The organism is Amycolatopsis sp. NPDC003676, assembly GCF_053587275.1.
The window spans coordinates 230-55381 of the sequence record NZ_JBSFNS010000053.1 but is presented as its reverse complement, the minus strand read 5'-3'; the positions used below and the strand labels follow the sequence as shown (position 1 = coordinate 55381).

48 protein-coding genes are annotated in these 55152 nt (G+C 68.9%); 33 read left to right on the top strand and 15 right to left on the bottom strand.

Annotation, left to right across the window (positions count from 1 at the left end; genetic code table 11):
* Positions 1-354: 354 nt before the first annotated feature.
* Both ACWDNU_RS27205 and ACWDNU_RS27200 read right to left on the bottom strand, forming a co-directional pair.
* Complete coding sequence (locus ACWDNU_RS27205) at positions 355-732, bottom strand: helix-turn-helix domain-containing protein (protein WP_355282629.1); 378 nt, start codon at positions 730-732, stop codon at positions 355-357.
* A gap of 489 nt (positions 733-1221) precedes the next feature.
* Positions 1222-1689, bottom strand: a complete 468-nt coding sequence (locus tag ACWDNU_RS27200) for a winged helix-turn-helix transcriptional regulator (RefSeq protein ID WP_449670975.1) — start codon at positions 1687-1689, stop codon at positions 1222-1224.
* Between the two features lie 116 nt (positions 1690-1805).
* On the opposite strand from ACWDNU_RS27200, the gene ACWDNU_RS27195 reads away from it, so the two are divergent.
* Positions 1806-3245: an MFS transporter gene (locus ACWDNU_RS27195; protein ID WP_449670974.1), complete on the top strand. Its 1440-nt coding sequence runs from the start codon at positions 1806-1808 to the stop codon at positions 3243-3245.
* Positions 3246-3297: 52 nt separating this feature from the next.
* Here the strand turns inward: ACWDNU_RS27195 and ACWDNU_RS27190 are convergent, their stop codons facing one another.
* The gene (locus tag ACWDNU_RS27190) at positions 3298-3771 is read right to left on the bottom strand and encodes an SRPBCC family protein (protein WP_449670973.1); all 474 of its coding nucleotides are present in this window, start codon (positions 3769-3771) and stop codon (positions 3298-3300) included.
* A 113-nt stretch (positions 3772-3884) separates the two neighbouring features.
* On the opposite strand from ACWDNU_RS27190, the gene ACWDNU_RS27185 reads away from it, so the two are divergent.
* Positions 3885-4517, top strand: coding sequence for a fibronectin type III domain-containing protein (locus ACWDNU_RS27185; RefSeq protein WP_449670972.1), 633 nt, complete (start codon positions 3885-3887; stop codon positions 4515-4517).
* Between the two features lie 90 nt (positions 4518-4607).
* Here ACWDNU_RS27185 and uvrA read toward each other — a convergent pair whose 3' ends face one another.
* Positions 4608-7469, bottom strand: coding sequence for an excinuclease ABC subunit UvrA (gene uvrA, locus ACWDNU_RS27180; RefSeq protein WP_370936292.1), 2862 nt, complete (start codon positions 7467-7469; stop codon positions 4608-4610).
* A gap of 351 nt (positions 7470-7820) precedes the next feature.
* Between uvrA and ACWDNU_RS27175 the strand changes: the two genes are divergently transcribed.
* Positions 7821-8537: an RNase H family protein gene (locus ACWDNU_RS27175; RefSeq protein WP_449670971.1), complete on the top strand. Its 717-nt coding sequence runs from the start codon at positions 7821-7823 to the stop codon at positions 8535-8537.
* Here ACWDNU_RS27175 and ACWDNU_RS27170 read toward each other — a convergent pair.
* Positions 8521-9351 (bottom strand): YwqG family protein, encoded by an 831-nt coding sequence (locus ACWDNU_RS27170; RefSeq protein WP_449670970.1) that lies wholly within the window; start codon positions 9349-9351, stop codon positions 8521-8523. The genes ACWDNU_RS27175 and ACWDNU_RS27170 overlap by 17 nt on opposite strands.
* Positions 9352-9429: 78 nt before the next feature.
* On the opposite strand from ACWDNU_RS27170, the gene ACWDNU_RS27165 reads away from it, so the two are divergent.
* Positions 9430-10107 (top strand): MBL fold metallo-hydrolase, encoded by a 678-nt coding sequence (locus tag ACWDNU_RS27165; RefSeq protein ID WP_449670969.1) that lies wholly within the window; start codon positions 9430-9432, stop codon positions 10105-10107.
* Positions 10108-10199: 92 nt separating this feature from the next.
* Here the strand turns inward: ACWDNU_RS27165 and ACWDNU_RS27160 are convergent, their stop codons facing one another.
* A complete protein-coding gene (locus ACWDNU_RS27160; protein WP_449670968.1) occupies positions 10200-11321 on the bottom strand; it encodes a hypothetical protein in 1122 nt (373 codons plus the stop codon).
* Positions 11322-11481: 160 nt separating this feature from the next.
* Here ACWDNU_RS27160 and ACWDNU_RS27155 point away from each other — a divergent pair, with 160 nt between their 5' ends.
* Positions 11482-12135: a hypothetical protein gene (locus ACWDNU_RS27155; protein WP_449670967.1), complete on the top strand. Its 654-nt coding sequence runs from the start codon at positions 11482-11484 to the stop codon at positions 12133-12135.
* A 54-nt stretch (positions 12136-12189) separates the two neighbouring features.
* Here the strand turns inward: ACWDNU_RS27155 and ACWDNU_RS27150 are convergent, their stop codons facing one another.
* A complete protein-coding gene (locus ACWDNU_RS27150; protein ID WP_370936286.1) occupies positions 12190-12975 on the bottom strand; it encodes a DUF1684 domain-containing protein in 786 nt (261 codons plus the stop codon).
* Positions 12976-13066: 91 nt separating this feature from the next.
* On the opposite strand from ACWDNU_RS27150, the gene rnhA reads away from it, so the two are divergent.
* From rnhA to ACWDNU_RS27125, 5 genes are all read left to right on the top strand, one after another.
* Positions 13067-13546: a ribonuclease HI gene (rnhA, locus tag ACWDNU_RS27145; protein WP_370936285.1), complete on the top strand. Its 480-nt coding sequence runs from the start codon at positions 13067-13069 to the stop codon at positions 13544-13546.
* Between the two features lie 3 nt (positions 13547-13549).
* Positions 13550-13711 (top strand): hypothetical protein, encoded by a 162-nt coding sequence (locus tag ACWDNU_RS27140; protein ID WP_449670966.1) that lies wholly within the window; start codon positions 13550-13552, stop codon positions 13709-13711.
* A 185-nt stretch (positions 13712-13896) separates the two neighbouring features.
* Positions 13897-14247, top strand: coding sequence for a DUF1801 domain-containing protein (locus ACWDNU_RS27135; RefSeq protein ID WP_370936283.1), 351 nt, complete (start codon positions 13897-13899; stop codon positions 14245-14247).
* Complete coding sequence (locus tag ACWDNU_RS27130; RefSeq protein WP_449670965.1) at positions 14244-14618, top strand: YchJ family protein; 375 nt, start codon at positions 14244-14246, stop codon at positions 14616-14618. The genes ACWDNU_RS27135 and ACWDNU_RS27130 overlap by 4 nt, the downstream gene beginning before the upstream one ends.
* Before the next feature lie 160 nt (positions 14619-14778).
* Positions 14779-17418, top strand: a complete 2640-nt coding sequence (locus tag ACWDNU_RS27125) for a glycosyl hydrolase 2 galactose-binding domain-containing protein (protein WP_449670976.1) — start codon at positions 14779-14781, stop codon at positions 17416-17418.
* 27 nt (positions 17419-17445) lie between these two features.
* On the opposite strand, the gene ACWDNU_RS27120 is transcribed toward ACWDNU_RS27125, so the two are convergent.
* On the bottom strand, positions 17446-18855 hold the full coding sequence (locus tag ACWDNU_RS27120) for a carboxylesterase/lipase family protein (RefSeq protein WP_449670964.1): 1410 nt from the start codon (positions 18853-18855) through the stop codon (positions 17446-17448).
* Positions 18856-18915: 60 nt separating this feature from the next.
* Between ACWDNU_RS27120 and ACWDNU_RS27115 the strand changes: the two genes are divergently transcribed.
* A complete protein-coding gene (locus ACWDNU_RS27115) occupies positions 18916-20793 on the top strand; it encodes a Na+/H+ antiporter (protein WP_449670963.1) in 1878 nt (625 codons plus the stop codon).
* A 32-nt stretch (positions 20794-20825) separates the two neighbouring features.
* Positions 20826-21512 (top strand): histidine phosphatase family protein, encoded by a 687-nt coding sequence (locus tag ACWDNU_RS27110; RefSeq protein WP_370936279.1) that lies wholly within the window; start codon positions 20826-20828, stop codon positions 21510-21512.
* On the opposite strand, the gene ACWDNU_RS27105 is transcribed toward ACWDNU_RS27110, so the two are convergent.
* The gene (locus ACWDNU_RS27105; RefSeq protein ID WP_449670962.1) at positions 21488-22258 is read right to left on the bottom strand and encodes an ABC transporter permease; all 771 of its coding nucleotides are present in this window, start codon (positions 22256-22258) and stop codon (positions 21488-21490) included. The genes ACWDNU_RS27110 and ACWDNU_RS27105 overlap by 25 nt on opposite strands.
* Positions 22259-22635: 377 nt before the next feature.
* Positions 22636-23916 carry an aspartate aminotransferase family protein gene (locus ACWDNU_RS27100; RefSeq protein ID WP_449670961.1) on the bottom strand — a complete coding sequence of 427 codons (1281 nt, stop codon included), beginning with the start codon at positions 23914-23916 and terminating at the stop codon, positions 22636-22638.
* Between the two features lie 152 nt (positions 23917-24068).
* Here ACWDNU_RS27100 and serS point away from each other — a divergent pair, with 152 nt between their 5' ends.
* Together serS and ACWDNU_RS27090 are read left to right on the top strand one after the other, a co-directional pair.
* The gene (gene serS, locus ACWDNU_RS27095; RefSeq protein WP_449670960.1) at positions 24069-25337 is read left to right on the top strand and encodes a serine--tRNA ligase; all 1269 of its coding nucleotides are present in this window, start codon (positions 24069-24071) and stop codon (positions 25335-25337) included.
* Positions 25338-25531: 194 nt separating this feature from the next.
* Complete coding sequence (locus ACWDNU_RS27090; RefSeq protein ID WP_449670959.1) at positions 25532-26533, top strand: DUF3558 family protein; 1002 nt, start codon at positions 25532-25534, stop codon at positions 26531-26533.
* A 19-nt stretch (positions 26534-26552) separates the two neighbouring features.
* Here the strand turns inward: ACWDNU_RS27090 and lhgO are convergent, their stop codons facing one another.
* Positions 26553-27737, bottom strand: coding sequence for an L-2-hydroxyglutarate oxidase (gene lhgO, locus ACWDNU_RS27085; RefSeq protein ID WP_449670958.1), 1185 nt, complete (start codon positions 27735-27737; stop codon positions 26553-26555).
* A 61-nt stretch (positions 27738-27798) separates the two neighbouring features.
* Positions 27799-30876, bottom strand: coding sequence for a BTAD domain-containing putative transcriptional regulator (locus tag ACWDNU_RS27080; RefSeq protein WP_449670957.1), 3078 nt, complete (start codon positions 30874-30876; stop codon positions 27799-27801).
* A 114-nt stretch (positions 30877-30990) separates the two neighbouring features.
* Here ACWDNU_RS27080 and ACWDNU_RS27075 point away from each other — a divergent pair, with 114 nt between their 5' ends.
* From ACWDNU_RS27075 to ACWDNU_RS27040, 8 genes are all read left to right on the top strand, one after another.
* Positions 30991-32139: a DegT/DnrJ/EryC1/StrS family aminotransferase gene (locus ACWDNU_RS27075; RefSeq protein WP_449670956.1), complete on the top strand. Its 1149-nt coding sequence runs from the start codon at positions 30991-30993 to the stop codon at positions 32137-32139.
* 27 nt (positions 32140-32166) lie between these two features.
* Positions 32167-33096 (top strand): NAD-dependent epimerase/dehydratase family protein, encoded by a 930-nt coding sequence (locus tag ACWDNU_RS27070; RefSeq protein ID WP_344281820.1) that lies wholly within the window; start codon positions 32167-32169, stop codon positions 33094-33096.
* A 70-nt stretch (positions 33097-33166) separates the two neighbouring features.
* Positions 33167-34351 (top strand): glycosyltransferase family 4 protein, encoded by a 1185-nt coding sequence (locus ACWDNU_RS27065; protein WP_370932596.1) that lies wholly within the window; start codon positions 33167-33169, stop codon positions 34349-34351.
* Positions 34351-34968 (top strand): acyltransferase, encoded by a 618-nt coding sequence (locus ACWDNU_RS27060; RefSeq protein WP_449670955.1) that lies wholly within the window; start codon positions 34351-34353, stop codon positions 34966-34968. Before ACWDNU_RS27065 ends, ACWDNU_RS27060 begins: the two co-directional genes overlap by 1 nt.
* Positions 34969-35052: 84 nt before the next feature.
* Positions 35053-35625 carry a Uma2 family endonuclease gene (locus ACWDNU_RS27055; protein ID WP_449670954.1) on the top strand — a complete coding sequence of 191 codons (573 nt, stop codon included), beginning with the start codon at positions 35053-35055 and terminating at the stop codon, positions 35623-35625.
* The gene (locus tag ACWDNU_RS27050; protein WP_449670953.1) at positions 35603-36181 is read left to right on the top strand and encodes a Uma2 family endonuclease; all 579 of its coding nucleotides are present in this window, start codon (positions 35603-35605) and stop codon (positions 36179-36181) included. The genes ACWDNU_RS27055 and ACWDNU_RS27050 overlap by 23 nt, the downstream gene beginning before the upstream one ends.
* 128 nt (positions 36182-36309) lie before the next feature.
* Positions 36310-36807 carry a SigE family RNA polymerase sigma factor gene (locus ACWDNU_RS27045; protein ID WP_370932592.1) on the top strand — a complete coding sequence of 166 codons (498 nt, stop codon included), beginning with the start codon at positions 36310-36312 and terminating at the stop codon, positions 36805-36807.
* On the top strand, positions 36804-37544 hold the full coding sequence (locus tag ACWDNU_RS27040; protein WP_449670952.1) for a hypothetical protein: 741 nt from the start codon (positions 36804-36806) through the stop codon (positions 37542-37544). Before ACWDNU_RS27045 ends, ACWDNU_RS27040 begins: the two co-directional genes overlap by 4 nt.
* Here ACWDNU_RS27040 and ACWDNU_RS27035 read toward each other — a convergent pair whose 3' ends face one another.
* Together ACWDNU_RS27035 and ACWDNU_RS27030 are read right to left on the bottom strand one after the other, a co-directional pair.
* Positions 37545-38498 carry a Gfo/Idh/MocA family protein gene (locus ACWDNU_RS27035; RefSeq protein ID WP_370932590.1) on the bottom strand — a complete coding sequence of 318 codons (954 nt, stop codon included), beginning with the start codon at positions 38496-38498 and terminating at the stop codon, positions 37545-37547.
* Positions 38495-39601, bottom strand: a complete 1107-nt coding sequence (locus tag ACWDNU_RS27030; protein WP_344281799.1) for a DegT/DnrJ/EryC1/StrS family aminotransferase — start codon at positions 39599-39601, stop codon at positions 38495-38497. Before ACWDNU_RS27030 ends, ACWDNU_RS27035 begins: the two co-directional genes overlap by 4 nt.
* A gap of 190 nt (positions 39602-39791) precedes the next feature.
* Here ACWDNU_RS27030 and ACWDNU_RS27025 point away from each other — a divergent pair, with 190 nt between their 5' ends.
* From ACWDNU_RS27025 to ACWDNU_RS26985, 9 genes are all read left to right on the top strand, one after another.
* On the top strand, positions 39792-40862 hold the full coding sequence (locus ACWDNU_RS27025) for an ATP-grasp domain-containing protein (RefSeq protein ID WP_370932589.1): 1071 nt from the start codon (positions 39792-39794) through the stop codon (positions 40860-40862).
* Entirely contained in the window at positions 40841-41434 is a 594-nt protein-coding gene (locus tag ACWDNU_RS27020) for an HAD family hydrolase (protein WP_449670951.1), read from the top strand. Before ACWDNU_RS27025 ends, ACWDNU_RS27020 begins: the two co-directional genes overlap by 22 nt.
* Before the next feature lie 66 nt (positions 41435-41500).
* Positions 41501-41740 carry an acyl carrier protein gene (locus tag ACWDNU_RS27015; protein WP_344281790.1) on the top strand — a complete coding sequence of 80 codons (240 nt, stop codon included), beginning with the start codon at positions 41501-41503 and terminating at the stop codon, positions 41738-41740.
* Entirely contained in the window at positions 41737-42471 is a 735-nt protein-coding gene (locus tag ACWDNU_RS27010) for an SDR family NAD(P)-dependent oxidoreductase (RefSeq protein ID WP_449670950.1), read from the top strand. Before ACWDNU_RS27015 ends, ACWDNU_RS27010 begins: the two co-directional genes overlap by 4 nt.
* Positions 42468-43874, top strand: a complete 1407-nt coding sequence (locus tag ACWDNU_RS27005) for an AMP-binding protein (RefSeq protein ID WP_449670949.1) — start codon at positions 42468-42470, stop codon at positions 43872-43874. The genes ACWDNU_RS27010 and ACWDNU_RS27005 overlap by 4 nt, the downstream gene beginning before the upstream one ends.
* On the top strand, positions 43871-44923 hold the full coding sequence (locus ACWDNU_RS27000; RefSeq protein WP_370932585.1) for a LuxE/PaaK family acyltransferase: 1053 nt from the start codon (positions 43871-43873) through the stop codon (positions 44921-44923). The genes ACWDNU_RS27005 and ACWDNU_RS27000 overlap by 4 nt, the downstream gene beginning before the upstream one ends.
* The gene (locus ACWDNU_RS26995; RefSeq protein ID WP_449670948.1) at positions 44920-46164 is read left to right on the top strand and encodes an acyl-CoA reductase; all 1245 of its coding nucleotides are present in this window, start codon (positions 44920-44922) and stop codon (positions 46162-46164) included. The genes ACWDNU_RS27000 and ACWDNU_RS26995 overlap by 4 nt, the downstream gene beginning before the upstream one ends.
* Before the next feature lie 14 nt (positions 46165-46178).
* Positions 46179-47195 (top strand): lysylphosphatidylglycerol synthase transmembrane domain-containing protein, encoded by a 1017-nt coding sequence (locus tag ACWDNU_RS26990; protein WP_370932583.1) that lies wholly within the window; start codon positions 46179-46181, stop codon positions 47193-47195.
* A gap of 348 nt (positions 47196-47543) precedes the next feature.
* Positions 47544-50096: an arabinosyltransferase domain-containing protein gene (locus ACWDNU_RS26985; protein WP_449670947.1), complete on the top strand. Its 2553-nt coding sequence runs from the start codon at positions 47544-47546 to the stop codon at positions 50094-50096.
* A gap of 464 nt (positions 50097-50560) precedes the next feature.
* Here ACWDNU_RS26985 and ACWDNU_RS26980 read toward each other — a convergent pair whose 3' ends face one another.
* Positions 50561-52450 carry a DUF6541 family protein gene (locus ACWDNU_RS26980; RefSeq protein ID WP_449670946.1) on the bottom strand — a complete coding sequence of 630 codons (1890 nt, stop codon included), beginning with the start codon at positions 52448-52450 and terminating at the stop codon, positions 50561-50563.
* A 223-nt stretch (positions 52451-52673) separates the two neighbouring features.
* Here ACWDNU_RS26980 and ACWDNU_RS26975 point away from each other — a divergent pair, with 223 nt between their 5' ends.
* Both ACWDNU_RS26975 and ACWDNU_RS26970 read left to right on the top strand, forming a co-directional pair.
* Complete coding sequence (locus tag ACWDNU_RS26975; RefSeq protein WP_449670945.1) at positions 52674-54191, top strand: hypothetical protein; 1518 nt, start codon at positions 52674-52676, stop codon at positions 54189-54191.
* Between the two features lie 64 nt (positions 54192-54255).
* Complete coding sequence (locus ACWDNU_RS26970; RefSeq protein WP_370932579.1) at positions 54256-54987, top strand: lysophospholipid acyltransferase family protein; 732 nt, start codon at positions 54256-54258, stop codon at positions 54985-54987.
* The last annotated feature ends 165 nt before the right edge of the window (positions 54988-55152 follow it).

Genomic DNA, 55152 nt, shown 5'->3' with positions numbered 1-55152 from the left:
CCGTTAACTTGAAGGAAGCCTGGTGCCAAGTGCTCGAAGTCCTCAAGTGTCCAAGGCACGGTCACTACATAGTCAGGATCGTACGTTTGACATGCCCGTAGTAGCGCCGGATCAACCTGACCGTCACGATGCGGAATTAGTGCGAATCCTGCACCACCCCAGGCTTGGTTCGCTAAGTGAAGCGCCCGACGTGCCCAGTATTGCCAATGCTCACCACCATCAATAACGATTGCCACGCGGGCAGGGCGGAGGCCCCTGCTGATCGTCGAATAGGTGGTAGTCGCTCCAATCGTCATCGCGATACCCAATCACACTACGCACTGGTGGCGGAAGGTATTCGAGCTGGCTATTTCGTCAGCGCGTTGCAGGTCTCAGCTGTACCCCTCGCTCGCGCAACGCCTTCCATACGCTGCCCTTCGACTTCCCAGTGGCACGAGCGATGGCGTTGAGCGACTTCCCCTCACCGTAAAGCCGCACAGCCCAGTTGATCTCGTCCTTGGTCATCGGCTGGCACCGCATCTCGACGCCATGTTCGGCCAGGATCTTCAGCAGGCCGCCCTTGGATAGGTGGTGGATCTTGCACAGCTTGCCGGTCGATGTGCCGCTGCGGTAGGCACGAACCAACTCGGCGACGGTGTTGGCGGACAGCCGCCGATCCAGCCGACGTGGTTGAACCACGCTGCTGGCTTTGGCCGGCTGCCGCGGCGGCGTGGCAGCCAGCAGCCTGAGCACTCGCCGAAGCTGCTCTGCCTGTCGGTATTTTGAGTAGCGTCCCAGTAGGTCGACAGCGAAAACCCTTCTGACCTCGGTCGGAGGGGTTTTCTTGTGTCTCGGCACTTGACGTGGTTTGGCCAGATCGCACAGAAACCCCACACTTTTGAATCTGATCGGTTGTCCAGCATGCGCATGATGCCCGCGCGAACCCACCGGCTTCGACAGACTGTGTCGGTGGATCGGAGAGGCGTCGACGGCTCGTCGCGATCAAAACGGCTGACGCGCGATCGTGTTACGTAACTCCTTGTAACCGAGTAAATCCCGGGGACAGTGAAGGAATGAAAAAGACAGTCGATAGCGCCGTGCTCGACCGGGCGCTGGCGGATCTGGGCAGCGGCGAGAAGGTCTGGTCGAAGACGACGCTGGCCGAGCGTCGAGTACTGCTGAGTCGTGTCCATGCCTTGACCGGTCGGTACGCGGCGGACTGGGTGCGCGCGGCTACCGAGATCAAGAGCCTGGACGAGGATTCGCCCCTGTTGGGCGAGGAGTGGATGTCGGGGCCGCTCGCTCTCCTGAGCAGGCAGTGCGGCCGTCGTAGCCCTGCCGCGAAACCGCGATCGCCTCGCGATGCCGTTCCGCCCAGTCGACCAGGCCGGACAGCGAGTCGTACAGTTCGCGCGCCATCTCGGTCGCCTCGTACTCGACCCGCGGCGGGACCGTCGGGTAGACCGTGCGGGTCAGCAGGCCATCGCGTTCCAGGTTCCGCAGGGTGAGCGTGAGCATGCGGCGGCTGATCCCCTGCACCGAGCGTTCGAGTTCGGTGAACCGCACCGGACCGCGCGTCGCCTCCAGCAGGATGCCGATCACCCACTTCCCGCTGATCCGGTTCACGACCTCCATCACCGTGCACACCGCGAATTTCGCCGGGTCGAAGTCCGTGGCCTCGTCGGTCACAGCGATGTTCCCCTGGGACATGAAAGTGCCTCCTTCCGCACTTGCCCATGGTCACACATGATGGGCACTGTAACAAGAGATGCCCTGGCCACGACCAGCGGAAACTCTCCCCTGTGCCGGTTATGGAGGACTTTGTCATGCCCGAAACCGCTCGGCATCGCGGCGCGGCGCTCGCCGTGCTGTCGGCCGCCTCGCTGATGGTGGTGCTCGACAGCTCGATCGTCGCGGTCGCCCTGCCGGTGATCCAGACCGACCTCGGGTTCAGCGCGCCCGGGCTCGCCTGGGTGGTCAACGCCTACCTCGTCGCGTTCGGCGGCCTGCTCCTGCTGTCCGGACGCCTGGGCGATCTGGTCGGACGGCGGCGGGTGTTCCTCGTCGGCCTCGTCGTTTTCACCGCCGCTTCGCTGGCCGCTGGCCTTTCGCCCAACGCCACGACGCTGGTGGTCGCGCGGTTTATTCAAGGCGTCGGCGGTGCTCTGACGTCCGCGGTCGTCTTGGGCATGATCGTGACGCTCTATCCCGAGCCACGCGCCCGCGTCCGCGCGATCGGCGTCTACAGCTTCACCCAAGCCGCGGGCGCGTCGATCGGCATGGTCGCCGGCGGCGCGCTTACCCAAGGCCTCGATTGGCACTGGACCTTCTACATCAACCTGCCCATCGGCATCGCCGCGCTCGTGCTGACTCCGATGGTCGTCGCGTCCGACCGGGGTCTCGGACTGCGCACCGGCATCGACGTCCTGGGCGCGCTGCTGGTCACCGCTGGCGTGATGTTGCTGGTGCTGGGCATCGTGCAGGCTGGCGACGCTGGCTGGACTTTCCTGACGATCGCGACGCTTGCTTCCGCCGTCGTCCTGCTCCTGCTGTTCCTGCTGCGCCAGGCCCGGACGCGAACTCCGTTGCTGCCGCTGCGATTGCTTCGGGTGCGCGCGATCAGCGGCGCCAACCTGACGATGGTCGTGATGGTCGCCGGATTCCTGGGATTCCAGTTCGTCACCGCGCTGTACCTGCAGCAGGTCCTCGGTTTCGACGCGCTGACAACGGGTTTCGCCTTCGTCCCGACGCCGGTCATGATCGCCGCGTTCTCGCTCGGTCTCGCCGACTGGCTGAACACCCGCTTCTCCCCGCGCGCGGTCCTGGTCGCCGGGCTGCTGACGACGTCGGTCGCCTTCCTGTACCTGACCCAAGTCCAGACTTCTGGCGGCTACGCGTCGCACGTGCTGCCGTCGCTGGTCCTGATGGGAGCCGGGGCGGGGATGGCGATCCCGGCGCTGATGGGCTTGGCGATGTCCGCCGCGACGCCGGAGGACTCCGGGGTGACGTCCGGACTGATCACCACGACCCAGCAGGTCGGCGGCGCTCTCGGAACCGCCGTGCTGGCCACCGCCGCCGCGACCCGGACGGCCGAACTGCTCGGCGGGGGTGCTTCGGAGAAGGAGGCGCTGGCGTCGGGATTCCGAGTGGCTTACGGCTTCAGCGCCGGGTTGACCGCGCTCGCCGCGATCCTTGCCGCGGTGATCCTGGGCCGCCGAGCCGCTGCGGCTCCAGCCGACACCGCCGCCGAACCGGTCGCGTCCTGACGTCGTGCCTCGTGAGTGGCGATTCCGCATCGCCACTCACGAGACCGCGGCACTAGGTCGCTCGCCCTGTTGCCGCGAGGTAGCCGACCAGCCCGTGGTGCCCGCGCCGCATCATCCACGCGTGGTTGGCGCGGAAGAACGGCCGGGCGACGACGTCCAGCCTGCGCAGCAACGGTTTCCGCACCTGAACGTGCTGCGTGATCTCCAGCCGGGAACCCCCGCGCTCGGCATGGATCGTCCCGGCGAGCACCCCGTCGAGGTCGCCGCTCAGCCGGACGCGCACCCGCAGCCCCGCCGCGTCCTGCTGCTCCCGGTGCATCGCGATGACGATCCGGTACGGCAGCCTCGACCGGCAGACGATCCGGGCGGTGTCGTCGTCGACCTGGCGCACCGACTGGACGTCCGGCCACCACCGCGGATAGGACTCGAGGTCGACGATCGCGTCGAACACCCGTCCCGGGAGAGTCGGCAGCCACCAGTCGCTCCGGAACGAATACTCGGCGTCCCTCTTCTTCTCGAGGACCACAGACCGCCCCTCTCTCCCGGTCACCGGAACGCGTGCTTGTCGATCTTGACCGCCGTTTCCTAGGCTGGCCATCCCTTGGTACGCCGCCGCCTGAACCATCGAGGAGGCCTGCCGTGCCGTCAGCCGCCCGAACCGCCCTGGCCGCGGTGCTGACCGCGACGCTAGTCGGCTGCGGCTCCCCCGCACCGCCGCCGGCAGCGCCCGCTTTCACCGCGACCCTCACCTCGCCGACGAACGTCGTCCTGCACTGGCCGCCCGACCCGGCCGCGGCGGGCTACCTCCTCGAATACGCCAACGCCGCCGACGGCCCGTGGACCGCGCTGCAGTACCTCCCGCCCGGCCAGACCACTTATACCCACCCGAACCTGATCCCGGAAACGCCGTTCTACTACCGAGTCCGTTCGTTCGCCGGTCCGGTATCGGCGACAGTTACGGCTGGTGGCGCTTCCGGTACCGCCGCTCCCGCTGCCTCGAAGTCCGCCCCGGCCGACCTCACCGCGACCCACGCAGCTGACCAGAGCCTGCACTTCGCCTGGACCGACCACTCGACCGACGAAGCCGGTTTCCTGCTGGAGATCCGCCGCCCGGGCGCGCCGGATTTCGCCCCGGTCGAGGTGACCGATCCCAACGCGACGCAGTGCGCGCTGTCGCTCTTGCCCGGCGAACAAGGCTCGGCTTTCCGCATCCGAGCGCTGTCCTACGGCCCGCTTTCCCCTGTCGTCGAGCGCACGACCGGAAAGGACTGACCCCTTACCCCGCGCAGCGAAGAGCCGCCCGGCACGGAGACCGGGCGGCTCTTTGTGTCTCGCAGCATCGCGATGTGCGGCTGACGCGCGTCAGGCCGGGTTCAGCACCTCCGCGAGGAACTCGCCGGTGTAGCTCCCCTCGGTGGCCGCCACCTGCTCGGGCGTTCCCTCGGCGATGACCGTTCCGCCGCCGGAGCCGCCTTCCGGGCCCATGTCCACGATCCAGTCGGACGTCTTGATCACGTCGAGGTTGTGCTCGATCACGATCACCGTGTTTCCCTTGTCCACCAGACCGTTGATCACGCCGATCAGCTTGCTGATGTCCTCGAAGTGCAGGCCGGTGGTCGGCTCGTCGAGGATGTAGACGGTCTTGCCGGTGGAGCGCTTCTGCAGTTCGCTCGCCAGCTTCACGCGCTGGGCCTCGCCGCCGGACAGGGTCGGGGCGGGCTGGCCGAGCCGGACGTAGCCGAGACCGACGTCGACGAGGGTCTGCAGGTGCCGGTGGATCGCCTTGATCGGCTCGAAGAACTCGGCCGCCTCCTCGATCGGCATGTCCAGCACGTCGGACACCGTCTTGCCCTTGTAGTGCACCTCGAGCGTTTCCCGGTTGTACCGGGCGCCCTTGCACACCTCGCACGGGACGTAGACGTCCGGCAGGAAGTTCATCTCGATCTTGATCGTGCCGTCGCCCGCGCACGCCTCGCAGCGCCCGCCCTTGACGTTGAACGAGAAGCGGCCCTGCTGGTACCCGCGGACCTTCGCCTCGGTGGTCGCGGCGAACAGCTTGCGCACGTGGTCCCACACGCCGGTGTAGGTGGCCGCGTTGGACCGCGGCGTGCGGCCGATCGGCGACTGGTCGACACGCACCAGCTTGTCCACGTTGGCGAGGCCGTTGACCCGGGTGTGCCGGCCCGGGACCTGGCGCGCGCCGTTGAGCTTGTTCGCCAGCACCTGCGCGAGGATGTCGTTGACCAGGGTCGACTTGCCCGACCCGGACACGCCGGTGATCGACACGAGGCAGCCGAGCGGGAACGACACGTCGATGCCGCGCAGGTTGTGCTCGCGCGCGCCCACCACGGTGAGCTGCCGCTTCTTGTCGACCGGCCGCCGGATCGCCGGGATCTCGATCTGGCGCCGCCCGGACAGGTACGCGCCGGTGATCGATTCCTTGTTCTTCAGGATCTTCTTGTACGGGCCGCTGTGCACGATGTGCCCGCCGTGCTCGCCCGCGCCCGGGCCGATGTCGACCACCCAGTCGCTGGCCCGGATGGTGTCCTCGTCGTGCTCGACCACGATCAGCGTGTTGCCGAGGTTGCGCAGCCGCGTGAGCGTCTCGATGAGCCGGTGGTTGTCGCGCTGGTGCAGGCCGATCGACGGCTCGTCCAGCACGTACAGCACGCCCACCAGGCCGGAGCCGATCTGCGTCGCCAGCCGGATGCGCTGCGCCTCGCCGCCGGACAGCGTGCCGGACGCGCGGTCGAGCGACAGGTAGGTGAGCCCGACGTCGAGCAGGAAGCGCAGCCGCGCCTGGATCTCCTTCAGCACCGCGCCCGCGATCATCGCCTCGCGCGGGCCGAGGACCAGGTGGTCGAGGAACTCCGACGCCTCCGCGATGGACAGCGCGCAGACCTCGGCGATCGACCGGTCGCCCTGCGTCGCGTGCTCCAGCGTGACCGCGAGGATCTCCGGCTTGAGCCGGGTGCCCTGGCACGCCGGGCACGGCACCTCGCGCATGTAGCCCTCGTACCGCTCGCGCATGTACTCCGAGTCGGTCTGCTCGAGGCGGCGCTCCAGGAACGGGATGACGCCCTCGAAGGCCGCGTAGTACGAGCGCTGCCTGCCGTAGCGGTTGCGGTAGCGGACGTGCACCTGCTCGTCGACGCCGTGCAGCACCGCCTTCTGCACCTTCGCCGGGAGCCGCCGCCACGGCGTGTCCATGCGGAACCCGACCGCCTCCGACAGCGATTCCAGCAGCCGCAGGAAGTAGTCGGCGCTCTGCCCGCCGGCCCACGGCGCGATGGCTCCCTCGGACAGCGACAGCTCGTCGTCCGGCACCACGAGTTCCGGGTCGACCTCCTTGCGGATGCCGATGCCGGTGCACTCGGGGCACGCGCCGTAGGGCGAGTTGAACGAGAACGACCGGGGTTCGAGGTCCTCGATCGCCAGCGGGTGGCCGTTGGGGCAGGCCAGGTTCTCGGAGAAGCCGCGCACGCGGTGCGGGTCGTTCTCGTCCAGGTCGACGAAGTCGAGTTCGACCAGGCCGTCGGCCAGCCGCAGCGCGGTTTCCACCGAGTCGGTGAGCCGCTGCCGCGCGCTGGTCTTGACCGTGAGCCGGTCGATCACCACGCCGATCTGGTGCTTTTCCTGCTTCTTCAGCTTCGGCGGGTCGGTGAGCGGGTGCACCGTGCCGTCGACGACCACGCGCGCGTAGCCCTGCTGCTGCAGGTTCTGGAACAGGTCGAGGTACTCGCCCTTGCGCCCGCGCACGACCGGCGCGAGCACCTGGAACTTGGTGCCCTCGGGCATCTCCAGCACCTGGTCGACGATCTGCTGCGGCGTCTGCTTGCTGATCGCCTCGCCGCACTTCGGGCAATGCGCCTTGCCGGCGCGGGCGTAGAGCAGCCGCAGGTAGTCGTAGACCTCGGTGATGGTGCCGACGGTCGACCGCGGGTTGCGCGAGGTCGACTTCTGGTCGATCGACACCGCGGGCGAGAGGCCCTCGATGAAGTCGACGTCCGGCTTGTCCATCTGCCCGAGGAACTGCCGGGCATACGCCGACAGCGACTCCACGTACCGCCGCTGCCCCTCGGCGAAGATCGTGTCGAAGGCAAGGCTCGACTTGCCCGACCCGGACAGGCCGGTGAACACGATCATGCTGTCGCGGGGCAGATCGAGATCCACGCCGCGGAGGTTGTGCTCGCGCGCTCCGCGAACAACGAGGCGATCAGCCACGCCTTCGTCCCTTCCATCGTTCTGCTCGGTGGCCCGCCGGGAGATCCGGTGCCGGCGGACGTGCCCAGGGTAGGGACGACCACCGACAAAAACCGGACCGCACGTGTTCTGCCTGGGCTTTTCCGCTCTCCGGGGGCCGGGGGAAGCGGCCCGCGGCGGGGTCGCCGGACGCTGTCGGAGGCCCCGCGCGGCAGAGCGGATGCGCGGGCTGGCCCGGTTCCACGATACAGGTCCGCGAAGGCTGCCCGGCCCCGGTGCACGGCGGGTGCACGGCCCTCCCGAACCGGCGCGGGGCAGGGCGTTCCGGCGGGTTTTCCGGAAGTTGTCGTACCCGGCCGATACGTTCTGGGCGTGGCGAGCGACGAAGCCGGAGCAGTGCGGATCTACGCGGCGGGGAGAGGCGGCGACAGCCCGGGACCGGGCGGCTGGTCCGCGCTGCTGAAGTACGGAGAGCATCAGAAGTCTCTTGCCGGAGGGGCGGCGGACACGACCGCAGGCCGCATGGCGGTGACGGCGGCGCTGGAAGCACTCGAAAGCTTGAAACGGCCGGTCCGCGTGCACCTCTACAGCGACAGCGAGTATCTGCGCACCGCGCTGAGCGACCAGGCGTCCGACGACCTCCTCTCCCGGCTCCGCACCTGTGCCGCCCGCCACCAGATCACCTGGCGCACGGCCGACGATCCGGACACCCGCGCCCTCCTCGCCGAACTGGCCGACCGCGCGACGGAAGCCCGTCCCAGCGGGCGGCCGATCGCCCCGCCGGAAGACGACGAGTGCAGGCACGGCATGACCAAGGCCTACTGCGCCGACTGCCGCCAGCTCGACGCGGGAGTCCTGCCGACCGGATACCGCACGGCGGGCGGCAACGCTTACCACAACGACGCCGACTGCTACTGGCTGCGCAGGGGCCAGCAGCGGCAGGAGCGGATGGGGCGCGACACCCACGAGATCGTCCGGATCGCCTGGGCGGCGGTGATCCCGGGCGAGCTCGCACCGTGCGAACACTGCTGCACGCCGGAGTGGCTGCAGCGGAATCGGCGCGGCGGAGGGTTCAGCCGCTCTGCATGACGCACCGGACCCGGTCGAACCGGCCCGCGGCGAGGTCGTCCTCGCGGATCAGCCAGTACAGCACGCCGACGTCGCCCCACATCAAGCCCGCGTCGCCGTCGCTGTCGATCTGGGCGAGCAAGGCCCAGCGCAGCGCTTCGTCGGCGAGCTCCGCCTCGGCCGCGTCGTCAGGCAGGACCGCCGCGGCGACCTCGTCCTCCGGCGGCCCCTGGATCGGCCACGAGCAGCCGCCGATCTGGTGGTACGGCGCGGCCGTCGACTCGCTCAGGTGGTCGAAGAACTCCTCGGACCAGTTGCTGGGATCGGAAAGCGGGAGCCCGTCGCGGGCGAGCGTGCGGCGAAGCACCTCCTGCTCGGAGTTCGGGAACGTACCGGTGATTTCCGCGGACACCTCCAGCCGCGGATAGACGTCGACGCCCTCCGGCGCGGCCCGTTCGGCGGTCTCGGCGCCTGCCGGAACGACCACGACCCCGCCGAGCGCGGTCAGATCGACCGGCCCCTCGGCCTCGAACCAGTCGTCGCAGTAGAAGAACAGCAACGAACCCGACGCGGGCAGCTCGATCCCGCCGGGCACCCGGGGCAGCGCCGCGCAGTCCACTGAGGCGACGAAATTCATCGGCAGCTCGCCACGCCAGGCCGGCCATTCCACGTCCGCGGGCAACGCCGGGCTCCCGCCGAGACAGCCGACGCGGACGCCGTTCCCGGCGGTGTTCAGCCGCGCCGCGGGCCGGAAGACGGTTTCCCACGCCTCGGCCACGTCCGGCGGCAGGTTCTCGCGCGCCAGCTCGGCGAGCGGGTCGATCCAAGAGGTCATGCGACGATCTTGACAGCAGGCACCGACAAAAACGGCCGCGTGGCCGCCGCGCGGGTGATCCGGCTACCGTGGGGACTCGTGAACATCGCCGACACTTACACCGGACACGTCGAACCGGGCGGCGACGCCGCGCGCCGGACGCTGGACGGGCTGACCATCACCAAGCTCTCCGTTGGCCCGATGGACAACAACGCGTACCTGCTCGTGTGCCGCGCGGAGAACGAAGCGCTGCTGATCGACGCGGCCAACGACCCGGAGCGCATCTCAGACCTGATCGGCCACGGCCCCGACCGCCCCGCGCTGCGCACCGTGGTGACGACCCACCAGCACGCCGACCACTGGCAGGCGCTGGGCGCGGTAGCCGGAGCGAACGGCGCGAACACCGCGGCGCACCCCCTGGACGCGGAACCGCTGCCGGTGCCCCCGGACTTCCTGGTCGAACACGGAGACACCCTGAAGGTCGGCGAGGTGACACTCGAGGTGATCCACCTGCGCGGCCACACGCCCGGGTCGATCGCGTTGCTGTACCGGGATCCGTCCGGCCACCCGCACTTGTTCACCGGGGACTCGCTGTTCCCGGGCGGGGTCGGGAAGACTGGAACTCCGGAGCAGTTCACGTCGCTGCTGGACGATGTCGAGTCGCGGATTTTCGATCAGCTGCCGGACGACACATGGTTCTACCCGGGACACGGGGACGACTCGACGCTGGGCGAGCAGCGGCCGCATCTGACGGAGTGGCGCGAACGCGGCTGGTGAACTAGGCGTGTTCTGAAACGGGGCTGTCTCCCGGAGGCGGCCCCGTTTGCTCTTGAGCCCCACTCATCCGCCGTCCACAGAAGACTGACTGATCACCGCCGACGGCGGAACAACCCCCGGCGTTTCGGCGGGGCCAGCACGTCCGCCATCTCCTGCAGGAAAGCCTTCTCGTCCACCGGCACACCGTCCTGCCGAGGCACGTACCCGCTCGCCAGCCACTCCCCCAGCCGTGCCGTTCGCCCGTTTCCCCGGCCCTCGTTGGCCAGCGTGAAGAAGCGGCAGACGGACGAGCCGGCGGGGAGCACGATCGCGGCGAAATACGACTCGGCGGGTCCGATCGCGCCGGCGAAGGCGACCAGCAACAGTTCGTGCCCGTCGATTTCCGTCAGCCGGCCGTGCGGGACGTCCAGCGGGCGGCGCTGCTCGGCCGGCAGGTAGGCGCCGATGTCCGCCCAGCCTTTCGCCAGGAATTCGTTGGGGGTCTGGTTTCCCGCCCGCATCCCGGAGAGCAGGAGGGCGCCGTAATCCAGGGCGGCCGGTCCCAGCACCCGGGTCACGAACACGAAATTGTGCGGTTCCCGCGGTACCGACGGGTCGTCGGCTAGCGGGCCTTCCGTTGCGTCGGCGGCGACCTCGGCGGACGAACGGAAGCGGATCTCGTCGCCCTGCTGAACGGTCAACTGGGTCATTTCCCCGGCACGCCACAAGTAAACGTGCGGCGACAGCTCGCGCGGGCCTTCGACGAACAGTTCGGCCGTGCGTTCGGCCACCCCGGTCAGCGTGCCGTACGAACCTTCCTCCTGCGGAAAGAACAGCAAATGCCGGTCAGTGGGAACGGCGCACACCAAGCCGCCGGGCGGCACGTCTTTTCCGGTCAGTTTCCGGTACAGCTGGTCGAAAACGAGCACCTGGCTGGCAATGGACCCGGATTCCCCGGACAGCAGATGAAATGCGCCGCCGTCGGCGATGTGCACTATTTCGTGCCGTTCGACCGGCAACGCGGCCAGATTCCGTTCCGCCTGTTCCAGCGGGGTGCCCTGGGAATCGTCGATCGAGCGGGTCACGTACTCCCCGTCCACTTCGACGCCCGGCGGCACCTCGAACGTCAGCACGGCGTACAGGCCAGGTGCGAATTCGGGCGTCGTGCCATCGCCGGGGGCCAGGAATTCCGCCGGGACGAGCCGGAGCGTCAACTCGCCGTGTGCTGCTGTCATCCACCCTAGCTTTCCGTGCGATTCGTCCCGGTCGACCGGGATGGTACGGAAAATCCCCGGCCTCGTGAGGGGAATTCGGCCGTCTTCGTGCCCGAAGCATTGCCGGGCGGCGCGATACCCGGTACGACACATCAAGGTCAACTCGAAGTCGGGAGACGGCATGACAGGTCAGTTGTGGTCACGGCGGACGCTGCTCGGCGGCGCGGCGGGCAGCGCGGCGCTCTTCGTAGCCGGCTGTGCGGCGAGCCAGGGACCCCGGGCCGCCGCCGCACCGGCACCGGGCGCGCGGGTGATGATCATCCGGCACGGCGAAAAACCCGCCGGTTCGAGCGGGCCGCAGGGCATCGACGCGAACGGCGCCGCCGACTCGCATTCGCTGACCGTCCGCGGCTGGACCCGGGCCGGCGCGCTCGTCGAACTGTTCGCCCCGTCGACCGGCGCGCTCCGCGACGGGCTGGCCCGTCCGACGGCCGTCTACGCCGCGGGCGGAGACGGCGGCGAGGGCACCCGGCCGCGCGAAACCGCCACGCCGCTGGCCGAACGGCTCGGCGGGAAGCTCGTCACGACCTACGCGAAAGGCAGCGAAGCCCAGCTCGCCGCCGAGGTCTCGCGCCGTGCCGAACCGACGCTGATCAGCTGGCAGCACGAGGAAATCCCGGCGCTGGCCGCCGCGTTCGGCGCGACCGCGCCGAAGAAGTGGCCGGACGACCGGTTCGATCTGGTCTGGGTCCTCACCCCGGCCGGTTCCGGGTGGACGCTCGCCCAAGTCCCGCAACTGCTGCTCGCCGGCGACCGGCCGGACCCGATCCAGTGACCCGTGCGGCCGGTGCGCCTGCCAAGAACGCACCGGCCGCACGAGAATCGAACTTCAGTTCTGCCGCTCGTAAGGCAGCTTCTCCCCCGCCTCCACGGCGAACGGCAGGTGATTCCCCTCAGGCGGCAACGGGCACGTCGCGAAGTCCGTGAACGCGCAAGGCAGGTTCACGGCCCGGTTGAAGTCCAGCGTCACCGTTCCGTCCTCGGACGAGGCGACCGGCAGGGAACGGTTCGCGGCATACGTGGTAACACCGCTGGTCGAGTCGGTGAAAAGAATGCTGTACCCGCCGGTCTTGCCGTTGAACGCCGTCAAAACATGCTCGACACCGTCACGCTCGAAGACAACCCGGCCCGGCGCGGTGTAGACATGCGACAGTCCTTCCACTACCGCGCCGACAGTCGTCGGGCGTGGTTCGTCGAAGGCTTCGAAGCGGCCAGTCAGGACCCACGCCGGATCGGGTTCGTACGCGGGTACGCCGTGGAATTCGCGCAGCACCGGGGCTTTCGGGTCGTGCACGCGGATCAAGTAGCCCGACCGGCGCGCGACCTCGATTTCCACCGAGCCCGCCGTCACGCGGGTGCCCGCGCCGCTGTTCACCAGCTCGAACCGGTGGACATCAGTCAGCAAAGCGCCTTCGTGCCGCAACTCCCCGCCAGCCGGGTCGACGTAGGCGGCTTCGTCGTCCTGCCACCATCGGCCGGGCAGTCCGGGGTAGGTGCGGGGCGAATTCTCGAGCCAGTCGAGCGACACCAGCGCCAGCCAGCCGTACGGATCGGCCAGCGTCTTTTCCCGTTCCGCTTTCCAGTCCTGCCACGCCTGTGCGAACTCCACCGCCATGTCCGGATCCCTTCAGAGAGTGTCCACGGCACAACACCGGCCCCGGCATGGCATTCCGGCTCCCAGCACGTGAGAACGGTAGGGTCGCCGGGTGGCGGAGCAGACGGAACAAACCGTGGAGATCTACACCGACGGCGCGTGCAGCGGCAACCCCGGGCCGGGCGGCTGGGGCGCGCTCCTGCGGTACGGCAAGCACGAGCGCGAGCTGTACGGGGCCGAGGACACCGTCACCACCAACAACCGCATGGAGCTGATGGCTCCGATCCGCGCGCTGGAAAGCCTCACCCGCGCGGCCGTGGTGCGGATCTACACCGACAGCACGTACGTCCGCAACGGCATCCTCCAGTGGATGCCGCGCTGGAAGAAAAACGGCTGGCAGACGCAGGCGAAGCAGCCGGTCAAGAACGCCGACCTCTGGCAGCGCCTCGACGCCGCCTGCCAGCGGCACGAGGTCGAATGGCTGTGGGTCAAGGGCCATGCCGGGCTTCCGGAGAACGAGCGCGCGGACAAGCTCGCGGTCAAGGGATCGCAGGAAGCCGCCGCGGCCGGGGTGCGCCGGGCCCGCGGCTGAACCGTGCGGATCAACTCCCGCGCTTGGCCTTACCGGTTCGACAAGGTTCCGTGGACCGAGATCGCCGCTCGGTTTCGCGAGACGGCGGCGGCGCATCCGGAGTTCCGCCACCTCGCGGACATCGTCGCGACAGCGTTCTGGCCCGCGAAGGCGAGCACCGGCTGACGGGACTCGCCTCGATGCACGATCTGGTCGTCGCGGCCCGCCCGCTTCCGGCGGTCCCGCTGTTCTGGCGGTTCATGATCGAGAAGTTCGGCGCAGCGTCCGTCCACCGACAAAAAAATTAGTCTTGACAAGGAGAACAATCGGCGGGCAAGCTCGGCAGCATCAGAACGCCGAGAGGACAAGCCATGCCGAAGTTCACGACCGTCGCCGAGTACGTCGCCGCGCAGCCCGAAGCGCTCCGCGAGGTCTACTCCGCTCTGCTGCCCGTGCTCGACGACGCGATGCCGAACCCGGCCGAGCTCTACCACGGCGCGCCCACCTGGAAGGCGGGCAAAAACCCGGTCTGCCTCGCGAAGGCGTACAGCTCGTACGTGACGCTCGCCTTCTGGCGCGGCCAGCTGCTCGACGGAGGTCTCGAACCGAGCGCCCGCGAGATGGCGCACGTGAAGCTGCGCAGCGCCGGGGACGTCGAGGCGAAGCAGATCGCCGCCTGGGTGCGGCAGGCTCTCGCGCTGGAGACAGAATCAGCGGCGTGACCAACCCCTGCCCCTGCGGGCTGCCCGAGCCCTACGCCGACTGCTGCGGCCGGTTCCACCGCGACGACCAGCACGCCCCGACCGCCGAGCGGCTGATGCGGTCGCGATACTGCGCGTTCGCCGTCGGCGAGCCCGATTACCTCCTCGAGACCTGGCATCCGGACACCCGCCCGAAGCGGCTGCGTCTCGATCCCGCGCAGGAGTGGACCCAGCTGGAGATCCTCGGCCGGACCGGCGGCTCGCTGCTGCAGAATGAGGGGACCGTCGAGTTCCGCGCGCACTACCGCCACCAGGGGCGCGACGACTCCCAGCACGAGAACAGCCGGTTCGTCCGCGAGGGCGGGCGCTGGTACTACGTCGACGCGCTCTAACGAGAACCGCGGGCGAAAATCGGGCGAAAAGACCCCGTCGAGGTCTGTTCCCGGACGCTCCGGGCGGCTACGATCACCGGCAATCGTTAAGGAACTTTACTAACAATCGCCGCCGCCAGGAGCCCGAGGAGGACCGCTCGTGACCCCACGCCGGCCAAGAATGCCCGGACGGCTGTTAGCAGTCGCCGCTCTGACCGCCGCGTTGATCCCCGGCGTCGCCGGGGCCGCTTCGGCCGGGCCGGAACCCGGACAGGCCGCGATTCCCGGTTATCTGATCCAGTCCTCGGCCAAGGTGTCCGACGACGCCTCGGTGTCAAAGCCCGGCTTCGACGCGAAGGGCTGGTACCCGGTCGGCTCGCAGTCGACGGTCTACGCGGGACTGCTCGCCAACGGCCGCTACTCCGACCCGTTCTACTCCACGAACATGAAGAACGTGCCGGCCGCGGACTTCAAGGTCCCGTGGTGGTACCGGGCCGACATCAAGGTCGCGGACCCGTCGCAGCGCACCTACCTCGACATCAGCGGCGTGCTGTCCAAGGCCGACATCTGGGTCAACGGCACCCGCGTCGCGACCAAGGACGACGTCAACGGCCCCTACACCCGGCACGACCTCGACGTGACCAAGCAGGTCCACGAGGGCGTCAACAGCGTCGCGTTCAAGGTCTACCCGAACGACCCGAACAACGACCTGTCGATGGGCTGGATCGACTGGGCGCAGACCCCGCCGGACCAGAACATGGGTCTCGCCCGCGAGATCGTCGTCCGGCACAGCGGGCCGGTCGCGCTCCGCGGCGCGCACGTGGTCACGAAGCTGAACGTGCCCGCGCTCGACCACGCCGACCTCACGGCGAAGGCCGACGTCCGCAACGACTCCGACTCCGCGGTCCGCGCCACGGTGTCCGGCACCGTCGCGGGCAAACCGGTGAGCCAGGACGTTTCCCTTGCCGCGCACGAGAAGAAGACCGTCTCGTTCCCGGTGATCGGCGTCGACAAGCCGCAGGTGTGGTGGCCCGCCGGCATGGGCGGGCAGCCGATGCAGCAACTCGACCTGACCGCGACCGTCGGCGAGACCACGTCCGACGCGAGCCACTCCAGCTTCGGCATCCGCGACGTCAAGGCCCCGCTGAACTCCAGCGGCGGACGGCAGTACCTCGTCAACGGCAAGCCGCTGATGATCAAGGGCGGCGGCTGGTCCCCCGACCTTCTGCTGCGCTGGGACGCGGGCCGCGCGGCCGACAAGCTCGCCTACGTCAAGAACCTCGGCCTCAACACGGTGCGCCTCGAAGGCCACATCGAACCCGACGCGTTCTTCGATCTCGCGGACCGGATGGGCGTGCTGACCATGCCCGGCTGGGAATGCTGCGACAAGTGGGAAGGCCAGGTCAACGGCGACGAGAAGGGCGAGCCGTGGACCGAAGCGGACTACCCGGTCGCCAAGGCGTCCATGACCGCCGAGGCCGAGCGGCTGCGCGACCACCCGAGCGTGCTGTCCTTCCACATCGGCAGCGACTTCGCGCCCGACGCGCGGATCGAAAAGGGCTACCTCGACGCGCTGGCCGCGGCGGACTGGCCCGCGGCGGTGATCTCCGCGGCCTCGGCCAAGGCGTCGCCGAAGCTCGGCCCGTCCGGGATGAAGATGAACGGCCCGTACGACTACGTCCCGCCGAACTACTGGTACGACAAGGCGCACAAGGACGCGGGGGGCGCGTGGAACTTCAACTCCGAGACCAGCGCCGGGCCGGACATCCCGACGATGGACACGCTCAAGCGGATGATGACGCCCGCCGAGCTGGAAACGCTCTGGAAGAACCCGGCCGCGCCGCAGTACCACCGCTCCGAGTCGGACACCTTCGCCAACCTGAAGATCTTCGGCGACGCGCTGGCCGGCCGCTACGGCAAGCCGACGGGCCTCGACGACTTCGTCCGCAAGGCGCAGCTGGCGCAGTACGAGAACGTCCGCGCGGAGTTCGAATCGCACTCCCGCAACTTCACCGACTCCAAGGACCCGTCGACCGGGCTCATCTACTGGATGCTCAACAGCGGCTGGACGTCGCTGCACTGGCAGCTGTTCGACGCCTACCTCGACCAGAACGGCTCCTACTTCGGGGCCAAGAAGGCGAACGAGCCGCTGCACATCCAGTACTCGTACGACACCAAGTCCGCTGAGGTGGTCAACTCCACCACGAAGAAGGCGTCCGGCCTGACCGCCACCGTCGAGCTGTTCAACACTGACGGCACGAAGAAGTTCTCGAAGACCAAGAAGGACCTCTCGGTCAACGGCGGCGGCGCGCACGCGAAGGCACTCGACATCGGTTCGGTCAGCGGGCTTTCGTCGACCTACCTGGCGAAGCTGGTGCTCACCGATTCGGCGGGCAAGGAGGTCAGCCGGAACGTGTACTGGCTGTCCACCAAGGACGACAAGCTCAACTGGAGCAAGTCGGACTGGTACTACACGCCAACTTCGTCGTACGCCGACCTGTCCGGGCTGTCGAAGCTGGGCGCGGCGAAGGTGGCCACCACGGCGACCTCCGCGCCGGGTCCGGACGGCACCACTGTCACCACGGTGAAGCTCACCAACACCTCGTCGGGCAAGACGCCAGCGTTCATGGTGGACACGCACCTGGTGGACAGCGCGGGCACTCCGGTGCTTCCGGTGTCGTGGTCGGACAACCAGGTCAGCCTGTGGCCGGGCGAATCGGTGACGATCATCGCCACCTACCGCACGGCCGACCTGCACGGCTCGGCTCCGTCGGTGCGGGTCGCGGGCTGGAACACCGGCACGCAGACCGTCCACGCGTAAGCGCTGTGGGACTAGCGGGTTCGCCCGCTAGTCCCACAGCCGACGCTGTCCGGGATCCGGATCGGACACCGTCGTGCTGACGTCGTCGAACAACCGGGTCACGCGGTCCTCCGGTGTGTAGGCCGCCCATCCCGGATCGCCGGTCGCCACGAACCGGACCCACGTTCCGAACATCTCTTCCGCCATCGCCCGCAGCCGCTCCGGATCGGGGCGGGCGATGGCGAACATAAAGCGCCAGTTGGGGTTGCGGACGTCGTCGAACACGAACGGCAGGTCCACCCCGTGCGCCGCGCCGAGGCCCTTCCCGCGCGGCGCGATCCGCCAGTCCAGCCGGTACATCCACGCCGTGCCGCCCGCCGCGTGCTGGGTTTCCGCGAGCCGGATCGCCGGCAGCCACCAGTCCCCCGCCGTGCGGACGCGGTTCACCAGCTGGTCTTCCGGCCAGTCCGGCAGCAGCTCCCGGTACGCCTCGGTCATCCGGGCGATGACGTCCGGTTCGAGCATCGTCGACCCGGTGCCGAGCAGTTTCGCGCCGCCGGTTTGCAGCCAGGAGAACAGGTCCTGCTCGTCGGCCGTGGTTCCGGTGAGGATCCGGACCTCTCGGGCCGCACCGTCCGCCACCGCTTCGCCGGGCCGCTGCGGCAGCAGATCCCCGTCGACCACCACGCGATACGTCACGAGGGTGCCGAGGTGAGCCGTAACCCGTTGTTGCGCGGTCAAAATCTCCGTGACCGGCAGCGTGGACAGGTCTGCGTCCCCCAGCTCGGCCAGCACCGCCTCGCCGACCGCTTCCGCCTCGGCCGGAGTGTGCACGACGGAACCGACGCCGGTGCCGCTCTGCACGATCGCCTGGCTGAACAGCCCTTTCGCGGCCGGAACCGCCAGCAACGTCCCCACCGTGCGGCCGCCGTTGGACTGCCCGGCAAGCGTGACGCGCCGCGGGTCGCCGCCGAACGCGGCCACGTTGTCGCGGACCCATTCCAGCGCCAGAACCTGGTCGTGCAGCGAGAGATTCCCGTCGGAAACCCCGGGCAGCCGGAGCATGCCGAGCACCCCGAGCCGGTACGCGACGGTCACGACGACCACGCCGCGGCGCGCGTACGCGGACGCGTCGAACTGGTGCGGCGCGCCCATCACCCCGCCACCGCCGTGGATCCACACCAGCACCGGATACGAGCCGGGTGCTTCGGGCGCGTAGACGTTGACGTACAGGCAGTCCTCGTCGCCGATGAAGCGTTTCCCGGTCACGTCGGGCTGCGGTGCTTTGGCGGCGAATTCCGTCGCGTCGCGCACTCCGGTCCAGGACGCCACCGGCACCGGCGGCCGGAACCGCAGCTCCCCCGTCGGCGGCTGCGCGAACGGCACCCCCAGGAAGCGCCCGACTCCGTCCCGCACCTCGCCGCGGACAGCACCGGCCCGCGTCTCCACCGTCGTCACGACCGGCAGCCTAACCCCGGCCCCCTCGCGGGCCGGAAAGCCGCGGGCGATGATTACGCCGTGGAAATCGCAGCGGAATTGGTGGCGCTGGTCCTGACGGTCCTCCTGGTGACCGTCGTCGCGCGCCGGATGGACTGGTCGGCGCCGCTGTGCCTGGTCGCGGTCGGCGTCGGGGTGTCGTTCGTCCCCGGGGTGCCGCAGTACGAACTGGACCCGGAGATCGTCCTCGTCGGACTGCTGCCGCCGCTGCTGTACTCGGCGTCGCTGCAGACGTCGCTGGTCGCGTTCCGCAAGCTGCGCGGGCCGATCGCGCTGCTGTCGGTCGGGCTGGTGGTGTTCACCGCGTTCGGCGTCGGCCTGGTCGCCTGGCTGGTCGTGCCGGGATTGCCGCTGGCCGCCGGGATCGCGCTCGGCGCGGTCGTCGCTCCGCCGGACGCGGTGGCCGCGAGCGTGGTCGCGCGGCGCGTCGGGATGCCGCGCAAGCTCGTCCGGCTGTTGGAAGGCGAGAGCCTGTTCAACGACGCTGCCGCGCTCGTCGCGCTGCGGACCGCGATCGCGGCGATCGCCGGCGCGGTCAGCCTCTGGCAGGTCGGTCTCGACTTCCTGCTCGCGGCCGTCGGCGGGATCGTCGTCGGCTTCCTAGTCGGGCTGATCGTGACGTACGTGCGCGCGAAGCTGGAGGACACGCTCACCGACACCGCCCTGTCGTTCGCGGTCCCCTTCGCGGCCTACCTGCTGGCTGAAGCGGTGCACGGATCCGGCGTGCTCGCGGTGGTCGTCACCGGACTCATCCAGGGACACCAGACGCCGCGGATCCAGTCCGGTCCGTCGCGACTGGCCAGCAGGCTGAATTGGGAGACCGTCCAGTTCCTGCTGGAGAACATGGTCTTCCTGCTGATCGGCCTGCAGGTGCGGGGAATCCTGCACGAGGTCGGCAAGAGCGGGCTGTCGCTGTGGCAGCTCATCGGGATCTGCGTCGCGGTGCTGGCCGCGACGATTCTCACCCGGATGCTGTGGATGGTCGGCATCGGCGTGGTGAAACGTCTCCTGAACACCTTGGGCCTGGAACGCGGCAAGGTGTGGCCGTGGCGCTATTCGGCGGTGATCGCGTGGGCCGGGATGCGCGGCGTGGTCACGCTCGCCGCGGCGTTCGTGCTGCCCGCGGACACCCCGCAGCGCGCGGTGCTCGTGCTGGCCGCGGTCGTGGTGGTGGCCGGGACGCTTCTGGTGCAGGGCATGACGCTGCCGCCGCTGATCCGGCGGCTGCGGCTGCCTCGTCCAGACCCGGCGGAGGACGCGCTGCAGGAAGCCGCCGTGCTGCACGACATGACCCGCGTCGCGCTCGCGAAACTGGAAGAACTACGCCGTCCGGAAGACCCGCCCGAGGTGATCGAACGGCTGCGCGACCGGTTGCAGGGCCGGTCCGACGCCGCGTGGGAACAACTCGGACGGCAAAGCGCGCTCGCCGAAACCCCGAGCGACGCCTACCGTCGGCTTCGTGTCCAGCTGCTCGAAGCCGAACGCGAACAGTTCCTGAAGGCGCGCGACCGCGGCACCGCCGACGACGCCGTGCTGCGCCGCGTGCTGGCCCGCCTCGACATCGAAGAATCCATGCTCGACCGCGACGAGGAGGAACCCCCGGTGGCCGAACGCGAACTCAGCACCCCCGCCGCCACGGCCGGGTCGTGCAAGCACCTCAGCCACGAGTGGCCGGACAAGGAGCCCAGCTCCCCGGATTCCTGCGCCGAATGCATCGAGGCCGGGTTGACGTGGGTGCATCTGCGGATGTGCCTCAAGTGCGGGCACGTCGCCTGCTGCGATTCGTCGCCGGGCAAGCACGCCTCGCAGCACTTCCACGAAACCCGGCATCCGGTGATGCGCAGCTTCGAGCCGGGCGAGACGTGGCGATGGTGCTTCGTGGACAAACAACTCGGCTGAACCGACCGGTCAGGGCCGGTTAGGGTCGGGGCATGAGCACGCCCGAACAGGAAGTCGAGTACCGCCAGCACCGCTTCAGCCCGCCCTCGGGCGCCACCGAGATTTTCCTGGTGCGCCACGGGGAATCGATGCCGCAACGGCTCAGCGAGCCGTTCGATCTCGTCGACGGCCAGGCCGACCCGGACCTCGCGCCGGAAGGCCGCGACCACGCCGCGCGCGTTGGCGAACGGCTGGCGTCCGAACGCATCGAAGCGGTGTACGTCACCACGTTGCGGCGCACCGCGCAGACCGCCGCGCCGCTGGCGGAGAAGCTCGGCCTCACCCCGTCCGTCGAGCCGGATCTGCGCGAAATCCACCTGGGCGAATGGGAAAACGGGCTCTTCCGGAAGCACACCGCCGAAGGGCATCCGCTGGCGCAGAAGCTGTGGGAAGAGCAGCGCTGGGACGTGCTGCCCGGCGCGGAATCCGACGAAGCGTTCGGCCTGCGCATCCGGGCCGCGCTCACGCGCATCGCCGCCGCGCACCCGGATCAGCGAGTCGCGGTCTTCACCCACGGCGGCGTGATCGGCGAGGTGTTCGCGCAGGCGAGCCGCTCGCTGGAGCGGTTCGCGTTCTTAGGCGCGGACAACGGATCGATCTCGCACCTCGTGGTGTACGGCGAGAACTGGCTGATCCGCGGCTTCAACGACCGCTCTCACCTGGCCGCGCCGCTCGGCTGAACCGACTCGTCGCGGCGGATGAACCCCGCCGCGACGAGCTCCACCGTCACCAGCACCGCGATCGCCTCCGCGGCCAGCAGCCCGATCAGCACCAGCACCTGCGTGGTACCGGCCTGCAGCGGACTCGCCCCGCCCAGCAGAACGCCGACGTACGCGCCCGGCAACGTCACCAGGCCGACTGTCCGGGTCTGATCGAGCGCCGGAATCAACGCGTGCCCCGCCGACGGACGGCAGATCTCCAACGCGGCGTGCCTGGGCAGAAACCCCAGCGCGAGTGCGGCTTCGTACTCGCCGCGGCGCTGCTTGAGCTCGTCGAGCGCGCGCCGGGCCGCCTGCGAGGTCGCGGTCATCGAACCGCCGATCACGATCCCCGCGACCGGCACCACCGAAATCGGCTTCGCCGGGACGACCCCGGAACCCAGCACCAGCCCCAGCACCGGCACGACGCCGGACGCCAGCGACAACGCGACCCACCCGATCCGCCGCGGCACCCCGATCCGGCTGGCGGACGTCGCGGCGGCGATGGAGAACATCGCGAGGACGAACAGGCCGGTCAGCCAGCCTGAACGCAGGATGAAGGTGATGACCAGCGAAACGAGCGCGAGCTGCGCGACCGCGCGGACCGCCGCGACGAGCACCGCCCGCCCCTGCCCCAGCTGCCCGAACCGGACGACGGCCGCACCCGCGAGCGTGAGCACGACGAGCACGGCGATCAACGCGGGCCCGAACCCGATCGCACCGTTCACGGTGGTGATCCTGCCGCAGGCGGGGGTGCGGCGCGGTGAACCGGGCCGGTTCTTGCTGACCAGCGCTGCCCCGATGACGCTTTCTCGGGAGCGCGCGGTGGTTCTCGCCTCGGCGGCCAGTCCCGACGCGCAATGCCGAGGTTCGTGAGGGGAACCCTGAGGGAATCTGATTCCCTCAGGGTTCCCCTCACGAACCTTTCGCGGGAACAGAGCCACGCAACCCGCCTCGCCAGCCGGTGCACCCACATGCCTGGCCCAGCGCCGCCGCGCACCGCACTACTGAGAAACCCCAATGTGGCGTTGGGTGCGTGTGGCGCACCGAATGCCACTTTGGGTGCATGTGACGCACCCAATGTGGCATTGGGACGCAAGCGGGTTCAGGACAGGGCGGCCAGTGATTCGAGCAGGATCTGCAGACCCTCGGCGGCCTCGGCTTCGGTGAGCGTCATCGGCGGTCCGATGCGCAATACATTCTTGTGCAGCCCGCCCTTTCCGATGAGCAGCCCGCGCTCTTTCGTTTCTTCCAGCATTTGTTTCGCGGCAACAGTATTCGGCGTCGTGGTGCCGGGTTCGACGAGTTCCACGCCGATCATCAAGCCCTTGCCGCGCACCTCTCCGACGAACGGGCTGTTCGCCGCGCGCAGTCCTCGCATCAGCTGGTCGCCCCGGGCTTTGCAGTTCGCCTGCAGGTCGTGGTCGTCGATGTAGTCCAGGACGGCCAGCGCGCCCTGCATGGATACCGGATTGCCGCCGAACGTGGAGAAAGACTCCGCGCGGAAACAGTCCATGACGTCGCCCCGGGCGACCACCCCGCCGACAGCCAGGCCGTTCCCCAAGCCCTTGGCGAAGGTCATCATGTCCGGCACCACGTCGTGGGCCTGGATGCCCCAGTAGTGGTCGCCGGTGCGGCCCCAGCCGGTCTGGACCTCGTCGGAGACGAACAGGATGCCGTGTTCGTCCAGGACTTCTTTCATCGCCTTGAACAGCCCGTCCGGCGGGGAGCTGAAGCCGCCTACGCCTTGGATGGGCTCGGCGATCAGGCAGGCCACGTCGCCCGCGGTGGCGGTTTCCAGGAGTTCCACCAGGTCGGCGACGCAGGCGTCGATGTAGGCCGCGTCGGGGAGGTCGCGGAAGGGGCTGCGGTAGCGGTAGCCGCCGTGGACGTAGTTCACCTTGATCGGGCTCAGGGACGACGCGGACCAGCCGCGGTTGCCGGTGATCGCGACCGTGCCGAACGACCGGCCGTGGTAGGAGTTCCGCATCGCCAGGACCTGGTTGCTGCGGCGGTACTGGGTGGCGAGCATCAGCGCGGTGTCGTTGGCCTCGCTGCCGGAGTTGGTGAAGAACACCTTGGCGTCCGGGATGCCGGAACGCTCCGCGATCCGCTCGGCCAGCTCCACCTGCGAGCGGATCAGGTAGAGCGTCGAGGTGTGCAGGACGCCGGTGTCCAGCTGCTTGCGGACGGCGTCGCTGATCGCGGAGATGTCGTAGCCCATGGCGTTGGTGAGCACGCCGGCGAAGAAGTCGAGGTAGGTGCGGCCGGTGGAATCGGTGAGACGGCGATCCTGCGCGTGCACGATTTCGATCGGCTCGTCGTACAGCAGGGACATCCAGGACGGGAGCACCGCGCGGTGGCGCGCGAGCAGGTCGTCGGTCATGTGAGTTCCCTCCGCTCCGGGTTCTAGCGAGTATGGGGAGCGCGGGAAACGGGCGACAACGATCAGACTGTCGCCCGGTCGGAAGGCGGCCGCACAGTGTGTACGGGAAACCGCGTCGAAGTCGTGGCTGGCCTGCGACTACCCTTCTGTGCGTGATTGACCCCAGGACTCTGCGCGAAGACCCGGAAGCCGTGCGCGCGTCGCAGCGTGCCCGTGGCGAGGACGAGGGAGTGGTCGACAAGCTGCTCGACCTCGACACGCGTCGCCGCTCTGCGATCGCCACCGCCGACAAGCTGCGGGCCGAGCAGAAGTCCGTGTCCAAGCAGGTGCCGAAGGCCTCTCCCGAGGACAAGCCCGCCCTGCTCGCCCGCGCCAAGGACCTCTCGGCGCAGGTCAAGGCCGCCGAGGTCGAGCAGAACGAGGCCTCGGAGGAGTTCGACCAGCTCTTCCGCGTCCTGCCGAACCTGGTGCACCCGGACGCGCCGATCGGCGGCGAGGACGACTTCGCGGTGCTGAAGACCGTCGGCGAGGTGCCGTCGTTCGACTTCGCCCCGCGCGATCACCTCGAGCTGATGGAAGGCCTCGGCGCGCTCGACATGGAGCGCGGCGCGAAGGTGTCGGGCTCGCGGTTCTACTTCCTGTCCGGCGTCGGCGCGCAGCTGCAGCTGGCGCTGCTGAACATGGCCGTGGCGCGCGCGATGGCGAACGGCTTCACGCCGATGATCACGCCGTCGCTGGTCCGCCCGGAGATCATGGCCGGCACCGGTTTCCTCGGCGCGCACTCGTCGGAGGTGTACCGGCTGCGCGACGACGACCTGTACCTCGTCGGCACGTCGGAGGTCCCGCTCGCGGGCTACCACTCGGACGAGATCCTCGACCTCGCCGCCGGTCCGCGCCGCTACGCCGGCTGGTCGTCGTGCTACCGCCGCGAGGCCGGGTCGTACGGCAAGGACACCCGCGGCATCATCCGCGTGCACCAGTTCGACAAGGTCGAGATGTTCGTCTTCGCCAAGCCGGAGGACGCCGAGGCCGAGCACGAGCGGCTGCTGGGCTGGGAAGAGGACATGCTGGCCGCGATCGAGGTCCCGTACCGGGTCATCGACACCGCGACCGGCGACCTCGGCACGTCCGCCTACCGCAAGTACGACTGCGAGGCGTGGGTCCCGACGCAGGAGACCTACCGCGAGCTGACGTCGACGTCCAACTGCACCACGTTCCAGGCCCGTCGGTTGTCCGTCCGCTACCGCGACGACAACGGCAAACCGCAGACGGCCGCCACGCTGAACGGCACGCTGGCGACCACGCGGTGGATCGTCGCGATCGTGGAGAACCACCAGCAGCCCGACGGTTCGGTCCGGGTGCCGGTGGCGCTGCGTCCGTTCCTGGGCGGGCTTGAGGTGCTGGAGCCGGGCAAGCGCTGAGCGGCCGAGTTCCGTTGGTACGTGAGGGGAACCCTGAGGGAATCTGATTCCCTCAGGGTTCCCCTCACGTACGTCCGCTGGAGCAGGAGGCCAGCGGCCAGTCCCGGAGTTCCGTGATCGCCGGGTCGTTCCTTCCCGTTCCGCAGGTGCCGAACCGCACTGGTCAGTAGGGTGCGGAGCGGAGGAGGCAGCTGATGAGGTTCAAGGGAGCGGCGCTCGCCCTGGCGGCGGTCGCGATGCTGCTCGCCGGGTGCACGCAGCAGGTGAGCGGCGTGGCTTCGCCGGTGCCCGGGCAGGGGCCGGTCACGCCGGTCGTCGACCCGTGCGCGCTGCTCGACGCGAAGCAGCTCGCCGGGCTCGGCTACAAGCCGCAGGGCAGGTCGGTGAAGGCCAGCAAGGCGCAGCGCGCGCCCGCGATGTGCCTGTGGACCGCGACGGACACCGAGCACACGATCGTCATGTCCGTCGGCTGGTCGGTGGACCTGAGCCTCGACGACTACCTTCAGGGCGCGATCAAGAAGGCCGATCCGGTGCAGCTCGGCGGCTTTCCGTGGACGCGTTACGCCGGGTTCATGGGCGGCAGCTGCGACCTGTACACGACGCTCGGGCCGAAGTCGTTCGCCTTCGTGAGCGTGTCCTTTTCGGACGAAGCGCAGGCGTGCGAGCGCGCGAAGAAGGTGATCCCGCAGGCGGCCGCGCATCTGCCGGGCGGGCAGCCCGCGCCGCCGATCGCGCCGAGCACCCCGCCGGAGGGCACCGCGCCGACCGGGCCGCTCGCGTCGGTCAATCCGTGTCAGCTGTTGAAGCCGGAGCAGGCGCAGCAACTGAAGATGGTGCCGAACGGCGAACTGGACAGCTCCAAGGTCATCTCGCCGAACGTGACCTACTGCCTGTGGAAGGACACCGACGGCGACGGCGGGCAGAAGCCGTTCGAGGTCTGGGTCGGCCCGGACGTGCCGATGAAACGCTGGCCCGGCATGGACGTCGCGCCGACCGAGCAGATCGACGCGAACGGCCGGAAATGGTCGCTGTTCCCGAACTTCAACGATTCCGGCGGAGTGATCTGCGCGGCCGGGCTCGCGGTTTCGGACACCGCCTCGATCCAGATCGTCAGCGGGCAGCTGGCGGACAAGACCAAGGCGTGCGACGTCATCAAGGCCGGAATCCCGATGGTGTCAGGGAATCTGCCGGGCTGAACCGTCTACATCGGACGGTTCAGTCGGTCACCTGGTCGGCGATGTACTTGGCGATCTCCAGCGCGCTGGTCGCCGCCGGGCTCGGCGCGTTGAGCACGTGCACCTGGTCCTTTGTGGACTCGATGAGGAAGTCGTCCACCAGTGAACCGTCCGGCCGCAGCGCCTGCGCCCGCACACCGGAACCGTGGCGCACGATGTCGTCCTCGGTGACCGCGGGCACGAGCTGCGCGAGGCTGGCGGCGAAGCGCTTCTTCGAGAACGACCGCAGCACCTCTTCAAGCCCCGTCGGATACGCGTACTTGCGCGCGAGCTTCCACGCGCCGGGGAAGCGGGCGACGTCGGCGAGGTCCTTCACCGACACGTCCGCCCAGCGGTAGCCCTCGCGGCGCAGCGCGAGCACGGCGTTCGGGCCCGCGTGGACGCTGCCGTCGAGCATGCGGGTCAAGTGCACGCCGAGGAACGGCAGCGTCGGGTCTGGCACCGGGTAGATCAGGCCGCGCACGAGGTGGCGGCGCTCCGGCTTCAGCTCGTAGTACTCGCCGCGGAACGGCACGATGCGCGCGCTCGGCTTGAGACCGGCCAGTTCGGCGACGCGGTCCGCGTGCAGGCCGGCGCAGTTGACCAGCGCGTCCGCGTGCAGCACCTCGGAACCGGTGGCCACCTCGACGCCGCCGCGGCGAGCCGGGCGGATGCCCAGCGCGGGCGTGTTCAGCCGCAGGTCCGCGTCCGCCTCGTCGAGCAGTCGCACGAGCGCCGCGCACACCGCCGGGAAGTCGATGATCCCGGTCGACTCGACGCGCAGCGCGGCGACGCAGGACACCTCCGGCTCGTACTCGCGGGCCTCCGCGGGGGTGATCCGCTTGGCGGGCACGCCGTTGGCCTCGGCGCGCGCGGCGAGCGTGTCCAGCGCGGGGATCTCCTCCTCCCGCGTGGCCACGACGAGCTTGCCGCACACCTGCACCGGCACCCCGTACTGCCGGGCGAAATCCACAATGGACCGGTTGCCGCCGACCGACATCCGCGCTTTGAACGAGCCCGGCTTGTAGTACAGCCCGGCGTGCACGACATTGGAGTTGTGCCCGGTCTGGTGCGCAGCCCAGCTAGCTTCCTTTTCGAGCACCGTCACGTCCTGACCGCGCTGGGACAGCTCCCACGCGACCGACAGCCCGACGATTCCCCCACCGATCACAACTACGTTCCGCACGGCAGGGAAGGCTACGCGCTCCGGTGCGGCGCTGCGTACCCCCCGACGGCGTGGTACCCGTTCACTGAACCGGGGACAATCCGGCCAACCCGAGCCGTTGCTGCGGTTCGAGCTGCTTACCGGCGGTGTAAGCGGCGGTGAACCCCTCAGGTCCGAGAGCCTTCTGCGCGGTTGCGGTGACCTGCGCGACATCGTGCTGGCCGGGCACGGCGGCCCCGCGCACCGCGGCTGCCGCGCCGAGCAACGCGGCGGCGTCGGCGAACCGGCCCTCCTCGGCGAAGACCCCGGCGACGCCCTCGAACGCGGTGGCCAGTGACCCGTGGTCATGCCAGCGATGCGCGGTCTCGACCCCCAGCCGCATCCGGCGGCGGGCGTCCTCCGGGCGGTGCTCGGCCACGTCGATCCAGCCGAGCGCGATCGACGCGGCTGCTCGCACGATGGCGGCCGAGAACGAGTCCGCCGTGCATTCGGCAAGCGCTTGCTCGGCGAGCGCCCGCGCGCCGGCCAGATCGCCGGAGCGGCGGGCGAGGCCGGACAAGCCGACGTGACCGCTGCCTCGCGTCTCGGGCATGCCGGTGCGGTGGGCCAGCTCGACGGTTCGCTCATAGTCGGTCTTCGCGCCGTCGAGATCGCCGCGCAGCGCTCGGCTGTCGCCGCGGCGGCACAGCAGGTCCGCGTAGTCGTCGGTCGCGCCGAGCGTCTGCATGAGCGACAGGGACTCGGTCATCGCGGCGAGCGCTTCTTCGTGCCTTCCGAGGAGAACCAGCAGCTGTGACAGGTGGTCGAGCGCCATCGACAGCCCCCAGCGTTCGCCGAGCGCTCGGTAACGCGCTTCGCCTTCGCGTAGGCCGCGCTCGGCTTCGTCGAGTTCCCCGGCGAGCATCGAGCGCAGCCCGTCGCCCATCGGCACGAGTGCGGTGAGCCACGGGTCGGGGTGGTTTTCGAGCCCGGACAGCCGAAGCCGCGCGTCGTCGTCCTCCGGCGGCCCGAGCACGACGCCGGACAGCATGAGCATCATCGGATGCTCCGGCGTCCAGGAACTGTCCACCAGGTACTGCTCCACATAGGACCGATAGTTCGCCGTCTCGGCGGCTTCAGGAGCACCGGCCATCGCGGTCAGCAGGCACATGAGGAATTGCTCGTGGTGTCCGTCCGGCGGTTGCGCTTGGCAGTGGCGCACGATTTCCATCGACAGCGCCGCGCCTTCGTAACGTCGTCCGCGCAGCCACCAATACATCGACAGCGCGGTGGCGATCCGCAAAGCAGTCGACGGGTCCGCTGCGGCCGACCATCGGAGCGCGGCCACGATGTTGTCGTACTCGGCGTCGATTTTGCGCAGCCAGTCGAGCTGTTCCGCGGTACGCAGCTTCGGGTCGGCTTCCTCGGCGAGGCGCAGGAACGCTTGTGCGTGCGCGTGCCGGAAGCGTTCAGTCTCGCCTGCGGCGTCGAGCTTTTCCGCGCAGAACGCGCGGATCGTCTCCAGCATTCGGTAGCGCCCGCTCGACGGCTCCACGAGCGACTTGTCGGCGAGTTCGGTGAGGAGGTCGACGGGGACGTCGCACACCTGCTCGGCGTACGCGAGCGTCGCGCCGCCGGTGAAGACGGTCAGGCGGCGGGCGAGGCGGCGTTCGTCGTCATCGAGGAGGTCCCAGCTCCATTCCACGACACCGCGGAGCGACCGGTGTCGTTCGTCCGCGGTGCGGCTGCCTCGGGCGAGGAGTTGGAAGCGGTCGTCGAGCCGGGCGGCGATGTCGGCGACGGGCAGCGTGCGCACTCGGGCGGCGGCCAGTTCCAGCGCGAGCGGGAGGCCGTCGAGTGCGGTGCAGATCCGCACGACGTCGGCCGCGGTTTCGTCGGTCAGCCGGAATCCGGGGTCGCTCGCTCGCGCGCGGTCGAGGAACAGCCGTACCGCGGGATAGTTCTCCACGGTGGATGCGCCGGGCGGCGGGACGGCTAGCCGGGGGATAGGTGCGAGCTGTTCACCGGTGATGCCGAGCGGTTCCCGGCTCGTCGCGAGGACGCGCAGCCCGGGGCAAGCAGGCAGCAACTGCGCGACGAGCCGTGCGGCGGCGGCGATGACGTGTTCGCAGTTGTCCAGCACCAGCAACGTCGCCTGGTCGCGCAATGCCGACACAAGCCGTTCGACGGGATCCTGCCGACCGCGAGCGCCCTCGCGTAGACCGAGTGCGGTGAGGACGGCTTGCGGGACGTCGTCGGCGACGTGCGGAGCCAGCTCCACGAAGACGCACGGACCCGCGTCCGCCGCGGCTTCGATGGCCAGCCGGGTCTTTCCGGTCCCACCCGGACCGAGCAGCGTGACGAGCCGGGCCTGTCGCAGGAGATCGGCGACCTGCTTCAGCTCGTTGTCCCGGCCGACGAAGCTCGTGAGCTGTGCGGGCAACGGCGTCGCGGCGTTCGCGGACTCGCCGCGCAGGGCGGCCAGATGCGCCTCGGTGAGGTCTGGACCAGGGTCCGCGCCCAGCTCGTCGGCGAGCGTGCGGCGGGCGTCCTCGAACGCGGCCAGCGCCTCGGCGGTCCGGCCGGTCGCGTGCAACGCGCGCACCAGTTGCGCCTGCGACCGTTCGCGCAGGGGGTTCTCGGCGACGGTCGTGCGCAGCTCATCGATGACATCGGAGGCGCGGCCGAGCGAGATTTCCGCGTCGACCCGGTCGGCCGCCGCCTCGGCGCGCAGCTCGCTCAGCCGGGTGGTTTGCACCTCTGCCGCAGGGACGTCCGCGAACGCCGGTCCGCGCCACAGAGCCAGCGCTTCGCCGAGCAGATCGCTGGCCCGCGTCGGGTCGCCCGCGGCCAGTTCGCGACGGCCCTCGCTGGCCAGTCGTTCGAACCGGTGCGCGTCCACTTCGTCCGGTTCGATCCGGAGGCGGTACCCCGCCGAGGTGAGTTCGATCGGCAGTTTCAGCGCGCTGCGCAGCCGCGAGACCTGCGATTGGAGCGCGTTGGCCGCGCCGTCCGGCGGTTCCTCGCCGTAGAGCCCGTCGATGAGCCGCTCGGCGGACACGAACCGCCCGGCGTCCGCCGCGAGCAAGGCGAGCAGCGCCCGGCCTCGCGGGCCGCCGACAGCGACCGTCCCGCCCGCGCCGTCCCACGCGACGACGGCCCCCAATACCCCGATCCGCATCCCGTGAGCCTATGCCCCGATCGGGTGTTTACCCGTGGGTTCTGTCCCCGAAACAGGCGTCGAGCGCGACTTCTATACACTTCGGCGCGACCCCGCGCAATGCGGGACACCCCGATGCACAGGAGATCTACAGTGGGCGAACCCGTCCTGCTCGGGAAGCCGACCGTCGGCGACGAAGAGCTCGCAGCCGTCGCCGAAGTGTTCCGTTCCGGCTGGCTGGCCGGCGCGGGCCCGGCGTGCCGTCGCTTCGAGGAGCGGTTCGCGCAGCTGACCGGCACCGCGCACGCTCTGACCACCAGCAACTGCGGCTCCGCCCTGTTCCTGGGCCTGAAGGTGCTCGGCGTCCAGCCCGGCGACGAGGTGATCGTCGGGGACTACACCTTCCCGGCGACCGGCCACTCCGTGCTGCAGGCCGGCGCGAAGCCGGTCTTCGCCGACATCCGCCCGGACATCTTCAGCGCCGACCCGGCCGCGATCGAAGCGCTCATCACGCCGCGCACGGTCGGCATCCTGGCCGTCGACGTCGCGGGCCAGCCCGGCGACTTCGACGAGTACCGCGCGATCGCCGACAAGCACGGCCTGTGGCTGTTCGAGGACGCCGCCTGCTCCGCGGGCGCGACCTACCGCAACCGCCCGGCCGGCAGCCTCGCCGACCTGGCCGCGTTCTCCTTCCACGGCCGCAAGGGCATCACCGCGGGCGAGGGCGGCGCGCTGGTCTCGAACCGCGAGGACCTGATCGCGCACGCGCGCAAGATCCACACCTACGGCATCGAGCCCGCGTTCACCCGCGAGGGCTCGCAGGAACTGCCGATCCCGACGTTCCACGAGCTCGGCTGGAACTTCCGGCTCTCGGACATCCAGGCCGCGATCATGGGCGTGCAGCTCGACCGGCTGCCCGACCTGCTCGCCGCCCGCCGCTCGGTCGCCAAGCGCTACCACGAGGCCTTCGAGGACGTCGACGCGCTGACCGTGCCGGTCGAGGCGCCCGACCGCGAGCACCCGTGGCAGGCATACTTGATGACGGTGGCCCCGGAGATCAGCCGCGACGCGCTGGCTCTGCGGATCCGCGAGCAGGGCGTGCAGTGCAACTTCGGCACCTACGCCTCCCACTTGCAGCCGGTGTACGGCGAGCAGCAGCCGCTGCCCGTCTCCGCCGACGCTTTCCGCCGCCAGCTGGCGATCCCGATGCACGCGGAACTCACCGACAGCGAAGTCGAGCGCGTGGTCGCCACCGTGCGCGAAGCCGTGTCCGCTCTTTCCTGATCCCGCCGACCTTCCTGAGGAGAACCCATGTCCGACAAGAAAGTTTTCTTCACCGGCGCCGGCGGTTTCATCGCCTCGCACGTGATCCCGCTGCTGCTGGAGAAGGACTACACGGTCCGCATCTTCGACAACATGACCCGCGGCGACCGTGACCGCGTCAACGAGTTCGTCGCCACCGGCAAGGTCGAACTGGTCGAGAAGGACGTGCGCTACGGCGTCGGCGTCCGCGAGGCCATCCGCGGCTGCACGCACGCGATCCACTTCGCCACCGTGTCGATCAACAAGTCGGTCGCGGACCCGGGCGAGTCGATCGACATCAACATGGTCGGCAACAACAACGTCTTCGCGGCCGCGGCCGACGAGGGCGTCGAGCGCCTGGTGTTCGCCTCCAGCGCCTCGGTGTACGGCGAGCCGGAGCGGCTGCCGATGCACGAGGACGACAAGCTGAACCCGCTCACCCCGTACTGCATCTCGAAGCGCGCCGGCGAGGACCTGCTGGGCTTCTACGAGCGCACCAAGGGCCTGTCCTGGAACGCGCTGCGCTTCTTCAACGTGTACGGCCCGGGCCAGAAGATCGAGGCGTACTACACCTCGGTCATCAACCACTTCATCCAGCGCCTGCGCGCCGGCCAGCCGCCGATCATCGACGGCGCGGGCGACCAGTCGATGGACTTCGTGCACGTCACCGACCTCGCCAAGGGTGTCGTCGCGGCGCTGGAGTCGGAGCAGTCGAACCTTCCGATCAACATCGGCACCGGCATCGACACCTCGATCGCCACGCTGGCGAAGATCCTGATCGAGGCCGTCGGCGTCGACGTCGAGCCGGTGTTCAACAAGCGCGACGTCCTCGTCTCCCGCCGCGCCGCGGACATCACCCGCGCCCGCGAGGTCCTCGGCTGGGAGCCGACCATCACCGTCGAAGAGGGCATGCGCGCCTTGGTGCGGGACTCCGAGTGAGCCTCTCCGTCGGCGCGTCTTCCGAGGGGAATGCGTAATGAGCACTGCGGGCCCGGCAGAAGGAAAGCCCATGCGGATCGTGGTGGTGAACAACTTCTTCCCGCCGCGAGTGGGCGGAAGCGCGCACATGTCGGCTTCGCTGGCCGCGGAGTACGCGGCCGCCGGGAACGAAGTGCTGGCGATCACCGCTGCCTACGGTGACGCGCCGGCGGAAGAGGAGCGCGACGGATACCGCGTCGTGCGCCTGCCCGCGGTGAAAATGCCGCAGCTCGGCCTGTCGATCGACTTCGACATGACGTTCGCGTCGATGCGGCCGGGCAACTGGCGGCGGCTGTGGAAGCTGCTGAACGAGTTCAAACCGGACGCGGTGCACCTGCACGGGCAGTTCTTCGACCTGTCCTGGATGGTCGGCATTTACGCGCGCCGGCACAAGCTGCCCGTTCTGCTGACCATCCACACGCTGCTGATCAGCGAGAACAAGATGTACGGCCGGGTTTTCCGCGCGCTCGACGCGATGCTGGTCAACCCGGTGCTGAAGTACCTGCGCCCGCGCTACATCATTCTCGACAAGCAGGGTGTGGACTACTGCGTCCAGCGCTACGGCACGAGCGACGACAACTCCGAGTACTTCCCGATCGCGGTGGACACCGGGCATTTCGCGAAGCCGGTGACCAAGGACGTGCGCGCGGAACTGGAAATCGGGGACGCGCCGCTGATCGTGTCGCTCGGGCACGTGATCCCGCTGCGCGACCGGCTGCCGCTGATCGAGGCGCTGCCCGCGATCCTGGAGCGCCACCCCGGGCTGCGCGTGGTGGTCGTCGGGCGGGTGTACCACGACGCTTTCCAGCAGCGCGCCAAGGAACTGGGCGTTTCCGACGCACTGATCGTCACCGGCGCGGTGCCGAAGGCGGACGTGCCCGCGTACTTCGCGGCCGCGGACATCGTCACGCACGACCTCAACGGCGGCTGCGGCACCGCGTCGCTCGAGGCGATGCTGTCCGGGACCGCGACCATCGCGTCGGTCACCGAGGACAACTACCCCGGCATCGAACTGCACAACGGCGAGAACATCCTGCTGGTGCGGCCCAACGATTCCGAGGCGGTCGCGACCACCGTGCTGTCCCTTTTGGACGACCCGAAGGAACGCGCGCGGATCGCCGAACGGGAAGCGTCGATGGTCCGGGACAACTTCGGGCTGGACGTAGTGGCCGAGGAACACCTGCGGGTGCTCACGAAACTGGTGGCGGACAACTGATGTTCTTCGACGACGAGCGCAGCAACCGGCTGCGCCCGATGATCCTGAACGACCTCGTCACGCAGTACATGAACGACGCCGAGCGGGCCAAGTTCTTCGGTCTGCCGCAGTCGTGCCGCGTGCGGGAACGGGCCAAGATCGTCAGCCCGGACAACCTCACGATGGGCGAACACTGCTGGGTCGGCGAGGGCGCGGTCCTCGACGCGAGCGGCGGGCTGGAAATCGGCGAACACACCAGCATCGGGCTGAATACGCTCGTGTTCACGCATTCGAGCTGGCTCGCGAACATGGCGCTGGAAAACCATTCCGGCAGCGACCTGATCGAACGCAAGCCGGTGAAAATCGGCAAGGGTTGCTTCATTGGCGGCCTCGTGGTGATCATGCCGGGCGTCACGATCGGTGACTTCGCGACGGTGCAGCCGAACTCGGTGGTAGCGAAGGACGTCCCGGAACGCTCGCTGGTAGCGGGCAACCCGGCGCGGGTGTTCCAGCGCTACGACGAGGAATACATCGAGTCGGAGGTCAAGCGGGTCCGCGAGGAAAACGCCCGCCGCCGCGCACTGTCGGACGATCCGTCTGGGTGGGGCTCTCCGTCGGGTGACTTCAGCGGGAAGTGATTCGGACACGGTGCGTCACGCGCTGGCGGATGCTCCGGGTAACATGGGACACTGCTCTCGGTCACTGTCGGTGAAGGAGAAGTCATGAGTGTCCTTGAATGGCCTCATCGCCTCCTGACCCTTGACGACTGGGCGGACCTTCCGGCGCACCCGGAGGTGCGGGTCGAGGTCGTCGAAGGGGTCCTGTCAGTGTCGCCGCGTCCGATGTCGCTCCACCAGCTGATCATCAGCAGATTGCCGTATCTGCTGACGATGCAGCTGCCTCCGGAGTCGGTCGCGGTCGGAGAATTCGAGACGGTGCTGGCCGCCGTCCCGCCGACGGTGCGGGTGCCGGACGTGGTGGTCGCGCCGTCGGACCTCATCGAAGCGAACATCCCGCGGATCGGGGCTGACGACGTTTCACTGGTGGTCGAGGTGCTTTCGCCTGCCACCAAGGACGTCGACCAGGGCGCGAAGCTGTTCGAGTACGCCGATGCGGGTATCGAGGATTACTGGATCGTCGATGTGGACCCGCCGGTGAGCATGATCGCGTACCGGTTGATCGACGGCGATTACGAGAATTTCGGCGAGTATTCCGGCGCGGTGGAGCTCGAGGTCGCGGGGGTTCCGGTGAAGTTCGATCTGAACTCGTTGATTGATCCGCGCGCGCAGCGCTGACCTTCGCGTCTTGCTGGCTCTTGTTGATTGGGCGCGTTTTCCGGAGAACCCAGAGGTCCGGACTGAGGTCGTTGACGGAGTTCTCGCCCCGTCGCCGCGTCCGATGTGGTTCCACCTGCGGTCAGTGACGCGGTTGGCGTTCCTCCTCGACGAGCAGCTCTGCCCGGAGATGAGCGCCGGTGCCGAGGCGGAGCTGCTCCTTTGTGAGAGCCCGCTGACGATCCGCGTCCCGGATGTCGTCGTGACCTCGGCTGAGGTCGCCGAAGCCAACCCGGCGCGCATCGCGGCGGCCGACGCCGAGTTGGTGATCGAGGTGCTGTCTCCGGGCACGAAGCACGTCGACCTGGGCGCGAAGCTGTTCGAGTATGCCGACGCCGGTATCGAGCATTACTGGATCGTGGATGTGGATCCGCCGGTCAGCATGATTGCCTACCGGCTCATCGACGGTGATTACGAGAATTTCGGCGAGTACTCCGGCAGCGTCGAGCTGGAAGTCGCGGGCGCGCCGGTGAAGCTCGACCTCGACGCGCTCATCGACCGACGCGCCCAACGCTGACCCCGAGCACCTCCCCGAACACCATGCGTCGCCATTGAGACAAGACTGTCCAGCCATTACATCGACGCACGTCTCCCGCCCCCGTAACCTGGTCAGTAAGGCCGAGACCGGGAATCAGGGGTGGGAGCGTGCGCGGGGACGACGAGTTCGCCGACTTCGTGCGGTCCTGTTCCGCGAGGCTCACGCACGCCGCCTACCTGCTCACCGGCGACCGTCACCAGGCCGAGGACGCCGCGCAGACCGCCTTCACTCGCACGTACGCGGCCTGGCCTCGGGTCCGGCGGAAGAATCCCTACGCCTACGCCCGCCGCGTGCTGGCCAATCACGTCATCGACATCTGGCGCCGGCCGATCCGCGAATACGCCACCGAGGAGATGCCGGAACCGCCGAAGGTTCCCGACATCTCGCACGCCGTCGCGGATCGGGAATGGCTTTCCGACGCATTGGCCCGGCTCACCGCCCGGGAACGCGCGGTCGTCGTGCTCCGGCATTTCTTCGATTTGCCGGAACACCAAGTCGCCGAGGAATTGGGCGTGTCCGTCGGCACGGTCAAGAGCACCAATTCGCGCGCGCTCGCGAAGTTGCGTGTCGATGGCGATGCGCTCGTCGGGGAGGTGAGCGCGTGACCGACGAACTCGACCGGTTGCGCGCCGCCCTCCAAGAAGCGCCCGCGGAGCCCTTTGCTGAGCCCGATCTCGACCGCATCATCAAGGAAGGCGGCCGGATTCGGCGTAGGCGCAGGTTTCTGACGTCGTCTGGCGCGGCGATGGCTGTGGTCGCCGTGGTGTTCGGTGCGGCTTGGCTCCGTTCGCCGGGCAGCGCGCCGGAGCAGGTGCACGCGGCGACGGCACCCACGCCCTCAGCGATAGCAACAACAACGAGCGCGACCACACCAGCACCGGCACCGACCTCGGCGGAGAAGCCACTCGGCGAAGTGATCTCCACCGGTACCTACACCGACGGCGCGGAACTTGTCTTCTACGCAACGGAAATCGACGACCCGGACAACTTGCCGACTGTCCAATTCGGAGTGATGGCCAGCCTGTACGAGCCGGACGGAAACCTGCGTCCGCTCTACCTCGCCAACGAATCCGACGGCAAGGACCGCTCGTTCGGCTTCCACGCTACGTCAGGCGGCACGACCGTCGCGGACATCTGGGTGCCGGTGTACGGCTACTTCAGCGGACCGGCCGCCCGCATCGAGACCACAGTGGACGGTCGCACGATCCCGGCGCACACGGCGCGCTGGAGCGAGGATCCCGAGGTGGTCGTGTTCTGGTTCGACCAGGACGACGTGCCGTCCGCCGAGCGGGCGACCCCGCTGGTCGCCTACTCCGCGGACGGCAAACGCCTCACCAAATAATCAGGCGGCCTCAGCCAGAACCTGCGCCACAACCTCGTGCGACGGCAGAATCAGCGCGCGCTCGACGTCCGCGTCGACCTTGCCCTCCAACAGATCCACGAACCGGTCCAGCTGGGTCGCCAGCGGCTCGCGCGCGGTGACCAATTCCGGGATCTCGATCACGGTCTGCTGCCGGTAGCCGAGACCGTCGGGAGTGACCGAATCGTGCGAGACGTGCCGGTAGATCGTCACGTCGCGGCGCAGCAGGTCGATCTCCACCATGCGGTCCAGTTCGGACACCATCAGCGACCGGACCTTGCGCTGCGCCAGCCGCGAAGCCGACACCGTGGCGAGGCCGGTGGGGAACGACAGCACCGTCTCGATGGTGTCCTCGGCCCCGGTGACCGACTGCGGGTGGAAGTACCCCGCGCTGGAGGTGACCCGGCCCGGCGTCGCCCCGCCGAAGAACTGGATCGCCAGGTCGACGTCGTGCACCAGCAGGTCCCACGCGACGCCGGTCTTGATCCGCGGCGCGTACGGGCCGTGCCGGCGCGCCATCAGGTGCACCGGTTCGTTCACCAGCGCCCGCGCGGTCATCACGGCCGGGTTGTAGCGCTCCAGGAGCCCGCACATCAGCGGGACGTCCTTCTTTGCCGACAGGGCAACGATTTCCTGCGAGAACTCAAGACTGTTGCACACCGGCTTCTCGACCAGCATGGGCTTGCCCTGGCCGAGAATCTCCTGTGCCAGCTCGTAATGCACCTCGGTGGCCGAGGCGAGCACCACAGCGTCCACATCGGACAGTGAGCCGATTTCCGGCGTCCACTGGGTTTCGTAGCGGTCGGCGACCGCGCGGCCCGCTTCCTCGCGCGGGTCGATCACGCGGGCCAGGTCCACCCGGTCGTTCTGCGACAGGACGCGCGCGTGCAGCGAGCCCATGTTGCCGGTGCCGACGAGTGCGATGCGGTGCGTCATGCGCCGAGTACCTCGCGAACAGTCTCGATGATCTGGTCAAGCTCGGACTCGGTCAGGTGCGGGTGCACCGGCAGCGAAAGCGCCTGCGCGGCAACGGCTCCGGCCACCGGGAAGTCTTCGACGCGGGCGTCCGGGATCAGCGGGTGCCCGCGGTAGCACTCGTAGTCGAAGACGATCTTCGGGTAGTAGATCCCGTTGCCGATGCCGCGTTCGGTCAGCGCGGAGGCGAACTCCTCGCGCGAGAGCATCGCGTGCGGGCCGACCAGCACGGTGTACTGGTGCCACACGTGTTCGCGGCCGGGCAGCACCTGCGGCACCTCGAGGCCCGGCGTGCCGGCGAGGCCCTCGGACAGCCGCTTCGCGTTGGCCTGTCGTGCCGCGGTGAGCTGGTCGAGCTTCTCCAGCTGCGGGATGCCGACGGCGGCGTGCAGGTCGGTCATCCGGTAGTTGTGGCCGGCCATCTCGTACTGGTAGCGGGCCTTCATGCCCTGGTTGCGCATCACGCGCAGCTTGTCGGCGAGCGCGTCGTCGTCCGTGGTGATCACGCCGCCCTCGGCGGTGGTCACGTTCTTCGTCGCGTACAGCGAGAAGCAGCCGATGCCATACGAGCCGGCCTTGCGGCCTTCGAACGAGGCACCGACGGCCTGCGCGGAATCCTCGACCACGTGCAGTCCGTGCTCCGCGGCCAGCGGCGCGAGCTTGCCCATGTCGGCGGTCTGCCCGTACAGGTGCACCGGCATCAGCACCTTGGTGCGCGGGCCGACGGCGGCCGCGACGGCGTCCGGGTCGATCGCGAAATCGTCGCGGCGGATGTCGGCGAACCGCACGGTCGCGCCTGCTTCCAGGATCGCGTTCAGCGTCGCGACGAAGGTGAACGGCGAGGTCACGACCTCGTCGCCGGGCTGCAGGTCGAGTGCCTGCAGTGACGCGACCAGCGCGGTCGTCCCGTTGTTCACGGCGATGGCGTGTTTCGTTCCGGAGACGTGTGCGAACGCGTCCTCGAAACGCTTTACCATCGGGCCCTGGGCGATAGCGCCGGATCGCAGCACTTCGACGACCAGGTCCTCCGCAGCACGGACATCGACCACGGTAATGGGGATCATCTGCAGTCTCTCGCTCTCGGCGGGCACTTTCGGCGCGTCCGGTACAGTCTTGCCTCGGCATGGCACGAGCCCCGAGTTCGGTGCAGTCAGCACAGACGCGGGCGTCACGATACTCGCCGACCACAAGTGGGCTTCCGGCTACCGTCCCGGCTCCGGCGGGAACTGAACAGGTAAGGCTGAGAACACGCGAATGAGCAGCGCACGCATCCTCATCACCGGCGCCGGCGGATCCGCCGCCTACAACTTCCGGGACGCGCTCGCGGTCGCCGGAAACGACTACGAGGTCGTCGGCACTGACGTGAAGCCCTTCCACCTCGAACTCCTCGACGTCGAGGCCAAATACCTGGTCCCGCCGGTCAGCGACCCCGGGTACGCCGACGCGATCAACCGCGTCATCGAGGCCGAGCGCATCGATTTCGTGCACCCGCAGCCGGACGTCGAGGTCGGCTACCTCGCGGAGAACCGCGACAAGCTGAACGCGCCGACGTTCCTGCCGGACGCGCGCGCGATCGCGTTGTGCCACGACAAGATGGCGTTCAACGCGCACATGAAGGCGAACGGCGTCTCGGTGCCGGAGGCCATCAAGATCGACTCGCCGGACGACCTCAAGGGCGGGCTCGAGGAGCTGCTGAAGATCAACCCGCGGGTCTGGCTGCGCGCCATCCGCGGCGCCGGCTCCCGGGGCAGCCTCCCGATCAACTCCTTCTACCAGGGCGACGCCTGGATCGACTACTGGCGCGGTTTCCGCGGCCTCGACTACGGCGACTTCATGGCCAGCGAATACCTCCCGGGCGAGGAGTTCGCGTGGCAGAGCCTGTGGCACGAGGGCGAGCTGATCACCTCGCAGGCGCGCTCCCGCATCGAGTACATCTTCGGCAACCTGACCCCGAGCGGGCAGAGCTCGTCGCCGTCGGTGGCCAAGACGGTCAACCGCGACGACGTCAACAAGATTGGCGAGTCCGCGGTGCGCGCGGTGTCCGACAAGCCGCACGGCGTGTTCTGCGTGGACATGAAAGAGAACGCCGCCGGGGTGCCGATGGTCACCGAGATCAACGTCGGCCGCTTCTTCACCACCAGCAACTTCTTCGCGCACGCCGGGCTGAACATGCCCGACATGTACGTCCAGCTCGGCCTCGGCAACGAGCTGCCGGAGCGCCCCGAGGTCTACAACCCGCTGCCGGACGACCTGTACTGGGTCCGCATGATCGACATGGGCTACAAGCTGGTCAAGGAAGGCGAATGGGCCTCGAAGCGGATCTGACCGGGCGGAAGGTGCTGGCCTTCGACTTCGACGGCACGCTCTTCCGGCTGCCGGTCGACTTCGGCGGGCTGCGCGCCGAGCTGGGACTGTCCGCTGAGGACAAGCTCGGCGAGCTGTTCCAGCGCTGGCTCGACGAGGGCGACACCGCCCGGCTCGACGTCGTGACGCGGTTCGAACGCGCCTCCGTGGCGCAGGGCGAATTCACCGACGGCGCGCGCGAACTGCTGGCCGAGCTGCCCTCCAGCTACCAGCTCGCGGTGGTGACGAGGAACTCACGGCTGTGCGTCGAGGACGCGCTGGGCAACCTCGCCAGGGGCCTGCACGTCATAGGGCGGGAGGACGTCCGCCGGCTCAAGCCGGATCCCGAAGGCGTGACCGCGGTGCTTCGGCACTTCGGCGCGGCCCCGGAGGAGGCGGTGCTCGTCGGCGACACCTTCCACGACGTGGAGGCCGCGCACGCCGCGGGCGTGCTCAGCGTGGTCGTGCGCAACGACTCGCTGAAGTTCCGTCCCGAAGGTGCGGACCGCTATCTCGGGACGCTCCGTGAACTGCTGCCCGCACGCGCGGGCTGAAACCCCATGGTTGGTACCGTCGATAGTGGTCACCAGCCCCATTCGAGAAGGAAGTGCCGGGTAGACATGGCTGTGCAGGACAAGCTGAAGGAAGTCTTCATCGACGCTCTCCAGCTCGACGACGGGGTCGACGTCGAGAACCTGAAGTACCGCGACATCGAGGCGTGGGACTCGGTCGGGCACATGGCTCTCATCGCGGCGATCGAGGACGAGTTCGAGATCGAATTCGACACCGACCAGGTCATCGACATGAGCAGCTTCAAGGTGGCCGTGGACATGGTCAAGGAGCTGCAGGAGAAGGCGTGAGCACGTTCGAGGGCAAGGTCGCCCTGGTCACCGGTGGTACCAGGGGCATCGGCCTGGCCACCGTCCAGGCGCTCGCCGAGGCCGGGGCCACCGTGGTGCTCACCGGCCGCGACGAGACCGCCGCCAAGGAAGCCGCCGCTTCGGTCGGGCCCTCGGTCAGCGGCCGCGCGCTCGACATCACGGACGCGAAGGCCGTCGCCGCCCTGGTCAAGGAAGTGACCAAGGAGCACGGCAAGCTGGACGTCGCGGTCGCCAACGCCGGGATCATGGAGGGCGGCCTGCTCGGCATGATCCGCCCGGACGATGTAGACCGCACGCTGTCCACGAACGTCGCCGGCACGCTGCACACCGTGCAGGCGGCCGCGCGAGCCATGATGCGCAAGAAGACCGGCGCGATCGTGGTGCTGGCCTCGGTGGTCGGCGAATACGGCAGCGCGGGCCAGACGGTCTACGCGGCCTCGAAGGCGGCGGTCGCGAACATCGCGCGCTCGGCGGCGAAGGAACTCGGCCGCTCCGGCATCCGGGTCAACGCGGTCGCGCCCGGCGTGATCGAAACCGCCCTCACCGAAAGCCTGAGCGAGGACGCCCGCGCCTCGAACGTCGCCAAGACCCCGCTCGGCCGTCTCGGCCAGGCCGCGGAGGTCGCGGCGGTGATCCGGTTCCTGGCGAGCGACGAGGCGTCGTTCGTGACCGGGCAGGTTCTGGGGATCGACGGAGGCTTGGTGCTGTGACTCTGGTGGGTGCGGGTTCCCGGCTGGTCGACGTGGCCGGGGGCCGCACGCTGGACGACGCGGAACTGTCGGCCGAGGTCAGCCGGAAGACCGACGCGCTGGCCGCGCTGCCGGTCGGCGTCGTTTTCGCGCGGATGTCGGTCGACCTCGACAGCGTGCTGACCTACCTCGGCGCGTTCGAGGGCGGCCGGGCGATCGCGCTGATCGACCCGGCGTTGGACGCCGACGTGCTGACCGGGCTGGTCGAGCGCTTCCGCCCGGCCGCCGTGCTCGCGGCGTCCGGCGACGCTCCGTCCGGGTACACCACCCGCGGCTCCGACTGGGTGCGCGATTCCGCCGAGGGCGTCGAGCCGCATCCTGACCTGGCCGTGCTGCTGCCGACCAGCGGATCCACTGGAAATCCGAAGCTTGTCCGGCTGTCTCGCGAAGGGCTGCTGGCCAACGCCGAGGCCATCGCGCAGGTGCTCGAAATCGACGCGGACGAGGTCGCTCCGACCTGTCTGCCGTTGCATTACAGCTACGGGCTTTCGGTGCTGAATTCGCATCTCTTGCGCGGTGCAACTGTGGTTATCGAACAGTCTGGCGTTTTGGGTCGCGGATTCTGGGACGCGGTGAAGGAACACGGCGTGACTTCGCTGTCCGGCGTGCCTTATCACTACGAAATGCTGCGCCGGCTCAAGTTCGATCCGGCGAAGTATCCGACCCTGCGGACGCTCACTCAGGCGGGCGGGAAACTGCGGGACGAACTGGTCGCCGAATTCAACGACAAGATGCTCGCGGTCGGCGGCCGGATGTACGTCATGTACGGCCAGACCGAGGCGTCGCCGCGGATGACCACGGTGCCCGCGGAGCGGCTCGCGGACAAGATCGGCTCGGCCGGTCCGGCGCTGCCCGGCGGCGCGTTCGCCATCCGCCGCGACGACGGCGAGGAAACCACGCATCCCAAAATTGTCGGTGAGGTCCTTTACCGTGGACCCAACGTGATGATGGGTTATGCCGAGGACGAAGCCGGGCTGAGCGCGGGCGACGAATACGGCGGAACGCTGGCCACCGGGGATCTCGGGTATCTCGACGACGAGGGGTACCTGTACATCACCGGCAGGCTCAAGCGGATCGGCAAGGTGTTCGGCAACCGGGTCAGCCTGGACGACCTGGAGCAGGCCGTGCGCACGGCCGCGGTGGGCATCGACGTGGTGGCCGCAGTGGCGGCGGGCGACAAGGTCGTGCTGTTCGCCGAACTGCCCGAGGGCGACGGCGCGAAGGCGATCTGCAAGGACGCGTCCCGGGCGCTGGCGGAGCGGTTGCACCTGCACGCCAGCGGGTTCGACGTGCGTCCGATCGACACGGTGCCGCTGCTGGCCAGCGGCAAGATCGACTACCGGTCGCTGGAAGGACGGGTATGAGTGTGTTCACGCGCTCGCAGGCGGAGCGGGAGGCGGCGCTGCTCCCCGAGCTCGCGGAGCTGACCGCGCACCACCGGGCGAACTCGCCCGGGTACGAGCGCATCCTGTCCTCGCTCGGTTTCGCGCCGGACGCGTCGTTCGGCTCGATCGCCGACCTGCCGTGGCTGCCGGTGCGGATGTTCAAGACGCACGACCTGAAGTCCATTCCGGACGCCGAGGTCTTCAAAACCCTCACCTCTTCAGGAACCACCGGGGCCGGTGCGTCGCGGATTTACCTCGACAAGGAAGCGGCGGCCGCGCAGACGAAGCAGCTCGGCGCCACCCTGCAGGAGGTGCTGGGCGGCGAGCGGCTGCCGATGCTGATGGTCGACACCATCGGCATCATCAAGAACCGCCGGTCGTTCTCCGCGCGCGGCGCGGGCGTGCTCGGCATGGCGAACTTCGGCCGCAAGCACACCTACGTGCTGGACGAGAACGACAAGCCGGACGTCGAGGCCGTGCGGAAGTTCCTCGCCGAGTACGGGGACCGGCCGTTCCTGATCTTCGGCTTCACCTTCATGGTGTGGCAGTACCTGTACGAGGTCGCTCGCGAGCACAAGCTCGACCTGTCGAACGGCATCCTCATCCACTCTGGCGGCTGGAAGAAGCTGATCGACCGCGCGGTCGACAACAGCGAGTTCCGCCGCCGGTTCGCCGAGGACACGGGCCTCACCCGGATCCACAACTACTACGGGATGATCGAGCAGATCGGCACCGTGTTCCTCGAAGGCCCGTCCGGGAACTCGTTGTACTGCCCCGATTTCGCCGACGTCGTGATCCGCGACCCGGAGACCTGGGAAGAGCAGCCGGTCGGCAAGCCGGGCGTCATCGAGGTGGTGAGCACGCTGCCGCGATCGTATCCGGGACACGTGCTGCTCACCGAGGATCTGGGCGTCTACAACGGAATCGACGACGGCGACTGGCCGGGCAAGCACTTCTCGGTGCTGGGCAGGCTGCCGAAGGCCGAGGCCCGCGGGTGCTCGGACACGTTCACCGGAGCGGCCGCATGAGTGCGTTGGAACAGCGTTTTCCGCTGGGCGAATCGGTTTCGGTCGACGCGCTGCTGGACGAACTGCGCGAGGAACCGGCCGGCGGCCGGCTGACCGTCGGCGATCCGCGAGTGGTCGAGTTCGTCACCAAGTTCGCGCGCAAGCTGCTCGCGCCCGCGTTGGCACGTCGCTTCCCGGAGCTGGCCTCACTGGGTTTCTTCCTGCGCAAGGGAGAACTCGCCAAGTCACTGTCCACTTTGGAAACCAGCGGTGACTCGCTGCGGTTCCCGCGCGGCCTGGTTTTTCACGTGCCACCGGCCAATGTGGACACCATTTTCGTGTACTCGTGGGCGCTGTCGGCGTTGGCGGGCAACAGCAACGTCGTGCGCGTGTCCTCGCGCTCGGCCGGTGCCGCCGAGGCCGTGCTGGAAGCGCTGAACGCGGCGCTCGAAGATGTGTCGCCGGAAACCGCGGCCACCATCCGGGCCACCCAGCGCATGGTCACCTACGACCGCAGCGACGAGGTCAGCGGCGCGTTGTCGCTGGCCGCGGACCTGCGGGTGATCTGGGGCGGCGACGCTTCCGTCGCGGCGCTGCGGAAGTACCCGCTGGCCCCGCACGCGCGCGACCTCACGTTCCCGGACCGCTCGTCGTTCGCGATCGCGTCGGTGCGCGGCTGGCAGGAAGCCGCGCCGGAGCAGCGCAAGGCCGCCGCCGAGGGTTTCTACAACGACTCGTACTGGTTCGACCAGGCCGCCTGCTCGTCGCCGCGCGCGGTGTTCTGGGTCGGCGATTCCTCGGGCGCGCGGGCCGCCGGACAGGAGTTCCGCGAGCTGCTCGCTCAGGTGCTGGTGGCGAAACAGCACGTCACCGAGCCGGCGATGGCCGTGCAGAAGCGAGTGTCGGCGTACGGCGCGGCGGTCGACGGTCTCGTGTCGTCGATCCGCTTCGACGGCAACGCGCTGGCGACGCTCGAGCTGGCCGATGCCGCGGTGATGCCGCGCGAATGGCTGGGCGCGGGCACGTTCGCGAACGCCTCGGTGGCGTCGCTGGACGAGCTGGTGCCGATTGTGCAACGCAAAGACCAGACGGTGAGCCAGTTCGGGTTCACCCGCGAGGAACTGACCGGATTCGTGACGGCGCTCGCCGGACGCGGGGTGGACCGGGTCGTGCCCTTCGGCTCGGCCCTCACGTTCGCCGGGGTCTGGGACGGCTACGATCTGCTGTCCGAGTTCAGCCGCCTGGTCACGGTGCAGGCCTGAGGAGCTGAGAGGCAGTGACGACCGTTCGTACGCAGAGCCCGGGGGACGACGCCCCGTCCACTGAGGACGCCCCGACCACCGGAAAAGCCCGCAAGTCCACCAAGGCGCGGGTGCTCGACGTCGTGCGCTGGGTCGCCATTCTCCTGGTGATCGGCTTCGCGGCGAAGAGCCTGGCGTCCAACTGGGACGAGTTCTGGCACACGCTGGCGGACGTCGCCTGGCAGTCGTCGGTGCTCAGCCTCGTGGCGCTGATGGTGTCGATCCTCGTGTCCGTGTGGGGCTGGCAGGTCTTGGTCGACCACCTCGGCGGCAAGCCGGTCGGCTACGCCCGCGGCGCGCAGATCTGCCTGGTCGGCTCGCTCGGCAAGTACGTGCCCGGTTCGGTGTGGGCGTACCTGCTGCAGATGGAACTGGGCCGCAAAGCAGGCCTCGCCCGCGCCCGGATCTTCACCGGCTCGCTGATCCAGCTCGGCCTCGGCGTGGTGTCCGCGCTGGTCGTGTCGCTGCTCGCGGCCCCGGCGCTGTTCAGCAACAGCCCGCGCGCGATGTGGCTGTTCGTCCTGATCCCGGTCGGCCTCGCGCTGCTGCACCCGCGCATCCTGACCTGGGGCACGTCGCTGGTCCTGAAGATCCTGCGCCGCCCGCCGCTGGCCGAACCGCTCGGCTGGGGCGTGGTGCTGAAGGCATTCGGCGCGTCCATGGGCGCCTGGGTGTTCCAGGGCGTGCACCTGTGGCTGCTGGCGAACTCGGTCGGCGCCCCCGGCTTCAACGGCCTGATCCTGTGCATCGGCGCGATGGCAGTCGCGATGACGGTCGGCACGTTCGCGTTCATCCTGCCCAGCGGTGTCGGGGTCCGCGAGGTCGCCCAGGTAGCGGTGCTGACGGCGAGCGGCTTGACGGTCGGCCAGGCGACGGCGTTCGCGGTGGCTTCACGAGTGATGTTCACGGTGGCCGATTTGCTGACGGCTGGGTTTGCTGCGCTGGCGGCGAAGATTGCGGCTCGGCGTACGGAAGTTGCTGACGCTGCCTGATTGAGGCTTAAGGAAAGGGAGGCCGCCCGTACTCGGGCGGCCTCCCTTTTTGTATGCACGGTGAGCAAGCTGCTCGTGTTTGAGTAACGAAATCCGGAATCCCGCGGATGATCTCTGTGGGGGGGCAAATCTTTGGCTGAGGTGTGCCCTGGAGCAGCGGGGTGCCCTCAAAGCCGTGGGCGAACCGTAAATCGCACGGGCTCAGCTGCGCCCGCGTTCGGCACCGGAATACGTTTTCAACATCGTGATGAACTGATTGGTTGTTTTTCCTTGACAATCTTGCGGAAAAAGTATGCGAAGCGAAGACCGTGGATGTCTTCCTGGCGATTCTTGCTGACGCTTGGCGCAGTGACGATCGCGCTCGCGCTGGCCATACCGCTCGCACCAGTGCGGTCCGACCAGGTCGACGTGAGCTGGCCGAAGGCTGGGCAACCGGCCGCGTCCACGGTCGCGATGTTCATGCCCTACCGGCCGTTGCAGCTGGATGTCTCGCTGTCCTGTTCGGCGGTGTCGACGGCCGCGGGATCGGCCCCCGTCACGGCGTTCTCTACTTTCCCGCCGGACGCGGACGGTGCGCGCCAGTGGGGGATGTCGCTCGTAGTGCGCGACCAGCAGTTGTTCCTTTCGGTCGCCGACCGCGAACACGCGCTGGGAAAGGCACCGTCCACGGGCTGTTCCTACCGAGTGCACGCCGAAGACCAGCAGTTAGTGGTTTCGGTGGCCGACGGTTCTCAGACCCGGGAACTGACGCGGATCGACGCTCTGGTGCCGCAGGTCGTCGCGTTCGTTACGGACCTGCCGCCCGAGCAGGTGGGTGCGGTCTCGGCACACGCGCAGGCTGACGCGCGATTCCAGACCTCGCCCACTCCGCTCAAGCTGATCCTCATGATCGGCTGCGCGCTGGGAATCCTCGCCTGCCTGATCGCCGGATTCCGATTCTTCGGCACACGCGAGCGGCCCCGCGAGGTCAACGCGGGCAGGCGGCGCGTGGCCGATCTGGTCTGGACCGGGCTGGTCGCGGCCGGGGTCGCGGCGTGGGGAATTCTCGGTCCGCAAAGCGTGGACGACGGCTGGTTCCTCGGCATGCACCGGAACTTCGATGCCGCCGGGTACGCCGGTGACTACTACATGTCCTTCAACGCGGCGGAAACTCCCGCGGTAGGACTGCAGCACTTGTTCGCTCCGCTCTTCCACTTCTCCTGGGCACCGCTGTGGGTTCGGATCCCGGCGATGCTCGCCGGCATCGCGATCTGGGCGCTGGTGCTCGGCATCGTGCGGCTTGTGCGCCGCTACACCGACCGGCCGCGAGTGCCGCATTGGCTGCTCGCCGCCGCGTTCTTCGTCGCCTGGATGCCCGGCGGCGCGGGGCTCCGGCCTGAGCCGTTCGTGGCGTTGTGCGTAGCGGTGAGCGGTTATGCCGCCGTTCGAGCGCATTTGACGAACGCTCCTGCTTGGCTTCTCGTCGGCGCGGTGGCGGCGGGGCTGGCGTTCACCGTCACGTCCACCGGCTTTCTCGCGGTGATCCCGCTCGCGATCGGCCTCGTGCAAACGTGCCGCCGGCTGACCGGCGTGCGTGACCGGGTCGCCCTGGTCGTCCTCGCTCTGGCCGCTATGACCGTCGCGGTGCCGATCGCTTTCCAGGACACGGGTCTCGGCGGCTTCCTCGACTCCGCTGGTGCGCGCTATTGGTACGGCGCGGACCTGAGCTGGTACCACGAATTCAACCGGTACCAGATGCTGCTGGGCGGCGGCATCTCCGACGAGTTCCTGTTCGAGCAGCACCCCATGCGCAGGCTTCCCGTCCTGTTGTCCATCGGGCTGACGGTGATCGTGCTGGCGTTGCGGCTGCGGCACCGGGGCGGGAGCACTTTCTCCGGCCCGTTCGGCTGGCCGTTCGCCTGGTACGGACTCGGCCTCGCGTCGCTGGTGTTCACTCCCACGAAGATCGGTTCGCATTTCTTCGCGCTCGCGTTCTTCACCGTGCTGGTCCTGGCCTTCGGCCTGTCCGGGCTTCCCCGCGCGTTCGCCCGCGAGCACGTCGGCTGGGTCGTCCGGCTCAGCGCGTTGTTCCTCGTCCTGCTGCTGACCAGCGTCTCGTTCAGCGGCATCAACTCGTGGTGGGCCTATGACCGGCTGGGGATGCCCGAGCTGAACAAGAAACTCCTGCACGGCCTCCTCGCCAACCCAGCGCTGATTTTGGTGGCCGGTGTGGCGGCAGCGGGTGTGATCATGCTGATCATCCGCCGGTACTTCGGCCGGGCGCGCGACGCCGCTCCGGGCCCGGTGCGCTGGATCGGCTGGACCGCGGTTGCCATCGCCGGGCTTTCCGTCCTGCTGATGCCTCCGCTCACCGCAGGTCTGCTCGCCAAGGCCGCAGTGAACCAGCACAACCGGGGAGCCTGGTCCACGGTCTCGGCCAATCTCCATTCCGTGACCGGTTCGACGTGCGGTGCGGCCGACGCCATCCGGGTCGACGGCGAGGGCGCCGACCGGCCGCTCAGCCAGGTCCTCGCCGAGCAGGATGGACCGACGCTGGTGGACTGGCCCATTTCCTTCTGGTTCCCGTGCGCGCGGCTTCCCCAGCTCGCCGACGGCCTGCTCGAACCACCGGCGACCGTCGTCGTCGCACCGGGTCCGTACCGCTTCGACGGCGACCTCACGCGCATTGCCAAGCCACACGGCGGCGCGTTCGCCCCGATGACCAAGGTCGCCGCCTACCGTGAACTGCCGTCGCGGCTGATCAACGACCCGGAGCTTTCCGGTCTGCTGCTCGAGGTCGATTACCGGTATCCGGTCGGCGGGTACGACGTCCGAAAGACCACTGCCGATCAGCCTGGCTGGCACCGGGATCCCCCGTACGCCAACCGGGATTACACCGGCCAGGCCCCGCCCTCGTCCTGACCGGGTTCGGGGCGGACTTGAGTGGTCCTGCAGTACTGAAATGGAGGAGGCCGCCCGAACCCGGGCGGCCTCCTGCTTTTTCCGCGCCGTCGGCGGACGTGATCGATTTATCGGTGGCGTTCACCGTCGAGACCGAGAACGACGCGATGGCCGGTCGGACGGGGACCCATTCGGTTGCGGTGCGGCCGAATCCGGCGTGATTCCAGTGGCGGGCTTCTCCAGTTTCGCCAGCTCGACGTTTTCCGTCGGCGTTGGCGGTCAGACGCCTCTTCGAGGTGATGACTCGCGACGGATCGATCAGTGCGTCCGAGCACGACTTGCCGGGAGCGAGGCGAGCACGCTGCCGGTGAACGGCGCAATTTCGGCTGCCTCGCGAGTCAATCTTTTTCGATTGACCAGACTGTCTATCCTGCATGAAACAGCGGCAGGATTCCGAAAAACCCTGCCGCTGGAATCAAATACGCTCAGCGATTCAACTGGTAAATCACCGCGTCCTCATTGCGGTAGACCTCCTTGAGGAACGGAAGCCCGTCCAGTCCGATCAGCCCTTCATTCGCGTACGCGGGCTTCGGCGGTGCGGCCGGGCGGCCGAGGATCACCCAGTGGACGTTGAGCCGCTCAACCGCGGCGCGGACCGCCGGGTTTGTTTCGTAGTCGCGGAAGTGGGCGGCGAGCAGCACCGCGTCCGAAGGCGGGTTGGAGCCGTCGTCGTGGGCGGCGACGGTGCGGACACCAGCGAGCGCGTAGGTCCAAGGCGTGCCGTCGTAGCGGTCGTTCATCGCCCACTGGCCGGGCTTCGCCAGCTTGCCCAGTTCCACCATCGCGCGTTCCTCGCCGGGCGTGATGTTCTGGTTGCGCGGGTCCGGGCTGTGGTAACCGCCAGCGATCACTTCGCTGTTGGTGCGGGTGTAGAGGCCCTTCGTGACGCCGACAAAAGCCAGCAGCACCACCGCGGCGAGCGCGGCTGGCGGAACACGTGAGGGCAGCCGTTCCTTCAGCCATTCGTGCAGCGCCGCGACGCCGTGGCCTGCGATGAACGACAGCGGCACGATCGCCATTGTGATGAACCGGTACGGGTCGTCCCACCACGGCCGCGACAGGGCCATGACCAGCGGCGAGTCCGAGGACGCCACCGCCATGTAGAACAGGCCGGTGATCAGCGCGGTCAGGCCGATCCAGCGCAAGCCGCCGAGTCGGCGGAAGAAAATGAAACCGACGAGCAGCGCCGCCGACAGCCAGATCTGCGGATGCGGTTCGAAGTGCTGGAATCCGAGCAACGCGCCAAGCGCGGTCGTCGCCCGCCATTCGCTCGGCCAGCCGAGGTAGCCCCAGCTGCTTGCCTGTCCCAGTGCGCCGAACAGTTGCATCGACGCCACGAGCACCGACACCGCCGCGATCGGCAGCAGCGCCAGGAGGTCCTTGCCGATCGAACGCCACCGCTCGATCCAGCGCTGCACCAGCAGCGGCCCGGCGAACAGGATCGCGCCGAACAACGCGGAGGAGTGGACGCACAGCAGGCCGATCGCCCCGAGCATCAGCACGAAACCGGTGTCCAGCGCGACCCGGTCGAGGTAGCGGCGCAGGACCACGGCGGCCAGCGGGGTGAGCGCGATGCCCACCAGGAACGGGAACAGCGGCCCGCGGTTCATCGACTCGTACAGGCCCATCACCGGCGCGGCCGACGCGAGCGCGACAGCCCCGGCCAGCACGGCGCGGCCGCGGAACGCCCGCACCATCACCGCGAGCGAAAGCGCCAGCAACCCGGGCAGCAGCGCGGTGTTCACGTCGAGGGTCAGCGGGATCGAGCCGCCGCTGATCGTGTACTGCACGGAGGCGAGCAGGTGGTAGGCGTTGGGGTAGAAGGGCGGTGAACCGTCGCCGTACCAGTTCAGCTTGCTCATGCCGAAGAGGCTGCCGTCGCCGCTTTCGGCGATGTAGCGAATGCCGTTGGCCGCGTACGGCGCGTCGCCGCCTTGGGCGATCGCGCCGAGGTGACCCATGCCATGAACCGCGGTGTAGAACCCGATCGCGATGGCGAGGACGACACACGCGCCGACCGCCCAGTTCGCCCGCGGTTCCCAGGCCCGCGGTTCCGGCTCGTGCGGCCACCGGCGGACGGTCAGCCGCCGGAGTCCGAACGCGACAGCCGCGAAGATCACCGTGGTCAGTGCCAAGGTCCAGGCGTTGAAGGGCAGCCCGATCGCCGCCGTCCACGGACCCGCGAGGCCGGCGATGGCGTAGCTCAGCAGCGGCGTCAGACCGGCGAGCAGCCAGCCGCGCAGACCGGCGGCGACGCCGGTGATGAGCCCGGGGATTCCGAGCACGAGCAGGCAGCAGGCAATGCTGGCTGCCACGGAGAGCAGGGTGGGTTCGCTCGGCACAGTCTTCCTCAGGTCACGGGACATCCGCCGGCCCCCGCCGTGGCGGATTGGAATCGAGGCCCAGACTAGCGGGCACCCATATACACCCGAACGGCTGATGTCGGCGGAGCGCGGCCGCGCGCTTGACTGGAACTGGTGAGGAGCGGTCCGCCAGGGGTCGGCCGGACGGGTGAGGGGCGCGGGAGGCTGGGGGCGCGTGGTTTACGCGGTCGTGGGGGGATGGCTGGCGCTGGCCGCGCTGGTCGTCGCCGCTTGGCGGCGGATCGGACACGACTGGCGGTGGCGCGTCGGGGTTCTTCTTCTCGTTCTCGCGTTTTCGCTGTCGCATCAGCTGTTGTTCGCCACTGCCACCGAGGACGCGTACGTCAGTTTCCGGTACGCGCAGAACATCGCTGACGGCGTTGGGCCGGTTTTCAACACTGGCGATCGCAGCGAAACGTACGCGAATTTCCTCTGGCTCGTCGTGATCGCCTTGCCGCGCGGGGCATTCGGCGCGGAAGTGCCGTCCGCGGCCGTCGTAGTGAGCGGCGCGGCCGCGTTGGCGTGCGTGGTGCTGGCGTATTTCCTCGCCAATCGCATTGCCGCGCTCGCGTTGCCGGACGGGGTCGAGCCCCGGCGAGCGGTCGGAGTCGCGGCGGCGTTGCTGACCGCGGGCGCGAATGGGCTCGCGGTGTACGGGCTTTCTGGCACTGAGCTGCCGATGTTCGCGTTGCTCGTGCTTTGTGTCTCGTACGCGTTGGTGGCGGGCCGGCCGTTGGTCGCCGGGGTGCTCGTGGCCAGCGCGGTGATGACGCGGCCGGAAGGGCTCGTGCTCGCGGTCGTCGGCGCGGGGTGGCTCGTTTTCGCGGCGGCCCGCGGGCGGCACACCTGGTGGGCGCCGGTCGGTTTTGTGCTGGGCGCGCTGGTTTTCCTGGCTCCGTGGACGGCTTGGCGGATCACCTATTACGACCGGTTCGTGCCCGACCCGAGCCTGCCGCCGGGCCCTGATTGGTCGTACCTGGGCGGCTTCGCCTTGGCGCACTTGGGTTTTCTCGTCCCGGCCGTGGTTGTGGCGGGATTGGTGGCGAACCGGGGACGCGCGGCGGAAGCCCGGCCCGCGTTGTGGCTGCTGCTGGCGCTCGCCGTCGGGCACACCGCGTTCGTGGTGCTCTTCGAGGAGGATCCGGGCCTCTCGTGGCGGCTGCTCGTGCCGGTACCGCCGTTGTTGGCGGTCGCCGCCGTGGCCGGATGCGGCGTCCTCACCCCGGTGCCGAGGCCGCGGGCGGTTTCCCGGGCGGTTCCGGCGGTCACCGCGGCGCTCACTGGGGTCGCGGTGGCGGTCTCCGTGCTCAGCCCCGAGGTGCTGGAGCGCGTGCGGGCGTGGAGTACGCAGGGAGCGCAACTGGCTGAGGTCGCGGACTGGCTCGCTCGCTACCTGCCGCCGGGGTCCGTCGTGAGCGCCGGATCGCCGGGGCTGCTGGCGAGCCGCGCCGGTTCACGGGTGCTGGTGGTCGGGCTCGACGCGGAACGCTCGACGCTCGCCGTGCCCGGCCGTTCGGGATACGCCAGCCGCCAGGATTGTGCCGACGACCTGCCCGCCTGGTACCGCGTCGCGACCTTCCGGCGCACCGGGACGCCGTTCTGGATCTCGGTCTACCCGCGCGCCGACGACGCGAGCCGGCTCGTCGACGAACTCGACCGCGCCCCCGACTTCCACTACGTGTCCTGCCCCTGAAGTGTGGCGGAGCCGACCCGCGCGACCTACCGGCGAGAAACCTACGGTCCCGTAGCCTTGGCGCATGGCTGACTTCGTGTACCCGCCCGTCCTGGTCGCCGCGCGGCTGATGTTCCGGCTGCTCGACAACCGCCTCCGGGTGACCGGCGCCGAGCATGTGCCCGCCCGCGGCGGTGCGGTGCTCGCCTGCACGCACGTCAGCTACCTGGACTTCATCTACTGCGGCCTCGGCGCCCGCCCGGCGAAGCGGCTGGTGCGGTTCATGGCCAAGCAGGAAATCTTCAGCAACCCGGTCGCCGGTCCGCTGATGCGCGGCATGCACCACATCCCGGTGGACCGCGCCGCCGGGCAGGCGTCCTACGACGAGGCGGTGGCCCGGCTGCGCGCAGGCGAGGTCGTCGGCGTTTTCCCGGAGGCCACGATCAGCCGCTCGTTCACCGTGAAGGACATCAAGACCGGCGCGGTCCGGATGGCCGCCGAGGCGGGTGTTCCGGTGATCCCGATGGCGCTGTGGGGCACGCAACGGCTCTGGACGAAGGGCCGCCCGAAGGACCTGACCCACCGGCACGTGCCGATTTCGGTGGTGATCGGCGAGCCGATGCGCCCCGGCCCGGACGACTCCTGCGAGGCGCTGACGACGGACCTGCGCGCCCGGATGTCGGAGCTGCTGGAGAAGGCGCAGGCGGAGTACCCGGAGGCTCCGGAGAGCGACGCTGAGCGCTGGTGGATGCCCGCGCATCTTGGCGGCAGCGCGCCGACGCCCGAGGAAGCCGCGGCACTCGACCGCCGCTCGTGAGCGCTGCTCGCGCCCCAATGCCACATTGGGTGCGCTGAACGCACCGAATGCCACTTTGGGTGCGTCGGATGCACCGAATGCCACTTTGGGTGCGTCGGATGCACCGAATGCCACTTTGGGTGCGTCGGATGCACCGAATGCCACTTTGGGTGCGTCGGATGCACC

What these genes read in the sequence shown, in the direction of transcription:
- ACWDNU_RS27200 (WP_449670975.1), bottom strand. Translation starts at nt 1,689, where the DNA reads ATGTCCCAGGGGAACATCGCTGTGACCGACGAGGCCACGGACTTCGAC.
- ACWDNU_RS27195 (WP_449670974.1), top strand. Translation starts at nt 1,806, where the DNA reads ATGCCCGAAACCGCTCGGCATCGCGGCGCGGCGCTCGCCGTGCTGTCG.
- ACWDNU_RS27170 (WP_449670970.1), bottom strand. Translation starts at nt 9,351, where the DNA reads ATGACCTCTTGGATCGACCCGCTCGCCGAGCTGGCGCGCGAGAACCTG.
- ACWDNU_RS27160 (WP_449670968.1), bottom strand. Translation starts at nt 11,321, where the DNA reads ATGACAGCAGCACACGGCGAGTTGACGCTCCGGCTCGTCCCGGCGGAA.
- ACWDNU_RS27155 (WP_449670967.1), top strand. Translation starts at nt 11,482, where the DNA reads ATGACAGGTCAGTTGTGGTCACGGCGGACGCTGCTCGGCGGCGCGGCG.
- ACWDNU_RS27150 (WP_370936286.1), bottom strand. Translation starts at nt 12,975, where the DNA reads ATGGCGGTGGAGTTCGCACAGGCGTGGCAGGACTGGAAAGCGGAACGG.
- ACWDNU_RS27135 (WP_370936283.1), top strand. Translation starts at nt 13,897, where the DNA reads ATGCCGAAGTTCACGACCGTCGCCGAGTACGTCGCCGCGCAGCCCGAA.
- ACWDNU_RS27125 (WP_449670976.1), top strand. Translation starts at nt 14,779, where the DNA reads ATGCCCGGACGGCTGTTAGCAGTCGCCGCTCTGACCGCCGCGTTGATC.
- ACWDNU_RS27110 (WP_370936279.1), top strand. Translation starts at nt 20,826, where the DNA reads ATGAGCACGCCCGAACAGGAAGTCGAGTACCGCCAGCACCGCTTCAGC.
- ACWDNU_RS27100 (WP_449670961.1), bottom strand. Translation starts at nt 23,916, where the DNA reads ATGACCGACGACCTGCTCGCGCGCCACCGCGCGGTGCTCCCGTCCTGG.
- ACWDNU_RS27090 (WP_449670959.1), top strand. Translation starts at nt 25,532, where the DNA reads ATGAGGTTCAAGGGAGCGGCGCTCGCCCTGGCGGCGGTCGCGATGCTG.
- ACWDNU_RS27080 (WP_449670957.1), bottom strand. Translation starts at nt 30,876, where the DNA reads ATGCGGATCGGGGTATTGGGGGCCGTCGTCGCGTGGGACGGCGCGGGC.
- ACWDNU_RS27075 (WP_449670956.1), top strand. Translation starts at nt 30,991, where the DNA reads ATGCACAGGAGATCTACAGTGGGCGAACCCGTCCTGCTCGGGAAGCCG.
- ACWDNU_RS27070 (WP_344281820.1), top strand. Translation starts at nt 32,167, where the DNA reads ATGTCCGACAAGAAAGTTTTCTTCACCGGCGCCGGCGGTTTCATCGCC.
- ACWDNU_RS27065 (WP_370932596.1), top strand. Translation starts at nt 33,167, where the DNA reads ATGCGGATCGTGGTGGTGAACAACTTCTTCCCGCCGCGAGTGGGCGGA.
- ACWDNU_RS27060 (WP_449670955.1), top strand. Translation starts at nt 34,351, where the DNA reads ATGTTCTTCGACGACGAGCGCAGCAACCGGCTGCGCCCGATGATCCTG.
- ACWDNU_RS27055 (WP_449670954.1), top strand. Translation starts at nt 35,053, where the DNA reads ATGAGTGTCCTTGAATGGCCTCATCGCCTCCTGACCCTTGACGACTGG.
- ACWDNU_RS27035 (WP_370932590.1), bottom strand. Translation starts at nt 38,498, where the DNA reads ATGACGCACCGCATCGCACTCGTCGGCACCGGCAACATGGGCTCGCTG.
- ACWDNU_RS27030 (WP_344281799.1), bottom strand. Translation starts at nt 39,601, where the DNA reads ATGATCCCCATTACCGTGGTCGATGTCCGTGCTGCGGAGGACCTGGTC.
- ACWDNU_RS27025 (WP_370932589.1), top strand. Translation starts at nt 39,792, where the DNA reads ATGAGCAGCGCACGCATCCTCATCACCGGCGCCGGCGGATCCGCCGCC.
- ACWDNU_RS27020 (WP_449670951.1), top strand. Translation starts at nt 40,841, where the DNA reads ATGGGCCTCGAAGCGGATCTGACCGGGCGGAAGGTGCTGGCCTTCGAC.
- ACWDNU_RS27015 (WP_344281790.1), top strand. Translation starts at nt 41,501, where the DNA reads ATGGCTGTGCAGGACAAGCTGAAGGAAGTCTTCATCGACGCTCTCCAG.
- ACWDNU_RS27000 (WP_370932585.1), top strand. Translation starts at nt 43,871, where the DNA reads ATGAGTGTGTTCACGCGCTCGCAGGCGGAGCGGGAGGCGGCGCTGCTC.
- ACWDNU_RS26995 (WP_449670948.1), top strand. Translation starts at nt 44,920, where the DNA reads ATGAGTGCGTTGGAACAGCGTTTTCCGCTGGGCGAATCGGTTTCGGTC.
- ACWDNU_RS26970 (WP_370932579.1), top strand. Translation starts at nt 54,256, where the DNA reads ATGGCTGACTTCGTGTACCCGCCCGTCCTGGTCGCCGCGCGGCTGATG.